Raw genomic sequence first — 55,086 nt, 5'->3', positions numbered from 1 at the left:
CTCGGCGCACCTCACGCACCGCCGGTGTCGGTGCTGGTCCAGGCAGTCCCAGGCCAGCCGGACCAGCAGCGGCACCTCGCGGCGGGCGGTCACGACGCCACCCCGGGCCGGGCGTCGCGCTCGTCGCTGACCCACATCGGATGTCCTTTCCGGAAATAGCGCCGCCCCGCCCGCGCGCTATTCGCTACGAGCGGGACAGCGGGCTATTGTCGACGCCATTTCTGACGCCCCGGATCACCGTCCGGCGATTCACACCCTGCGACACGACCGACACCTTGCGCAACAACTCCCCTCCCCCCTAATCTCGGGTCGAATTGACGCACGAGGGACGGAGGACAGAAATGGCACAGGGGAAACAATTGTCGTTGCACCAGGGGTGCGGTGATGTTGCATGACGGAGGAAACAAGCGGTTCCACCGTCCCCCGGCGGCAGCTCGGCCGGCTGCTCACCCAGCTCCGTGAGGACGCCTCGGTCTCCCTGGACAGCGCGGCCGAGGGATTGGACTGCTCCCGGCAGAAGGTGTGGCGCATCGAGAAGGGTCTGGTGCCGGTGCGGGTGGTGGACGCCCGCGCCATGTGTGCGATGTACCGGGTGCCCGAGGAAATGACGTCCATCGTCGCCGGGCTCGCCAGGGAGACCCGCGCCAAGGGTTGGTGGCATTCCTACGGCGACGTGGTCCCGTCCTGGTTCTCGCTCTACGTCGGCCTCGAATCGTCGGCGTCGACGCTGCGTCAATACGATTCGGAACTGATCCCGGGCCTGCTCCAGACCCGTGAGTACGCGGCGGAACTGTTCCGTCGCAAGAATCCCACCATGAGCCCGGCCGAACGCGAAAAGCTCGTCGAGGTACGGATGCAGCGCCAGCACGTCCTGACCCGCCGGCTGCCCAGCGCGCCCACCCTCAAGGTGGTGCTGAGCGAGGCGGTGCTGCGGCGCACCCTGCCCGACCGGCAGGCGATGGCCGGGCAGCTCCGGCACCTGCTCGACATGGCCACCCTGCCCAACGTGAGCCTGCGCGTCCTGCCGTTCACCGCCGGCCCGCCGCTGGCCAGCGAGACGGGCACCTTCGTCCTGCTCGACTTCCCGCAGGCGTTCGGGCGGGCATCGACGGAGCCGACTACCGTCTATCTGGAGAACATCACCGGCGCGCTCTATCTGGACAAGCCGGCGGAGGTCGCCGCCTACGACCGCGTCTGGGCCGACCTGGAGACGCTCGCGGCCGACGAGGCGGCAACAGAGAAAATCATCCGGGCGATCATCGAGGAGCGAGCATGACTGACCTGGCCGGGGCCGTCTGGCGCAAGAGCACCCGCAGCGGCGGGAGCGGCGGCAACTGCGTCGAGGTGGCCGACAACCTGCCCGGCCTGATCGGCGTACGGGACAGCAAGGACCAGGCCGGCCCGGCGTTACGGTTCGACCCGGCCGCCTGGTCCAACTTCGTCCGCGCGGTACCCCGCCGGCCCCGTTGAACCCCGTCGGGGCCGCCCGCCCGGGTGGGCGGCCCCGACGTCCCACGTCGGCGGCACGACGTCGCCCGGAGAACGTCGGGGCGTCCCGCTACGGTGCTGCCATGAGCGACACGGAAACCGCGAACCGCCTGCCCACGGCCGAGGAGGAGGCCCGGTTCTGGGCCCTGGTGGAGGCCGCCTGGGAGCGGCTCGGCCCTGAGCCGGCCGCGCTGCGCCGGGCGCTGCTCACCCGCGACCGGGCCGCCTCCGACGACGACGCGTACGCGTTCGACGGCTGGCGGGACGCCTTCCTCGACCAGTTGGGCCAGCTCTGCGCCGACCTGTCCAGCCCCGAGCTGACCGCCCTCGACCGGGTCGTCGAACGCAAGCTGTACGACATCGACCGCGCCGACGTGCACGCGGTGGTCGACGGCTCCGACGACGGTTTCCTCTACGCCCGGGGTCACGTGGTGGCGCTGGGTCGGGAGTTCTACGCCGCGGTCCGGGCCGACCCGACCCGGGCGGTGCCCGACGCCCACCTCCAGGGCATCTGCTACTTCTTCGCCCACCTGCACGACAAGCGGTTCGGCGACTGGCCCCGCACCGGCTCCGGCATCTCCCGCGAGTCGTTCAGCAACCCGGCGGGCTGGGTCGGCCAGTGAGCGGCCAGGCCGTGCCGAGCGAGCGCGACGTGCCGCTGCCGGACGGCGGCACCCTGCACGTCTACGACACCGGCGACGACGGCACCGGCCGGTTGCCGGTGGTCTGGCACCACGGCACCCCCAACATCGGTGCCCCGCCGGCCCCGCTGTTCGCCACGGCCGACCGGCTCGGCCTGCGCTGGGTGTCCTACGACCGCCCCGGCTACGGCGGTTCCACCCGACGCCCCGGCCGGGACGTGGCCTCGGCCGCCGCCGACGTCGCCCGGCTCGCCGACGCGCTGGGCCTGGACCGGTACGCCACCGTGGGCCACTCCGGCGGTGCACCGCACGCGCTGGCCAGCGGCGCGTTGCACCCCGACCGGGTGGTCGCCGTCGTCGCCGTCGCCGGCCTCGCCCCCTACGACGCGGCCGGGCTCGACTGGTTCGCCGGGATGACGCCGTCCGGGCAGGAGTCGCTGCGGGCCGCCACGCGGGGCCGGGCGGTCAAGGAGCGGCACGCGGCGTCCGACACCGACTACGACCCGGAGTTCACCCCGGCCGACCTCGCCACCCTGGCCGGGCCGTGGGCCTGGCTCGACGAGGTGGTGGGTCCGGCGGTGCGGGGCGGCCCGGACGGCCTGGTCGACGACGACCTCGCCTACGTCAACCCGTGGGGCTTCGACCCGGCCCGGGTGACCGTGCCGGTGCTGCTGCTGCACGGCGGGCGGGACCGGGTGGTGCCGGCCAGCCACAGCCGTTGGTTGGCCGGGGTCTGCCCGGCGGCCGAGCTGCGGATCACCGACGACGACGGGCACCTGTCGGTGCTCGGCGGCGCACCTGCCGCCCTGGAGTGGCTCCGCCGCTGATCGACGCCGGATGCTGCCCGACACGTTCACCGAACGCAACGCGACACGCCGCACACCAAAGGTGAACAGTTAGGGCAGCTCATGTTATTCTCCGGCTTCGATGCACCGCCGAGCAGACCCGGACGGGTCACCGCCCGAAGGACGCACTCCCCCCGATGTCGGCCCTACCCGCTCCGACCTCGTCACCGTCGTTACTGGAGCGGCCGGCCGGTGGCGCGCTCCAGCTCATCTTCACCACCCTGCCGGCACTGCTGCGGCTGACCTGCGGGCTGTTCGGTGCGGTGACCGCGCTCGCGGTACGTACCCCACCGGTGCGGGTGCCGCTGCTGCTGGCCGCCGTGGCCGCGCTCACCGGCTGGTCGCTGTGGTACGCGGCACGCGCCCTGCGGGTCGGCATCGGCCCGGGGCTCGTCGCCGGGGACGTCACGGTCACCGTCGCGGCGAGCCTGCTGGCCCCGGTGCTGGTCGCCCCGGAGGTACTGCCCGGCGAGGGTAGCTGGCTCGCGGTGCTGGCCAGCACCACCGTGATCAACGCGCAGGCCACCGCGCCGGCCCGCTGGTCGGTGCCGGCGGGCCTGCTGGTCACCGCCGGCTACGCGGTCGGCACCTCGGCCGCCGGCAACACCGTCGAGGCCGGCGCGCACGCGGCGACCCTGCTCATGCAGACGGCCTGCGCGGCGATGATGGCGGCGGTGATGCGCCGCTGGATCGGCCGGGCCGACACCTCCTTCGCCGACTTCCAGCGCCTGCGCCGGGACGTGGTGCTGGCCCGCACGGCCCGCGAGGTCGAGCGGCGGCAGAACCGGGACCTGCACGACACCGTCCTGTCCACGCTCACCATGGTCGGTCTGGGCGCCCTGCCGGCCGGCTCGGCGGCGTTGCGCGACCGGGCCGCCAGCGACCTGCGTACCCTGGTCGGCCTCGCGCACGCCCGGTCCACCCCGGCGGGCGAACCGGGCGACACCGGCCCGGTCGACGTCGACACCGGCCTGCGCACGCTGCTCGCCACCCACCCGCAGTTGCGGGTGACGGCCACGCTGCCGCCCTGCGCGGCACCGGCGGGGGTGACCGCCGCCCTGGTCGACGCCACCGCCGCCGCGCTGGCCAACGTGGCCCGGCACGCGCCGGACGCCGCCGTGACCCTGCGGCTGGGCCGCAGCCACGGCGGCATCGTGGTCGAGGTGGTCGACGACGGTCCCGGTTTCGACCCGGCCACCATCCCCCTGCACCGGTACGGGGTACGCGAGTCGATCCGGGGCCGGATGGCCGAGGTCGGTGGCCGGGCGGTGGTGACTTCCGCCCCTGGCATGGGCACCCGGATCAGGCTGGAGTGGCCGCATGTCGACTGACCTCAACGCGACCGGTCTCGGCGCGACCGGTCTCGGCGCGACCGGTCTCGGCGCGACCGGTCTCGGCGCGACCGGTCTCGATGCGACCGCCTCGGCCCGCGTACCCCGGCCGGCGCAGCGGGCTGCGGACCCGGTGGCGGCCGACGGCCCGGCGGTGGACGTGGGCCGGGCCTCGGACCGGGGGGCCCGGATCGCGGCGGTGGCCATCGCCCTGGTGTGGCACCTGGCGATCGGGTTGCCGGCGGTGCTCGGCGCCTGGTCGACGCTCGCGACCCCCACGGTGGTCGCCGCGGGCTGGCTGGCCGCCTGCGCCCTCGGCGGGTACGCCGCACACCGGCTGCTGCACGGCCTGCTGCCTCCGGCGCTGCCGCTGGCGGCGGCCCTGCTGACGGTCGACGCGGCGGTCTTCGCGGCGGCCGGCCGGGAGCAGCTCTTCGCCGCTGCGAACTGGGCGTGGACGGGGCTGGCCTGGTTCTTCGTGGTGGTGCTCTGGGGTCGCCCGATCCGCTGGATGATCGTCCTGTTGGCCGGGCACGCGGTGATCGCGCTCGCCGCGCTGGTCGGTGACGGGGCGACCGCCCCCGCCGACCTGACCCGCTTCACGATGTACGTCTACGGCACCTCGTCGCTGCCGGTGGCGGTCTTCACCGGTGCGGCGGTGATCACCACCCTCGCCCGGGAACGCGCCGACACCGCCACGGCGACCCTCGCCGTCCGCGCCGAACGGGACGCTGCCGAACGGGCCTGGGCGGACCGGCGGGCCCGGCTGGCGCTGGTCGGCGGGGCCGCCGAACAGGTGTTGGCGGAACTGGCCGACGGCCGCGCCGACCCGGGCGACCCGTTCGTGCAACGGCGGTGCGTACTCGCCGCGACCCGGCTGCGGCGGCTGATCGCCGAGTCCGACGACGTGCCGGACCCGCTGCTGCACGAGTTGCGGGCCGCCGCCGACCTGGCCGAACGCAACGGGTTGCCGATCGAGCTGATCGCCATCGGCACCCCGCCGCCGCTGCCGGTGGAGATCCGTCGACGGCTCGCCGATCCGCTGGCCGCCGCCCTGGCCGATGCCACCGGTTGGGCACGGCTGACCGTGGTGGCCGGCCCCGACGAGGTGGCGGTCAGTCTGGTCACCCCGGACGGCCAGGGCCCGGGGGCGGCGGATCCGCCGACCTCCCGGGCCGGCGACGACGACCAGGTGGAACACGTACATGAGCGGGACGGGGAGATCAGGTGGACGCAGACCCGATGGCGCAGGCCATGAGCGGGGAGCGCCCGGTCGGTGTGTCGATCGTCGACGACCATCCGGTGGTGATCGACGGTGTGCGGGCCTGGCTGTCCACCGAGCCCCGGCTGCGGGTGCTCGCCACCGGCGACGACCCGGACCTGGTGCTGCGGGCCGCCCCGGAGGCCGACGTGATCCTGCTGGATCTGCGGCTACGCGGGAAGATGGTGCTGGACAAGCTGGCCGAGCTGAGCGCCGACGGCCGGCGGGTGGTGGTCTACTCCGAGCACACCGACCCGGCGACCATGCTCGCCGCGCTCGACGCCGGGGCGACCGCGTTCCTGGCCAAGCACGAGGGGCGGGAACACTGCGTGGCCACGGTGCTGGCCGCCGCCAGCGACCGCCCGTACGTGCCGCCGGCCCTGGCCGGGGCGATGGTGGGCGATCCACGCCCGGACCGTCCGGCCCTGTCGGACAAGGAACGGGAAGCGCTGCTGCTGTGGTTCCAGTCGATGTCGAAGGCGTCGGTGGCCCGCCGGATGCAGATCAGCGAGCACACCGTCAAACAATATGTGGACCGGGCCCGGATCAAGTACACCCGGGCGGGTAGGCCGGCCGCCACGAAGGCGGCGTTACTGGCCCGGGCGATCGAGGACGGTCTCATCCGGCCGGAGGAGATCGGCATCTACCGGTCACAGGCGTCGTACGACCGGCCGACCCCCTAACGGGTGTCATGACAGCCCGTCACGCCTCGGCGAGGCTGGGACGCCAGGAGACCACTGCGCGGGGGAGGTCGTGACGATGCGCGAGAACATGTCCCCGTTCTTCATCGCACCGCACCGGTTCGATGCGCCGGAGGACGATTCCGCTCCCGTCCTCGACAGGCGTTACGAACTCGTCCCGGAACCCGGCGAGCGGGTGCTCGGCCGGTACCCGACGTCGGTGGCCGGCTGCCTGATCAGCCCGACCGGGGCGCGACGGCACTGGGTGCTGCCCGGCCCCGCCTCGATCACCGTCACCGACCGCCGACTCGCCTACGTCTGCCTCACCGGAGACCTGGCCCTGGTCGCCGGGAAGATCGACGCGACGGGGGTCCGGCACCGGCGCAACGTCCGGCTGCCGCGCCTGGTCAGCGGGCAGGTCCGCTGGCAGTGGCCGTCCCGGTTGGAGCTGCGCACCACCGGCCGGTCCACCGCGCAGGGCACCGCCGAGGCGGAACTGCTGGTCGTCTGCGACGCGCTGCGGACGATCCAGCAGCCGGCCCTGGCGCTGGGCGGGGCGGTCGGGCCGGTGACCGAGCTGGCCCGGCTGATCCGCCGCACGGTGGCCTGCTTCCGGGTCACCCATCCCGAGCTGGTGGAGCTGGCACCGCCGGAGCGGGACGTGCTCATCCGTCGGGCGACCGCCCCGCCGCTGACCGGTGAGGCGCGGGTGACCCTGCCGGGTTCGCTGCCGGTGGAGTTCCTCTCCCGCGACGACTACTACCGCGCTCCCGCGCCCGCCGGTCGGGACGCGGTCGGCAGCTGACCCTGGCCCCGCCCCACCTGACCCCGCCCCGCCCCACCTGGCCTGGCCCGACCCGACCTGGCCCGACCCGACCTGGCCTGGCCCGACCTGGGCCGGGGCTGTTCTGGCGGGGGCTGGGGCTGGGGCGGGGCGGGGGCTCCCGCTGACCGTCGACCGGGACGCCGCCCGCGCCGACGCCGCCCGGCGTCGCTTCCCGCCTGAGGCGGCACCGGATCGGCCGGGCACGGGTCGAGGCAGGGTAGGGGTCTCGGGGCGCGAGGCAGGGTCGGGGCGCGAGGCAGGGTCGGGGCGCGAGGCAGGGTCGGGGCGCGAGGCAGGGTCGGGGCGCGAGGCAGGGTCGGGGCGCGGAGTCGTGGTCAGCCTGCCGGCGGCGCGGACGAGATGTCCGGCAGGTATACCTCTCAGCGTCCTTTCGACCTGATGACGTTGACGAATCGCCGACGGTTGCCCTTCAGGTCACGGACGGTGGATGGCGGTTGCATCACGAGCTTGTCAGTGGTGGGCGTATATCGGCATCCCCCACAGATGTCGAGCCGCCGCGCCGACCAACCCGACCAGGTCAGACCGTCAGCCGCGACAGACCAACCCGGCCACGGACCTGCAAGCTGGGTCGACCAGCTCGGCCAAATCGGACCAGCCAGCCAGGTCGACCAGCCCGGCCGGTCGGATCAGCCAGCCGCGATCGACCAGCCCGGCCAGGTCGGACCAGCGGGCCGGCCTGACCAGCCCAGCAAGATCGGCCGGCCGGCTTGACCACCCGGGCCAGGACAGACCAGCAAGCCGTCGACCACCCGGGCCAGGACAGACCAACGGGCTGGATCAGCCAACCGGGCCAGGACAGTCAGACCAGCGAGCCGTCGACCAGCCCGACCAGATCGGACCAGCGGGCCGGCCTGACCAGCCCAGCAAGATCGGCGGGCCGGCTTGACCAACCGGGGCGGGTCAGACCGGTCAGCCGGCTTGACCAATCCGGCGGGTCGAGATCAGCCGGTAACGCCGATCGGGTCGGTCGGACCGGAAAAGCCTGAGTCGCTGACGTCATCAGCTCGAAAGGACGCGAACCCACTATCCTCTCCGCCAATCCCTCCGACCCCATACGCCCGAAATATCCGCAACATCTCCGCCCCCGCCGCCTCTCCGCCCCCGCCGCCGCGCCGCCGCGCCGCCGCGCAACGGCAACGGCAACGGCAACGGCAACGATGGGCAACGGGCCTGTCGAGCGGCGGCCGGAAGGACGGTCAGGACCGTAGCCAGGAAAAAGCCAAGCGACGGCGAAAACAAAGGGGCAAGGAAGAGCAGTGGGGCGGGGAAGAGCCAGAACGGCAGGACGACCGCCCGAAATACGCCGGGCGGCGGGAGGCCGGGCGGGGAAGGGGACGTGACGGTCAGGAGGCGGTCGAGCGGCGGGGGCGGCGGTCCAGTTCGGCGGCCTCCTGGGGGGTGGGCGCGGTGCCGCCCAGGTGCGCCGGCTGCCACCAGGAGTCGTCCGGGCCGGCCGGCTTGTCGGGGTACTCCTGCTGGGCCCGCTCGACGAGCGCGGTCAGCCGGGTCTTCAGCTCCGCCGTCATCGTGTTGGCATCCGGGTACGCGCCCGGGTCCATCGGCTCGCCCAGCAGAATGGTGATCGGGGTGTGCCGTCGGGTCAGCGTCTTCGGCCGGCCCTTGGTCCAGAGCCGCTGCGTCCCCCACAGCGCCACCGGCACCAGCGGCACCCCGGCCGTCTGCGCCATCCGGGCCGCCCCGCTCTTCAGCTCCTTGACGGTGAAGGAACGGCTGATCGTCGCCTCGGGGAAGACCCCCACCACCTCGCCGCGCCGCAGCGCGTCCACCGCCGTGTTGTACGAGCCGACCCCCGCCGCCCGGTTCACCGGGATGTGCTTCATGCCGCGCATCAGCGGGCCGGACACCTTGTGCGCGAACACGTCGTGCTTGGCCATGAACCGCACCAGCCGCCGGGACGCGTGTGCCCCGTACCCGCAAAAGATGAAGTCGAGGTAGCTGACGTGGTTGCTGGCCAGCACGGCCCCACCGGTACGCGGGACGTGGTGGTTCCCGTCGACGGTCAGGCGCAGGTCGAGGACCCGGAACAGCGTCTTGGCAGCGGCGATCACGGGCGGGTACACGAGTTCCGGCATCCGCGTACTTTACCCCGCACCGTCAGTCGGCCAGTTTGTGCAGATCGAGGCGGCCCCGGGCGAAGGCGTCCACCCGCCCCCAGCGACCCGGGATGTCCAACACCTCGATCCGTCCCATCCCGACCGGCAGCACCGGCTCCACCGCCAGGTGCCCCTCGTGCGGCTCCAACCCGAGCATGGTGCGCAGCAGCAGCAGCGGCGCCCCCGTCGACCAGGCCTGCGGGCTGCACGCCGTCGGGTACTCGACCGGGAACTTGGTCTGCTCCCGAGGGTAGCCCCCGAACGCCTCAGGCAGCCGCCCGTCGAAGTACGTCGCCGCGTCGAGGATGCCGCTGGCGATGGTGGCGGCCTCCTCGGCGAAGCCGTACCGCCGCAGCCCCCAGGCGATGAACGAGTTGTCGAACGGCCAGATCGTGCCGTTGTGGTAGCCGATCGGGTTGTACCGCACCTCCCCCTCGGCGAGGGTGCGCACGCCCCAACCGGTGAACAACCGGGGCCCGACCATGTGCTGGGCGATCTTCTCGGCCCGGTCGTGGTCGACGATCCCGCTCCACAGCAGGTGCCCGATGTTGGAACTGAGCACGTCGCACTGCCGGCCGTCCGGGTCCAGGGCCAACGCGTAGAACTCCCCGTCAGCCACCCACCAGTCCCGGTTGAAGCGTTCCTTCAACGCCGCGGCCTCCTGCTCCAGCCGGTCCGCGAACGCCGGGTCACCCCAGAACTCCCGGGCCATCCGGGCCGCCCGCAGCTTCGCGTCGTACGCGTAGCCCTGCACCTCGCAGGTGGCCCGGGGGAACGGCGGCAGGCTGCCGTCGGCGTACGAGATGGAGTCCCAGGAGTCCTTCCAGCACTGGTTCTCCAGACCGGTCTCGGTGTTGCGCCGCTCGTACCAGATGTAGCCGTTACCGGCCAGGTCGGCGTAGTCGTCGATCCACTTCAACGCCGCCCGGCACTCCCGTTCCAGCTCCTTGACCAGGGCGACGTCACCGCTCCACCGTTCGTACTCGTCGAGCAGCACCACGAACAGCGGGGTGGCGTCCACCGAGCCGTAGTACGGCGAGTGCGGCTGCTCCTCGAACGCGGCCGTCTCGCCGTAGCGCATCTCGTGCAGGATGCGGCCCGGGTCCTCGTCACGGAAGTCGTCGAACCGGCTGCCCTGAAGCGAGGCCAGGATGCGCAGCGTCGTCTTGGACAACTCCGGCGCGAACGGCAACACCTGCAGGCAGGTCAGGATGCTGTCCCGGCCGAACATCGTCATGAACCAGGGCAGGCCGGCGGCGGGCAGGGTCTGGCCGCCCAGCGACAGCGGCGCGAACCGCAGCGCCGCCAGGTCGATCAGGCTGCGCCGGTAGGTGGCGGCCACCCGGTCGTGCTCGCTGTTGACCTTCGGGGCCTTGGCGATCCACTCTTCCAGGTCGTGCTGGAGGGCGAGCCGTTCGTGGCCGTGCGCCGTCACACCGAGCCGCAGGTCACGCCCGCCGGGACCGACCGCGAAGGTCTGCACGTCGATCTCGGCGTTCCACTGCTCGTTGGGCTCCAGGTGCACCGAGTACGCGAACCCGTTGCGGTCGTACCGCGCCGGCCGGGACGACGAGATGGCCGTCTCCCGCACGAAGTTGCCCCGCCGGTAGCCCAGCCGCAGCCGGTCGGACTCGACCTCGGCGTACAGTTCGCCCTTCTTGTTCAGGATCTCGTCCTTGACCTGGAAGAGGTCGGCGAAGTCGGCCCCGGCGTCCATCCGGATCTCCAGGTCGACCGCCTTCTCGTCGTGGTTCAGGATGGTCAGCTTCTCGCGGAAGCTGCCGCCGACCGCGCGCTCCCGGATGATCGACAGCTTGGCGTCGACGTAGTGGGTGGCCATCCCCGGCACCAGGAAGAACCGCGCCTCGTAGTACTGGAGGTCGTCGTAGGACAGCGCGTTGAGCCGTTCCCCGTTGATGGTCAGCACCCAACGGGACAGGAACCGCATGTCCAGGGAGAACAGCCCGGTCGGTTCGGTCGGCGTGGCCTCGATGTCACCGGTCTCCTCGGAGACGACGAACGTGTTGCCGTCCAGGATCCGGATCGTGTTGCCCTGTGCCATCACCGCACCTCCCGATGGTGGAGCCGGCGCGGCCCCTGTGCGTTCGGGGACCCGGGGAAGATCCGTTCGATCTGCACCACCAGCCGGGCGTCACCGGTGACCGTCATGTCGCCGCGCAGCACCGCCGCCAGGCCGTTCTCCCGCCCGGCGGCCATCTCCTCGAACAGCGCCGGCGTGGTGCCGATGACCGTGTCGGCCTCCCGGTCCTCCTGGCTGACCGTGAGCCTGCCCCGGTCCACCCGCAGCAGCCAGTGGGTGGTCTGCGCCCCCTCGTGCAGGTCGAAACGTACTGTCCCGGCCGCCTTGTTCAGCAGCGGCTCGTGATCCCGCCGGTTCAGGCTCTCGAAGAACCTCGTGGTCGCGTCCACCATCGGGCCCTCTCCCCCGTCGTCGCCTCGACCTGCCGGTGCCCGGCATCGACCTGCCGGTACCCGCACGGGGTCCCCGCCCCGCCCGGGGTCAACCTCGCCCGGATCGGGTGAACCCGGCAGGCACGCACGACGACGCCGGCCCCCGGGAGGTCCCGGAGGCCGGCGTCGGACAGGGCGGACGTCAGTTGTTGGGGTCGTCGGCGCTGACGTCGGCGAGCACCGACTGGGGTTCCCGTTCCACCGCGAGGTCCCCCATCGACACCAGACCCACCAGCCGACCGTCGTCGATCACCGGCAGCCGGCGTACGGCGTAGGTGCGCATCAGGTCCGCGGCGGCGACCGCGTCGTCGTACTGGCTGACCGTGATCACGTCCCGGCTGGTGATCTCGTTGAGCCGGGCCCGGTTCGGGTCGAGATCCTCGGCCACGCCCCGGACGGTGATGTCCCGGTCCGTCACGATCCCCACCACGTCGTCACCGTTGGTCACCACCACGTCGCCGATGGCACTGTCCCGCATCTCCTGCGCGGCGGCGGCGAGGGTGTCGTTGCCGTCCATCGTCACCAACCGGGTCGTCATGAACTCTCCGACCGTTGTCATGGTGCTCCCCTCTCGGTGTCGGCACCGCGGTCTACCCGCCGCCCCCGAGCAGGTAACACGCTGCTCAGCGCCGCTCGGCGGCGACCAGCTCGGCGAGTTGCACGGCGTTCAGCGCGGCGCCCTTGCGCAGGTTGTCGTTGGAGCAGAACAACGCCAGGCCGTGCTCGACGGTCTCGTCGGCGCGCAGCCGGCCGACGTAGGTCGGGTCCTGACCGGCCGCCTGCAACGGCGTCGGCACGTCCGACAGCGTCACCCCGGGAGCGCCGTCGAGCAGTTCCCGGGCCCGCTGCGGGGTGATCGGCCTGGCGAACCGGGCGTTGATCTGCAACGAGTGGCCGGTGAACACGGGCACCCGGACGCAGGTGCCGGAGACCTTCAGCTCGGGGATCTCCAGGATCTTGCGGCTCTCGTGGCGCAGCTTCTGCTCCTCGTCGGTCTCGAACGAGCCGTCGTCGACGATCGAACCGGCCAGCGGGAGCACGTTGAAGGCGATCGGCCTGGCGAACGAGCGCGGCGCGGGGAACTCGACGGCCGACCCGTCGTGGGTCAGCGCGGTGGCCCCCTCGACGACCTTGCGGACCTGCTCGTCCAGCTCGGCGACCCCGGCCAGGCCCGCGCCGGAGACCGCCTGGTAGGTGGCGACGACCAGGCTGACCAGGCCGGCCTCGTCGTGCAGCGGGCGCAGCACCGGCATCGCGGCCATCGTGGTGCAGTTCGGGTTGGCGACGATGCCCTTCGGCCGGTCGGCGAGCGCGTGCGGGTTGACCTCGGCGACGACCAGCGGCACCTGCGGGTCGGTGCGGAACGCCGACGAGTTGTCGATCACCACCGCGCCGGTCGCGGCGACCCGGGGGGCCAGCTCCTTCGCGGTGCCCTTGCCGGCGGAGAACAGCACGATGTCCAGCCCGGAGTAGTCGGCCGTGGCCGCGTCCTCCACGGTGACCTCGCCGTCCCGCCAGGCCACGGTGCGCCCGGCCGACCGGGCCGAGGCGAACAACCGCACCTGATCCGCCGGGAACTCGCGTTCCGCCAACACCTGCCGCATGACCCCACCGACCTGGCCGGTGGCTCCCACAATGCCGATCCTCATGCCCGCGAGGCTACCCAGCCGCAGGCCCGGACCGGGAAGCCTTTCCCACCGCCCGGGTCGCCGCCGGCCCGGCCGGTCACCGCCCGGGCCGGTCGCCGTGCCGCAAAACCACCCGACGGTACGCCCCGCAGCCCTGGAAGATCGGCCGTGGCCGGGCCGTCCGGCCGCAGCATCCGCACCGCAGGCCCGGCCCGGCGCTCCCGGGGCGGCGCGACCGGAATCACACCGCCCCGGTCGCGCCGACGCCGGTCAGCCGACGTGGTCGGTCACCTCGCCGAGCCCGGAGGCGACCAGTTCGTCCCGGATCGCCGCCGCGTCGCCCTCGATGACCAGGGTCAGCGCCTCCGGGTGCAGGTGGGTGGCGGCGGCTGCGGAGACCTGCTCGACGTCGGCGGCGAGCAGCGCCTCCCGCAGCCGGGCGTGGTAGTCGTCGGGCAGGTCGTGCACGACCAGGGTGGTCAACGCCGAGGCGATCGCCCGGGGGCTCTGCAACTCGACCGACAGCTGCCCGGCCCGCCAGGACCGGGCCACCGCCAGCTCGTCCTCGGTCACCCCGCCCGCCCGGGTACGGCTGATCTCACCGACCGCCTCGACCAGGGCCGGCGCGGTCACCGCCGTCTGCACCCCGGAGCTGACCGCGAACCGGCCGAACCGGCGGGACGAGGCGAAGTCGCCCCGGATGCCGTACGTGTAGCCACGTACCTCACGGATCAGGTGGTTGAGCCGGGAGGTGAACGCCCCGCCCAGCACGGTGCCGGCGAGTGTCATCGGCACGTGGTCGGGGTGGGCGCGGTGCGGCGCGGGATGGCCCAGCCGCAGCGTGGACTGCACCGACCCGGGCCGGTCCACCAGGATGATCCGCCGGCCGGCGGGCAGCGGCACCTCGATCGGGCCGCCCCGCTCGGCGGGGCCGCCGCCGGTGCCGGCGAACGCCGCCGCGCCCAGCGCGTCCAGGTCGAGGCGGTCCAGGTCCCCGGCGACGATCAGGGTGCCGGGGCGCAGGAACCACTCGGAGTGGAAGACGGTGACGTCCTCCACGTCCAGCCCGGCCACCGAGCCGGGGTCGCCGTAGAGCGGGCGGCCCCACCGGTTGTCCGCGCCGAACAGGTCGGCGCGCAGCACCGCGTCGGCGCGCGGGCCGGGGTTGGCCCAGTCCATCCGCAGCGCGGTCGCCTCGTCGTCGCGCACCCGACGGACGTTGTCGGGGTCGAGCCGGGGTGTGCGTACCGCCTCGGCGAGCAGTTCCACCGCCGCGTGGAGCCGGTCCACCGGCACCTGGACGCTGACCTGGAAGCTGTCCCAGTCCAGCCCGGTGGCCAGTTCGGTGCCGAGGCCCTCGACGGCCAGCGCGAACCCGGTGGCGTCCCGCTGCGCGGTGCCCTCCTCCAACGCCTTGGCCAGCACCGCGCCGAGGCCCTCCTTGCCTACCGGCTCCCGGCCGGCGCCCGCGTCGAGCAGCAGCAGCGCGACGGCGAGGGTCTGGCCGGGCAGGTGCGCGGCGACGACCCGGCCACCGGCGACGTCCCGCCGGACCACGGTCGGGAACCGGTACGGGCGGGCGGTGCCCGGACCCGGCCGGGTGGTGATCAGCGTCATCGGGTCTCCTCCGGCAGGTAGGTCAGGGTCACCCGGTCGGCCGGGGTGAGCAGGCCGGCGGCCAGTTCGGCGATCTGCCCGGCGGTCACCGACAGCCAGCCGGGCAGCCGGTCGGCGGTCCTCGCCGGATCGCCGAACTGGGTGGCGTACCGGCCGAGCGCGTCGGCCCGGCCGTCCACGGTGGACATCTGCCGCCACCAGGCGGTGCTGAGCAGCGCCTTGGCCCGGTCGAGTTCGGCGGCGGTGACCGGCACGGTGGCGAGTTCGTCGACCACCTCGGCGACCCCGGCGGCGAGGTGGTCGGCGCTCACCCCGGGACGGGCGGTGGCGGTGGCGATCACCGGTGCCGGGGCATGTGCCAGGTCCACCCCGTACGCTCCGACCAGGTCGGGTTGGGCGAGCCGTTCGCCGTCGGCGAGCCGCTGGTAGAGCCGGCTGCCCCGGCCGCTGCCGAGCACGGTGGCGGCCACCGTGGCCACGTCGTAGCCGGTGCTGCCGAACGGGTGGGTGCGGTGCGCGACGTAGACCCGGGCGGCCGGCACGTCGGCGGTGACCGTCTCGACGGCGGGTCGGCCGGTGCCGGCGACGGTGTGCCCGTCCGGCGCGGCGGGGATGTCGCCGCGGGCCGGGATCGCCCCGAAGTACCGCTGCGCCAGCGTGAACACCTCGGCGGCGGTGGCGTCGCCGACCACGGTCAGCACGGCGTTGTCGGGCGCGTAGTACGTCTGGTGAAACGCCTGGAAGGTGGCCAGGTCGGCGGCGTTCAGGTCGGCCATCGACCCGATCGTCGCGTGGTGGTACGGGTGCCCCGGCGGGTAGAGCAGCGGGAGCAGCCGCAGCCAGGCGTCGCCGTACGGGACGTTCTCGTAGCGTTGCCGCCGCTCGTTCTTGACCACGTCCCGCTGGTTGTCCAGCGTCTCCTGGGTGAGCGCGGGGACCAGCCCGCCCATCCGGTCGGCCTCCAGCCACAGGGCCAGTTCCAGGTGTTCGGCCGGGACGGTCTCGAAGTAGTTCGTCCGGTCCGGGTTGGTGGTCGCGTTGAGCGAGCCACCGGCGCCCTGGATCAGTTTCATGTGTTCGGTCTTGGCGACGTTGACCGAGCCCTCGAACATCAGGTGCTCGAAGAGGTGGGCGAAGCCGGTCTGTCCCGTCGGCTCGTGCCGGGAGCCCACGTCGTACCAGAGGTTGACCGCGACCGCCGGGGCGGTGCGGTCCTCGCTCACCACCACGCGCAGGCCGTTGTCCAGTCGGGTCGTCTCGATGGGCCAGGGGTAACCGCTGTCGGGCATGACCCGACGCTATCCGATCTCCACGCCCCGGTGGCGACGTGTCGCCACCGGGGCCTGCGGGTCAGCGGTCGGGACGGGTCAGTCGGGGGGTTCGATCGGGGGGACGGTCTCTTCGGAGGTGCGGTGTTCCAGCACCGTGTCGGGGGCGGCCCCCTGGTCGGCCGCACGGAGGTCCGACTCGGCGAGGATCGCCTCGGCCTGGGCCTGCGGGTCGTCGCTGCCCACCGCTGCCTCCTCGGGCAGCAGGTGGGCCCGGGACTCCACCCGGTCCTGATCGCTCTGCTCGTGGGTCATGCGCATCCTGTTACCCCGTCGGCCCGCCCGCCACGCCGCCGGGCGACACCATGCCGGTCCCCCGCCGGTCAGCGGAACGGGCCGCGCACCTCGTAGGTGATGCCCCCGGCGGAGATCCCGGCCGTGCCGCGCTGGGAGGAGAAGTAGAGCCGGCTGCCGTCCGGGGAGAACGCCGGGCCGGTGATCTCCGACGAGGACTGCCCGGTGATCCGCAGGAACGGCGTCACCACCCCGGTCGGGGTGATCATGTTGATCTCCATGTTGCCGCCGTCCTCGGCGACGTAGAGGTCACCGGATCGGGTGCCGGTGATGTTGTCCACCCCGGTCAGCGGCGCGGCGCCGCCGGTCACCAGCGAGTCGTCGTACGCCAGGTCGATGCGCTGGCCGACCGCGTCGTACGCCCAGACCCGGTTGTCGCCCTTGGTGGTGAACCAGCAGGTGCCGTCGGCGTACCAGCAGCCCTCGCCGCCGGTGAACCGCTTCGCCCCGGCGACCTGGTTGCGGGTCGCCGTCGGCGAGCCGTCCGGGTCGGGCACCCGGGCCCAGCTCACCGGGCCGCTGGTGGCGGTGCCGGCGACCAGCACCTCCAGGGTGCCGGTGGAGAGGTCGCCCCAGACGGTGGGCCGGAACCGGTAGAAGCAGCCGTCGGTCTCGTCCTCGGTCAGGTAGATCACCTGGCGGACCGGGTCGGCCGCCGCCGCCTCGTGCGTGAACCGGCCCAGCGCCGGCCGCTGCACCGCGGCGGTGCCGCCCTGCGGGTAGGTCTCGTGGACGAAGCCCCGGCTGATCTCCTCGCAGGACAGCCAGGTCCCCCACGGCGTCGCGCCACCGGCGCAGTTCTGGTTGGTCCCGGACAGGATGCGGTACGCCGAGGTAACCGTGCCGTCGGCGGCGAACCGCAGTGCCGACGCGCCGCCGTTGGGGGTGATCTCCGAGTTGGAGACGTAGATCCAGCCGGTGCCGGCGGCGAAGCAGGCCCCGCCGTCGGGCGCGGGGTGCCAGGTGTACGAGGTGCCCGGCACCGTCTGCCGGGAACGGGCGACCACCCGGCTGGTGAAGCCGGCGGGGAGCTGGATGCCGTTGCCGTCGGCGGTGCCGAGCGGCCCGTAGGGGCCGGTGCCCGGTTGGGCCGGTGCGGCCGACGCCGCGCCGGACCAGAGGCTGCCGGCGAAGGCGGCGGCCCCACCGGCGACGGTGGCGCGCAGGACGGTACGACGGTCCATCGGATACCTCCGGGGATGCGAGCGGTGCCGCCGAAGTTACCGACGGTGGCAGTGACGGAGGTGAACGTCAGGCGAGGAGCGGCCGACGACGGGATGAGTCCTTCCCTCCGGTCGGGTACGCTTGCCGGCGTGACGCGTACGTATCCATGGTTTAGGCAGCCGGCTGCGGAGCCGGTGACCTCACCATGAGCTGACGTCACCGCGTTTCGAGCCGGCCGGGCAGGAGCCTTCGAGCTTCCTGCCCTTCTGTTTACGAGCAGCCGGCTCGACCCGGGCACCGGCCCCGGGCACGGTCGGCGGAAGGATTTCCACCGTGACGACCCCGGACAACGGCGCGGTCATCGACCAACGGATCGACCGTGTCGTGCCGCTGACCACCCCCGCCCTGCTCCTGCACGAGCTGCCCCTGGACCCGCCGCTGGCCTCGGCCGTGCTGGCCGGTCGACGCGACGTCGGCCGGGTGCTCGACCGCGCCGACGACCGCCTGCTGGTCGTGGTCGGCCCGTGCTCGGTGCACGACCCGGCGGCGGCGCTGGAGTACGCCCACCTGCTGCGTGCGGCCGCCGACCGGCACGCCGACGACCTGCTGGTGGTGATGCGGGTCTACTTCGAGAAGCCGCGTTCCACGGTCGGCTGGAAGGGCCTGATCAACGACCCGGCGCTGGACGGCTCCGGCGACGTGAACACCGGCCTGCGCACCGCTCGGGCGCTGCTGCGCGACGTGGTCCGGCTGGGGCTCCCGGTGGGCTGCGAGTTCCTCGACCCGATCACCCCGCAGTACATCGCCGACACGGTGGCCTGGGGCGCGATCGGGGCCCGGACGGTGGAGAGCCAGGTGCACCGGCAGCTCGCCTCCGGCCTGTCCATGCCGATCGGGATGAAGAACCGCCCGGACGGCAGCATCGGCACCGCCGTGGACGCGATCCGGGCCGCCGAGGTGCCGCACGTCTTCCCCGGCATCGACGTCTCGGGCACCCCGGCGATCATGCACACCCGGGGCAACGCCGACGGGCACCTGGTGCTGCGCGGCGGCGGGGGCCGGCCCAACTACGACGCCGCCTCGGTGGCCGGGGCGCTGGAGCTGCTGCGGGCGGCCGGGCTGCCGGAGCGGCTGGTGGTCGACGCCAGCCACGCCAACAGCGGCAAGGACCACCGCAACCAGCCGAAGGTGGCCGCCGACGTGGCCGCCCAGCTCGCCGCCGGGCAGCGCGGCATCGTCGGCATCATGCTGGAGAGTTTCCTGCTGGAGGGCCGTCAGGACCTGGACCCGACCCGGGAGCTGACCTACGGCCGGTCGGTCACCGACGCCTGCCTCGGCTGGGACACCACGGCCGAGGTGCTGGAGCAGCTCGCCGTCGCGGTGCGGGCCCGTCGGGCCACCCTGCCCACCCCGGCCTGACGGGTTTGACCGTTTCGGCCCCGGGTAGCAGGGCGGGGTGACCGACGACGCCGCCACGCCCGACGACCTGCCCGGGACCGCCCGGCCGGACCTCCGCCAGCTCGACGAGCTGCTGGACGAGATCTACCACGGCCAGGAACGGCTCAGCCAGGCCGACATCTACCGTTCGGCGGTCGGCGCGGACCTGCCGGCGGAGCTGCTCACCCGGGTCGCCGCCCTCCCCGAGGGGGAGTACGCGGTCGACGAGGTGGCCGACCTGCTGGGCGGGTCGGTGGGCTGACCGGCGACGCCGGCGAGAGGAGATCGAGATGTCCGACCAGAACGAACGCCACGAGCGGGTGCCCGCCCTCGGCCAACCCCCCGAGGGGCTGGACACCCTGCCCGAACCGGACTTCGCCAACGAGCACGACCGGACGGCGGTCGACCGCGACGTGATCACGGGCGCGGACGCCGACGAGCGGGAGCCGGAGGCGTCGCGCGGCTGGGCGGGCGAGGACCACGGCACCACCCCCACCTGAGCGGGCGGCGACGGATGACGGACAAGGGGCCGGCGGACACGATCCGCCGGCCCCTTCCGCGTACGGGTCACCGCTCGTCGTGCCGCCCACCCTCGGCGGCCTGCTGCGCCACCGCGTACCCCATCTGGAGGAAGTCGGACGCGGCGACGGCGGTCAGCGCGGTCGCCACCAGCCGGGTCAGCCGGGGGGCCAGCACCAGGCCGCCGGTGAGCCCGGTGGCCACCCAGACGGCCAGGCAGAACGGGCAGCTGAGCAGCTCACCGATCGCGTGTCGGGTGGAGCTGCCCTGGTCCCGGACCTGTTCCATCACCTCGCCGCTGCCGATCGGGCGGTCGTAGCGGGTGAACGGGGCCCGCAGCGGGCTGGTCACCGCGTCCTTGGACAGCAGCCGGCTCAGCTTGTGGGTGGCGACGGCGAGCAGCACCACGTCACCCGGGGAGGGCCGCTCGGGCACCGGCCGGCCGGTCGCCTTGACCAGCGCCGCGATGGTGGCGGTCACCCCGGCGTAGGTGCCCATCGCCGCGAGGTAGCCGTCCAGCGGCCGGTGCTCGTGCGGCGCGTACGCCTGGCGCAGCCGCGCCACCTTCTGCTTCACACCACCGTCGGTCACCGGGTCTCCTCGTTCGTGGGCCGCACCGTCGGGTACGGCGCGTCGGGGTGGGCGGGTGGGGTCAACCCGCGGTCAGGTTCTCGGCGACCTCACGTTCGAGGTTGACGAGCGATTCGTCGGCGAGGCCGGCGTCCGAGCCGGCGGGCAGGTCCAGCCGGACCCGGGCCCCGCCGGAGTCGGCCGGGGCGACCCGCAGCTCGGCCGTGCCGTCCGGGCCGTCCCAGCGGGCGTGCAGTTCGTCGTCGGAGCGGCTGCTCGGGGTCGGGCCGTCGGTCCGCAGCTCCCCGGGCAGCCAGGCGTCGATCCGCTCGGGGTCGGTGGCGGTGCTGAACACCACCTCCGGCGGCGCGGACATGCCACGTTCGGCGCGGGTGCCCATCAGGCGTCCCGCAGCCGGTGCGGGTCCACCTCGCGGCCGGGGTGCCGGGCCAGGTACTCGGTCTCCAGCTCGGCGGTGCGGCGCAGGTGGTTGGCGAGCGCCGAGTCGGCGGCGTGCCGCAGCGTGTCGAGCCGGGTGCGGTGCAGGCTCTGCAACTCGCGGATCAGGTCGTCGTCGGGGAGGTCGGCCGGGTCCACCCCGAGCAGTTCGCCGTCGGTTTCGGTGACCACGGTGGCGGCCCGGTGGACGTGGTCACCGTCCCACTCCGGCATCCGCTGCTCGGCGCTGGTGTCGGAGCGGTGTACTGAGTCGGTCATGTCGCCCCCTCGGGTTCGACTGGTCTGGCTGTCTAGACGGTTGCCCAGCCGTGCTGGCACCAAACCAGCCTGCGCCGCCCGGCGCGGCGACTACGACGTCGCGTCGGAGAGCGCGGGTCCTCCCGGTACCCTCGACGGCATGAAGCGGCTCTGGACCCCGGCGTGGATCGCCCGCCACGTGGCCCTGGTCGTCCTGGTCACGGGATTCCTGGCGCTGGGTTGGTGGCAGATCAGCCGGGCCGCTTCCGGTAACACGCTGAGCTGGGCGTACGCGGTGGAGTGGCCGATCTTCGCCGGTTTCGTGGTCTTCGTCTGGTGGCGGGAGGTCCGGCACGCGCTGCGCGCCCCCGCCGCGACGCCGTCGCCGGACGGGGTGACCCCGGCCGGGCCGGCCACTCCCGGGCCGGGCACCCCTGCGGTACGGCGTCCGGTGCGGGCCGCCCGGGTGCCGACGCCCCCGGTCGACGGCGCCGACGACGCCGACCTGGCCGCGTACAACCGCTATCTGACCTGGTTGAACGCCAATCCGGGCGCGAGGCCCGGCGACTATCCCGGCTGAGGCCGGTCGGAAGGACGGACGACGGTGGGCGGAGCCCTTACCCGGTACCGCGTGATCGCCTGGATCGTGGGCGTGGCGCTGGCCGTGCTGGTGCTGATCGGCATGCCACTGAAGTACGCGTTCGACGAGCCGATCGTGGTGGCCGTCGTCGGCACCGCGCACGGCTGGCTCTACCTGCTCTACCTGGCCGCCACCTTCGACCTGGGGCGGCGGGTGGACTGGCCGCTCAAGCGGATGCTGCTGGTGATGCTCGCCGGCACGGTGCCGTTCGTGTCGTTCGTCGCGGAGCGCAGGGTGACCCGCGAACTGGGTGTCGCCGCGCCGGCCCGTACGCCGGAGCCGGTCGGCCGCTGACCGGACCCCGGCCGCCGCTGACCGGGCCGGGCCGGCCGGGTGTCCCGTGTCGGCCCGGGGGCGACGCGGGCTGCGGCCTCGGCGGGGGCTGCGGCCTCAGCGGGCCGGTCGCCAGTAGGTGGCCGTGGGTGCCGGGTCGTCGGCGTCGGGGTAGCGGTGCTGCTCGCGGGCCTGGTGCAGGGCGTCGACCACCTGCTCGAACTGCTCCGGGTCGTCGCTGCTGAACAGCAGCAGCTCGGTGCCGTGGCAGTGGCCGTACAGCTCGTGGGCCGGTGGCCGCCAGCGGTCGCCGAGCAGCACCAGCAGCACCGGCAGTAGGCACACCACGCCCAGCGCCAGGTACGCCCCTGCGGTGAGCCGTTCCAACCCGCCGGTGAAGCCGAGCAGGACGCCGACGGTTCCCGCCCCGACGGCGGCGCAGGTGACGACCCGGGCGGCGAGCCGGTCGTGCGGCCCCCGGCCGGTGCGCAGGTGGGTGAGGTCGGCGACGGCGTAGCTGCTGTGGCCGGCGGTGAACCGTTCGGTGGTCACCACGATGCCGGGTCGGGCGTAGAGCAGGGTGGTCGGTCGGGACCAGTGTGGCGGTCGGGTGCTGGCGCGGTCTGCCTGCACGGCGTCCTCCCGGGGGCCGACGGAGCCGGTCGTCCACGCCAGGCCACCTGCGTACGGCGGGATTCCCGGCGGGTGCTCCATTCTGGTGCCCGCCCCGCCCGGCCCGCTCTCCGATTTCCGACAGTTCCGGCGAGCGCCACCTACCCGACGCCGACATCTGACCACCAATTCGGTTTTATCCGGCTTTACCCGCGCGATCCCCACCGGTATCCGCCTGGAACGACGAATCGGATCTTCCTCGCCTACCGCGCAGAACGCGGTCGCCTGCCGTCCGCCCCGCATCAACGGCGTCACCTGCCACAACGACCCGCCGACGCGCTCGGCCAACATTCGCCGCTGCTTTGTCTGCGCGTCACTCCCGCCACAGGTTAGGTTGATCGGGCCGGCTCGGTACACGGCCGTCCATCCGGACGGGCCCGGGCCGGTGTCGCCGGGGGCTCAGCATCCCCCGACGACCGGTGGGAGAGGAGTCTTCCGCTCTTGTCGTCCTTACGGATGCTGCTGCGCACACTGGCGGTCGCCGGCCTGTCGGCCGCGTTGATCGCCCCGTCGGCACCGGTCCGGGCCGAGCCCTCGGTCGCCGACCTCACCGCCCGGATCGAGCGGTCCTCCGCCGAGTTGGAACGGATCGTCGAGTCGTACAACAAGCTCAACGAGGAGATCAAGACGAACCAGGCCAGCGCGGCCGGCCTGCACGCCAGGATCGGCCCGCTGGAGGTCCAGGCCGCCCAGAGCCGGGCGGCGGTGGGCCAGATCGCGGCCACCGCGTACAAGACCGGCGGGCTGCGCACGGCCGAGGCGATCCTCGACCCGGCCGGCGGCTCGCTGGTCGACCGGTTGGGCACCCTCGACCAGCTCACCCGGCACCGGCAGCAGCAGATCGACGGGTACACCGCCGACCAGCGGGCGCTGCTGGACCAGAAGACCAAGCTCGACGCCACGCTCGCCAAGCAGGCCGCCCAGTCCCGGGCGCTCACCAAGACGAAGAAGCGGATCGAGCAGGACCTGGCGGAGCTCTACGAGATGCGGCGGGCGGCGTACGGCCGGGCCACCGAGGCGCCGGTGAAGAAGCCGAAGAGCGCCGCGCCACCCGACACCTCCGACACGCCTGCCGTCTCCGGTGGCGCCGGGGCCGCCGTCCGGTACGCCTACGGCGCGATCGGCAAGCCGTACGTCTGGGGGGCCGAGGGGCCCGGCGGGTACGACTGCTCAGGTCTGACGCTCGCCGCCTGGCGGTCCGCCGGCAAGCGGCTGCCACACAACGCGGCGATGCAGTGGAACGCCACCTCCCGGGTCAGCCGTAGCGAGCTGCGCCCCGGCGACCTGGTCTTCTATTCGGGGTTGGGGCACGTCGCGCTCTACGTCGGCAGCGGTCAGGTGATCGACGCGCCGAGCGCCGGACGCAATGTGCTCAAGCGGAAGATGAACATGATGAGCATCGCCGGCTACGGCCGGGTCCGCTGACCGGAACCACAACGGCGAACGGCCGGCGTCCCCCTATCGGACGCCGGCCGTTCGCCGTCATTACTACCAGCTCAGGCCGCCTGGAGGCCCTCCGCACGGGCCAGCTCACGCAGCCGGCCGAGCGCCTGGATCTCCAGCTGGCGGATCCGCTCCCTCGACAGCGAGAACCGGGACGCCACCTCGGTCAACGAGTGCTCCCGCCCGTCCTCCAGGCCGTACCGGGCCCGCATGATGCCGGCGGACCGGTCGTCGAGGTGGTTGAGCAGGCCCTCGATGCGCTGCCGCTCCAACCCGGTGAGGACGATGTCCTCCGGGGACGGGGCGTCGCTGTCGGCCACCAGGTCACCGAGGTTGGTGTCGCCGTCGTCGCCGACCGGGGTGTCCAGCGACACCGTGTCCTGCGACCAGCGGACCAGCTCGTTGACCCGCTCGACGGTGACGCCGAGGGCGGCCGCGATCTGCTCCGGCTCCGGGTCGCCACCCAGCTCACGGGTGAGCTGCCGGGCCACGTTGCGCATCCGGTTGACGTCCTCGACCAGGTGCACGGGCAGCCGGACGGTGCGTTCCTGCTGCGCGATGGCCCGGCTGATCGCCTGCCGGATCCACCAGGTGGCGTAGGTGGAGAACTTGTAGCCCCGCTCGTAGTCGAACTTCTCGACCGCGCGCACCAGACCGGTGTTGCCCTCCTGGATCAGGTCCAGCATGGGCATCCCGGAGCGCACGTACCGGCGGGCGATCGACACGACCAGCCGCAGGTTGGCCCGGATGAAGAGGTCCTTCGCCCGCTCCCCCTCGACGACCAGCCGCTCCAGGTCGTCCCGGTCGACCCCGGCGGGGACGCGGTCCTCGCCGAGCAGGTGCTCGGCGTAGAGGCCGGCCTCGATCGCCTTGGAGAGATCGACCTCCCTGGCGGCGTCCAGCAGTGGCGTCCGGGAGATCTCGTGAAGGTAGACGCCGACCAGGTCACGCTCCTCGGCGACCTCGTCGGTTCGCATGCCGATGTTCTTGTCCACGGTGTCCACGGTCCCCTCGCTCGCGCCGGTTGCCCGGTTCCTTGCCATCCCCACGTCCATCAGCCCTCCCCCGTGCAACGCCCCTGCTGCCCGCCGGTGCTGACACCTGCACAACAGTCGAGACGGGTCGGGGATTCCATGTCGTGAGTCGAAAGTGTCACGAATGCCTGAGTACCAGCTGAAAGCCCGGTCCACGTTTGCTGTCAGCGGCCCTGCGGGGCCACCCGGCGACCGCACGATCGCCGCTGGTCGGCACGCTTGTCGGCGGCCGTACGCCGGACCCCGCGTCACTGCGGCGTCCCGGTAAACCGCGACCCTCGTCACCGCCCGGCTGCGACCGGAGTCACTGCCAGATACGGGCCGGTGGACCGGTCGGTTCACCGGGCGGTCCTGGATTACCCCACGCCCCTGACAACAATCCGTGGCGTGGCCGACGTCCCCCCGGCACGGTGTTCTGCGTCACCCCGCGGGTCGGCCCCCGGTGTCGCGCCCGCCGGTCAGGAGGCGAGCAGGGCGATGGCGCCCCTGACCTGGTGCGCGGTTCGGGCCAACGCGGCGCGGGCCGCGTCGACCTCGGCCCCGGACAGCAGCGAGACGAGTGCCGTCTTCAGGTCGCCGTCGGCCTCGTGCAGGGCCCGCCGGGAGACCTCCTCGGAGCAGCCGGTCGCCTCGATCAGGATGGAGATCATGCGGCCCCGCAGCTTGGCGTTGGTGGCCACCATGTCGATCATGAGGTTGGAGTAGACCCGGCCCAGTCGCACCATCACCGCCGTGGAGAAGGTGTTCAGCACCAGCTTCTGCGCGGTGCCCGCCTTCATCCGGGTCGAGCCGGTCACCACCTCGGGGCCGGTGTCGACCCCGATGACCACGTCGACCTCGGCCGCCGCCCGGACCTCCGGATTGGCGCAGAGCAGCACGGTCGAGGCCCCCCGCTGCCGGGCCGCGTCGAGTGCGCCCAGGACGTACGGGGTGCGTCCGCTGGCCGCCAACCCCACCACCAGGTCACCGGCGGTGACGCACCCGGCAGCCTCGCGGGCCCCGCCGGCCCGGTCGTCCTCGGCGTCCTCCACGGCCTGCCACATCGCGTCCGGCCCACCGGCCAGGTGGGCGCAGAACCAGCCGCGCGGGGAGTTGAAGGTGGGGGCCAGCTCGGCGGCGTCGATCACCCCGAGCCGGCCGGAGGTGCCGGCCCCGAAGTAGTGCACCCGGCGCCCACCGCGCAGCGCGGTCACCGCGAGGTCGACGGTCACCGCGATCTCGTCCAGGACGGCCGCCACCGCCGCCGGCACCCGCCGGTCGGCATCGTTGATCACGCGGAGCACGTCCCGGGTCGACATCAGGTCGAGGTCGGCGCTGTGCGGGTTGCGCCGTTCGGTCGGGGCACCGACCCGGACCACCGGCCGCAGGTCGACCACGTCCTCCTCGTCCCGCTGCCCCACCACGTCGTCCGGCCCGACCCGGCCGGCGGTCACGAGCGCCTCCGACTGCCGCCGACCCGGTGTGTTCGCACCGCCTCGGCAGTGACCTCCAGCGCCCGCCGGGCCCGGGCCCGGTTGCGGGCGGCCACCCCGACGAAGAGGCAGTCCACCACGGTGAGCTGGGCGATCCGGCTGGCCATCGCCCCGGACCGGTACGTCGTCTCGCGGGCGGCGGTGGTGAGGACGAAGTCGGCCCGTTCGGTGATCGGCGACCGGGGGAAGTTGGTCAGCGCGACGGTGACCGCCCCCCGGGAGCGGGCCTGTTCGAGTACCTCGATCACGTCGGAGGTGGTGCCGCTGTGCGAGATGCCGATCGCCACGTCACCCTTGCCGAGCAGGGCGGCGGAGGTCAACGCGGTGTGCACGTCGGGGAAGGAGAACGCGACCCGGCCGATGCGGTGCAGCTTCTGCTGGAAGTCCGAGGCGACGAAGCCGCTCGCGCCGGCACCGTAGACCTCGATCCGGCCGGCGCTGACGATCGCCTCCACGACCTGCTCGCAGACGGTCGGGTCGAGCTGCTCGGCGGTGTCCTCGACGGCCCGCGCGTCGTTGAAGGAGATGGTGGCGATGATCTGGGCCAGGTCGGCGCCGGGTGGGATGTCCCCGCCGACCACCCGGGCGTCCGGCGGTTCGATCCGGCGGGCCGCCTCGGCCGCGAGCCGGATCCGCAACTGCGGATAGCCGTCCATGCCGACGGACCGGCAGAACCGGATGACGGTGGCCTCGGAGGTCTCGGCGGCGGTGGCGAGGTCGGTGATGGTCCGTCGGGCGGCATCGGCCGGATCGGCGACGACCAGTCGGGCGACCCGCTGCTCGGCGGGGGACAGCGACGGGAGCAGGCCACTGATGTGGACGATCAGTCCACCCGGCTCGTAACTCGCGGAAATCTTCGGACTTTTCGCCACGGATGAAACTTACTTTCATGAGCCCCGAGCGTCAACCACGACCGCGCGGATCCGACAGGAAGTATCCCCCGGTCCGGGGGCGTACCGGCCCAGACTGCCATTTGCGCAGCCTGACGTGCCTCCACCGGTCCGGTGGAATCGCCTGCGTCTACGGGCGGGACTGGGCGGCGACCGGCTCCCGGGGCCCACCGGTCGCCTCCGGCGCGGACGGCCCGGTGCCGTCCGGCGGATCATCGACGACCGGCCCGGCCTCCTCCGGCGGCAGCCAGCGCGCCAGGTGCGCCCGGATCCGCCGGGAGACCTCGTCGGGCCCGCCGCCGGCGTCCACCACCACGAAACCCGGGTACTCGGGCAGCGACCGGTAGGCCGCGTCGGCGGCGGTCAGCCAACCCATCGTCTCGTGATCCTCCCCCCGCCGCTCGATCCGCCGGTACGCCTCGACCGGGTCGACGGCGAGCAGGAAGGTGACCTGCGGTGCGGGGAAGATCCGGTAGCCGGCCCGGGCCAGCCGCTCCCAGCGCTGCCCACCGTGCGCCCGGATGCTGGCGTACTGGCAGGCGGAGTAGCGGTCCATCACCGCGGTGCGGCCGGTCACCAGGCAACTGAGCAGCGCGGCGGCGATCGCCAGCCAGCGCAGCACGGACTCCACCGCGAGCATCCCGTCCCGGCCCACCAGCAACTGCGCGTCGGCCCGGCCGAACCGGGCGGCGAGCCGGCCCAGCCAGCGCCGGCCACCCGCGTTGCGGTGGTAGGTGGCGGGCCGCCCGGCCGAGGTGAGCGCGGCGGCGAGCCGGTACGCCTGGGTGGTCTTGCCCGAGCCGTCGATGCCGATCAGCGCGACGCGCCGCAGTCGGGTCCCACCGTCGGTCGCGCGCCGTGATCTGGCCACCCTGCACAGGATATCCGACCGGCGCATCCCCCCTTGTCCGGTCGATGCCCGGATGGGGCGTGACGACCGGGACCGCCGCACCGGGCAGGTGTGGACGGACGGACGGCCGGGTACGCAACGTCATTTCCCACCGACCATCCACGACGGGAGAGACCAGATGGCCGAGCGCGGGGACGTCAGCCTCCTGCACACCCTCAAGCGGGTCGCCGCCGTGCTCAAGCAGAACGAGATCCCCTTCGCCCTCGGCGGCAGCTTCGCCGTGTACGCCCACGGCGGCCACTCCAGCGAACACGACGTGGACTTCCTGCTCCCCGAGGAGCATGTCGAGCGGGCGTTGGAGGCGCTGACCGACGAGGGCTTCACCGCCGAGCGCCCGCCGGAGGACTGGCTGGTCAAGGTCTACGACGACGGACGGATGGTGGACCTGATCCACCGGCCGGTGGAGACCCCGGTGACCCACGAGACCCTCGCCGACACCGTGGTCCGCCCGGTGGACGCCATCCACATGCCGGTGCTGTCGGCGACCCGGCTGATGGTGCACAAGCTGCTCAGCTTCTCCCAGCACTACTGCGACTTCGCCCGGGGCCTGCCGCTGGCCCGGTCGCTGCGCGAACAGATCGACTGGGAGCGGGTACGCAGGGAGACCCAGCACTCGCCGTACGCCGAAGCGTTCCTGATGCTGCTGGACCGGCTCGACGTCGTCCCGTACGGGGGCACGCCGGTGCCGTACGCCCGCATCCCCGAGGGAAGGGAGACCCCGTGACCGAGCACAGCGCCGGCCCGCCGGACGCCTACGTCGAGGCGGAGATCCAACGGCTGCTGACCGAGGACCCGGACGTCGCCGAGCAGGGCATCACCGTGGTCCACCGGGAAACCGGCCTGGTCCTCACCGGTGAGGTGGAGAGCCCGCAGCGCCGGGCGGAGATCCTGCGCCGGGTGGCCGAACGGTTCCCGGACGAGGCGATCACCAGCGACATCGGGGTGATCCGCGCCCAGGCGCCGGTGCAGGTCGAGGAGCTGCCGTGAGGAGGACCCGATGATCCGGATCGCCGCCGTCGGCGACGTACACCTGGACGCCGACGTGCTGGGCCGGTTCCGCCCGGCCCTGGAGGAGCTGCCCGACTGCGCCGACGTGCTGCTGCTCGCCGGCGACCTGACCCGGCACGGCACCGAGGCCGAGGCGCGCTGCGTCGCCGAGGAGTTCGGCCGGCTCGGGGTGCCGGTGGTCACCGTGCTGGGCAACCACGACCACCAGTGCGACCAGGTGCCGCAGGTGGTCAAGGTGCTGGAGGATGCCGGGATCACCGTGCTGGAGGGGACCGGCACGGTGCTGGAGTGCCCCGGCGGCCGGCTCGGGGTGGCCGGGGTCAAGGGCTTCGGTGGCGGGTTCGCCGGGCGGTGCGCCAGCGACTTCGGCGAGCCGGAGATGAAGTCGTTCGTCCGGACCAGCAACGAGAGCGCGGCGGCGTTGGGCGCGGCGCTGCGCGGGTTGGACTGCGACCTGCTCGTGGCCCTGACCCACTACGCCCCGGTGCCGGACACGCTGGCCGGTGAGCCGCTGGAGATCTATCCGTTCCTCGGGTCGTACCAGCTCGGTCAGGCGATCGACTCGGCACCCACCGCGCTCGCCCTGCACGGGCACGCGCACGCCGGCAGCGAACGCGGTGTCACCCCCGGCGGGGTACGCGTGCGCAACGTCGCCCATCCGGTGATCAAACAGGCGTACAGCGTCTTCCACCTGGGTGGTGATCAGATCGACTGAGAACCAGGTTTTCGCGATCGGAACGCCGGGTATTCAGCAGCCATGGAGCTGATTCTCTGGATTCTCGCAGTCGTACTCGTGGTCGCCGGCATCCTCGCGCTGTTCCGCCGGCAGATCCTGTGGGGCATCGTCCTCATCGTGGTCGGCCTCCTGGTCGGCCCGGGTGGTGTCAGCATCTTCAATTGACGCCGGTACCCGCACCTGACCCGCCGGGGTCGTCGCCCCCGGACGCTCCGTCCTCCCAGACAGGAGCATCCGGCACCGACGACCCCGGCGTTCTGCTGTGCGGCCAGGGCGGTTTTGGGACGGCGTACCCGGGAAATATCTCGACCATGGAGATAACCCGGAGCGACCGGCGGACCGGCGCGGCGCGGACCTGGTGGGCGCTGCTCGGCTTCGGCGCGGCCGTCGCCGTCGCCGCCGCGATCGGCGGGTTGGGGGTGTCCGGCACCCGCGACGAGTACGCCTCGCTCCAGCAGCCGGACTGGGCCCCGCCGGGATGGCTGTTCGGCCCGGTCTGGACCGTGCTGTACGCGCTGATCGCGGTCGCCGGCTGGCTGGTCTGGCGGCGGGTCGGCTTCGGCCCGGCGCTGTGGGCGTGGACGGTCCAGCTGGTGCTCAACGCGGTCTGGACGCCGCTGTTCTTCGGCGCGGGGCGCTACGGGCTGGCCTTCGCCGAGATCGTGCTGATGTGGCTGGCGATCGCGGTGACGGTGGCCGCCTTCTGGCGGATCTCCCGGCCGGCGGCGGCCCTGCTGCTGCCCTACTGGGCCTGGGTCACCTTCGCCGCCGCGCTGAACTTCGCGATCTGGCAGCTCAACGGCTGACCGGGCACCGGGCCCGGCGGCCCGGTGCCCGCGGGCTCAGCAGCGGGGCACGCCGGGGATGTAGCCGTCGTGGCCGGTGTAGACGTAGGCGTCGGCGATGAACCGGCCGGAGCCGATCCGGTCCCAGATCGCGCTGGTGCCGTAGGTGCCGGTGACCGTGGTGCCGCTGGTCTGGCAGCCGATGGTGACCTTGGTGCCGTCGGCGACCGTGCCGACCGACGCGTAGCCGGTGCCCGGCCCGGAGCGCACGGTCAGCGGAGTGCCTGCGGTGTCGACCGTGCCCGACCCGGTGCCACTGGAGCAGCCGTTGCCGCTGGTGTACGTCTTGGTGCCCCAGTACAACGCGAGCGTGCCGTTGAACTTGACCTTGATGTCGTCGCCGTTGAGGCGCTGCTCGTAGTGCAGGTGCGGGCCGGTGGAGCCGCCGGTGCTGCCGACCCAGCCGATCACCTTGCCGTAGCCGACCTGCTGCCCGACCGAGACGTTGAAGCCGTTGAGGTGGGCGTAGTAGGTCGTGTAGCCGCCGCCGTGGTCGATCCGGACGTACTTGCCGTAGCTCGTGCCGCCGAGGTCGGTGACCCGGTCGACGGTGCCCGGGGCGCTGGCGACCACCGGGTCGCCGAGATCGTCGGTGCGGTTGAAGTCGATCGCGTTGGCCGGGCTGTGGTCCGACCGGGTCTGGCCGGACCAGGACTGGTTGCAGGGGAAGGGCACCTTGAACGTGGGCGCGGCCCAGGCCGGGCCGGCCGGGACCAGGCTCCCGGTGACCAGCAGGGCTGCCGCCAGCAGGCTCCACCGTCTGCGCATCGCACACCTCCGATGTCGAGATCCTTCAATACCTTGCCCCGAGAGTGGCAGATATCGCCATCGATGGGAAGCCGCACCGACCCCTGTCCACCCCTACTCGGTGACCACAGGTGGGAGCGCACCCACCCGCGGTGAGCGGGTTTCGGGATTGTTACCGGGCCGTGTCCGCCAGGGGGTGGACCGATCGGGATGCAAGCGCTTACATGTGGGGACGACTCATCGGACCGGCGTCGGGTTCCCCCACCTGTGGGCGCGCCGGCAAGGAAGGAGAACGGCATGGCGTTTGCCAGATCACGCCAGGCTCTCGCGATCGCCGGCGTGCTGGGGCTGGCGCTCGGCGCCGCCGCCTGTGGCACCGGCGACGACAAGAAGAGCAGCAACGCGGGTTCGGCCGAATGCGCCGCATACGAGAAGTACGGCGACCTCGACGGCAAGAAGGTCACCGCCTACTCGTCGATCCGGGACCTCGAGGCCGACCGGCTGGCCCAGTCCTGGAAGCAGTTCGAGGACTGCACCGGCATCGAGATCGACCACGAGGGCTCCGGCGAGTTCGAGGCCCAGCTCCCCGTCCGGGTGCAGGGCGGCAACGCGCCCGACCTGGCCTTCATCCCGCAGCCGGGCCTGGTCAAGCGGTTCGTCGACGGCGGCAACCTCAAGCCCGTCTCCGCCGCCACCAAGACCGAGGCCGAGGCGAACTTCTCCCCCGACTGGCTGAAGTACACCACCATCAACGGCCAGTTCTACGGCGCCCCGCTGGGCTCGAACGTCAAGTCGTTCGTCTGGTACTCGCCGAAGACCTTCAAGGAGAAGGGCTGGGCCGTCCCCACCAGCTGGGACGAGCTGATCAAGCTCTCCGACACGATCGCGGCCAGCGGCACCAAGCCGTGGTGCGCCGGCATCGAGTCCGGTGACGCCACCGGCTGGCCGGCCACCGACTGGATCGAGGACGTGCTGCTGCGTACGGCCGGGCCCGAGGTCTACGACCAGTGGACCACCCACGGCATCCCGTTCAACAGCCCGCAGGTCGCCGACGCGCTCAACCGGGCCGGCACCATCCTCAAGAACGACAAGTACGTCAACGGCGGCTTCGGCGGCGTGAAGAGCATCGCCACCACCTCCTTCCAGGAGGCCGGCGTGCCGATCACCACCGGCAAGTGCGCCCTGCACCGGCAGGCGTCCTTCTACGCCAACCAGTGGCCCGAGGGCACCAAGGTGGCCGAGGACGGCGACGTGTTCGCGTTCTACTTCCCGTCGATCGACCCGGCCAAGGGCAAGCCGGTGCTGGGTGGCGGCGAGTTCGTCGCGGCCTTCACCGACCGTCCCGAGGTCCAGGCGGTGCAGACCTACCTCGCCTCCGGCGAGTACGCCAACAGCCGCGCCAAGATCGGTGACTGGGTGTCGGCGAACAAGAAGCTCGACCTGGCCAACGTCCCGAACCCGGTGGACAAGCTCTCCGTGGGCATCCTCCAGGACCCGAAGACCGTCTTCCGCTTCGACGGCTCCGACCTGATGCCGGCCGCAGTCGGCAACGGCACCTTCTGGAAGGGCATGGTCGACTGGATCAACGGCAAGGACACCACCACGGTGCTGAACGGCATCGAGAACAGCTGGAAGTGATCTGAGACGGGTGGCCCGGTCCGCACGGTGCGGACCGGGCCACCCGTCGGATACGAACCCTTGAGAGGGAGGGTCGATGGAGTTCGACTTCGCTGAGGAACAGCCGAAGTTCCTCATGCTGATGTACGGGCTGATCGCTTTCGTCGCGGTGGTGGGCGGTCTGCTCCTGCTCCTCGACGTGGTGCCGGCCTGGTTCGCCCGCCGTCGGGAGGCGCAACTGGTCGCCGCCGCGACCGGTGGCGGTCCCCTGCCCCGCCGACGCAAGCCGAGGGAGGGCCTGTTCGCGCTCTTCTTCCTGCTGCCGACGGTGCTGCTGCTCTCCGTCGGGCTGGTGGTGCCGGCGCTGCGCACCGTGCTGCTCTCCTTCATGGACGCCGGCAGCGACAACTGGGTGGGGCTGCGCAACTACGGCTGGATGTTCTCCGAGGACTCGATCGTCCGGGTGCTGCTCAACACCCTGATCTGGGTGCTCCTGGTGCCGCTGGTGGCCACCACGTTCGGCCTGCTCTACGCCGTGATGGTGGACAAGGCCCGGTTCGAGTCCATCGCCAAGTCACTGATCTTCCTGCCGATGGCGATCTCGTTCGTCGGGGCCAGCATCATCTGGAAGTTCGTCTACGCCTACCGCAGCGAGGAGCAGGACCAGATCGGCCTGCTCAACCAGATCGTGGTCAGCCTCGGCGGCGAACCCCGGCAGTGGCTGCTCGACTCACCGCTGAACACCTTCCTGCTCATCGTGATCATGGTGTGGATCCAGGCCGGTTTCGCCATGGTCGTGCTCTCCGCCGCGATCAAGGCGATCCCGGCGGACATCGTCGAGGCGGCCCGCCTCGACGGGGTCAGCCCGTGGCAGATGTTCTGGCAGATCACCATGCCGAGCATCCGGCCCGCGCTGATCGTGGTCGTGGTGACCCTGTCGATCGCCACGCTGAAGGTCTTCGACATCGTCCGGACCGCCACCAACGGCAACTACGACACCAGCGTGATCGCCAACGAGATGTACAACCAGGCGTTCCGGTACGGCGAGAACGGGCAGGGCTCCGCCCTGGCGGTCTTCCTCTTCATCCTGGTGATCCCGATCGTGATCTACCAGATCCGCAACCTGCGTCAACAGCGGGAGGGCTGAGATGACCACCGCCACGCCCACCGTCGGAGCCGGGCCCCAGGCCACCGGGAAGCCGACGAGCACCGCCGGCCGGGTCCGTAGCCGGCTCAACACCCGTACGGCCACCCTGGTCTCGATCGTCATCGCGCTGCTCTGGACGATCCCGACGTTCGGCCTGTTCGTCTCCTCGTTCCGGCCCGAGGCCGAGATCAAGTCCACCGGGTGGTGGACCTTCTTCACCGACCCGCAGTTCACCCTGGAGAACTACCAGGACGTCCTGTTCGGCTCCTCCTCGTCGTCGGGGCAGCTGGCCAGCTACTTCATCAACTCGCTGGCCATCACCATCCCGTCGGTGCTCTTCCCGATGGCGTTCGCCTCGCTCGCCGCGTACGCGCTGGCCTGGATCAACTTCCGGGGACGGGACTGGCTCTACATCGCGATCTTCGCGATGCAGATCGTGCCGTTGCAGATGGCCCTGGTGCCGCTGCTGAAGTTCTTCTCCACCGGGGTCACCGTGGCCGGCATCCAGCTGCTGCCGGCCTGGGACCTGGTGGATGAGCAGAAGTTCGCCCAGGTGTGGTTCGCGCACACCTGCTTCGCCCTGCCCTTCGCGGTGTTCCTGCTGCACAACTTCATCTCGCAGCTCCCCCGGGACCTGATGGAGGCGGCCCGGGTCGACGGGGCCACCCACCCCAAGATCTTCCGCACCATCGTGCTGCCACTGATCACCCCGGCGCTGGCGGCGTTCGGCATCTTCCAGTTCCTCTGGGTCTGGAACGACCTGCTGGTCGCGCTGATCTTCGCCGGTGGCGGCAACGAGACCGCCCCGCTCACCGTGCGCCTGGCCGAGATGGCCGGCACCCGGGGCAACGAGTGGCAGCGGCTCACCGCCGGCGCGTTCGTCTCGATCGTCGTACCGCTGGTCGTGTTCCTGTCCCTGCAGCGCTTCTTCGTGCGCGGCCTGCTCGCCGGGAGCGTCAAGGGTTGACGGCCGTCCGTCGCCGCCCGGTGCTGCCGGGCGGCGACGGGGGCCGGCGCGGAGCGGGGGAACGACAGCGTGACGAGGATCGACGACGTGGCCCGGCTGGCCGGGGTCTCCACGGCCACGGTCTCCCGGGCGTTGCGCGGCCTGCCGACGGTGTCGGCCGCGACCCGCCGCCGGGTGCTCGCCGCCGCCGAACAGCTCCAGTACGCGGTCTCGCCGAGCGCCTCCCGGCTGGCCGGTGGCCGCACCGGCACGGTCGCCGTGGTGGTGCCCCGGATCACCAGATGGTTTTTCGGCACCGTCGTCGAGGCGGTCGAGGAGTTCCTCCACCACGCCGGCTACGATCTGCTGCTCTACAACCTCGGCGGGCGCGAGCAGGTGCGGCAACGGGTGCTGCGCACCGCCAACCTGCACAAGCGGGTGGACGCGATCATGCTGGTCGCCACCCCGCTGCGCCCGGCCGACCTGACCGCCCTGGCCGAGCTGGACCTGCCCGGCATCACGATCAGCTCCGGCAGCACCGTCCCCGGCTGGCCCTGCGTGCGGATCGACGACGTGGCCGCGGCCCGGACCGCCACCCGGCACCTGCTCGACCTGGGCCACCGGCGGATCGCCCACATCTCCGGCGACCCCGACGACGAGTTGGCCTTCACCACCCACACCGACCGTCGCCGGGGCTACCAGGAGGCGCTGCGCCGCGCCGGGCTGCGCCCCGACCCCCGGCTGGACATGGAGTCGCAGTTCACCATCGACGGCGGCAACCAGGCCACCGTCGAGCTGCTGGCCCGGGGCGAACCACCGACGGCGATCTTCGCCGCCTGCGACGAGATCGCGATGGGCGCGATGACCGCGCTGCGCGACGCCGGGCTGCGGGTCCCGCAGGACGTCAGCGTGATCGGCGTGGACGACCACGACCTGTCCGCCGTGCTCGGGTTGACCACCATCGCCCAACCCGCCGCCGAGCAGGGCCGGCTCGCCGCCCGGATGCTGCTCGACCCGCTGGGCGCCGCCGCCGCCGAATTGGGCGGTGTCGTCGCCGAGCCGGACGCCGACCGGGTGCCCGCACCGCGCGCGACCCGTGTGCACGGGCCCACGCCACGCCCGCCGGTGATCCTGCCCACTCGCCTGGTGGTACGGGAATCGACCGGCCCGCCCCGGGCAAACTGAACGGATTCGACCGCACGGCTCGACCGGCTCGACACAGGGAGAAGGCTCTGAACACCGACGCGAGGCAGCAGGAACAGTCCGTGGGCGTGGCACCCGGATGGTGGACCGAGGCCGTCATCTACCAGATCTATCCGCGTTCCTTCGCCGACTCCGACGGTGACGGCATCGGCGACCTGCCCGGCATCACCGCCCGGCTCGGGCACCTGGCCGAGTTGGGTGTCGACGCCGTCTGGCTGTCGCCGTTCTACCCGTCGCCGCAGGCCGACGCGGGCTACGACGTCGCCGACTACCGCGACGTCGACCCCCTGTTCGGCAGCCTGGCCGACGCCGACAGGTTGATCGCCGAGGCCCGCGCGAAGGGACTGAAGGTCATCGTCGACCTGGTCCCCAACCACACCTCGTCGGCGCACCGGTGGTTCCGGGCCGCCGTCGCCGCCGCCCCCGGCAGCCCCGAGCGGGCCCGGTACATCTTCCGCGACGGTCTCGGCCCGGACGGTGCAGAGCCGCCCAACGACTGGCAGAGCGTCTTCGGCGGCCCCGCCTGGACCCGGCTCGTCGAGCCCGACGGCCGGCCCGGCCAGTGGTACCTGCACCTGTTCGACACCGCCCAGCCGGACCTCAACTGGGACAACCCGGAGATCCGCGCCGAGTTCGTCGACGTGCTCCGGTTCTGGCTGGACCGGGGCGTCGACGGCTTCCGGGTGGACGTGGCGCACGGCCTGATCAAGCAGGCCGACCTGGCCAACTGGGAGGAGCCGCAGGAGATCCTCTCCGGCAACGAGGCCGACAAGCCGCGCCCGCCGATGTGGGACCAGGACGGCGTGCACGAGGTCTACCGGCAGTGGCGGCAGGTGCTCGACTCCTACGACGGCGACCGGATCCTCGTCGCCGAGGCGTGGGTCGAGCCGGCCGAACGGATCGCCCGCTACGTCCGCCCCGACGAGATGCACCAGGCGTTCAACTTCGAGTACCTGCTCGCGGCCTGGACGGCCCCCGCCCAGTACGCGGTGATCACCCGCTCGTTGGAGGCCACCGACGCCGTCGGCGCCCCCACCACCTGGGTGTTGTCCAACCACGACGTGATCCGGCACGCCTCCCGGATGGGGCTGTCCGCCAAGGGCGGCCGGCCCAACGGCATCGGCATCGGCGACCCCCAGCCGGACGCCGCGCTGGGCCTGCGCCGGGCCAGGGCGGCCACCCTGCTGATGCTGGCCCTGCCCGGCTCCGCCTACCTCTACCAGGGCGAGGAACTGGGGCTGCCGGAGCACACCACGCTGCCCGACGAGTCCCGCCAGGACCCGACCTGGGAGCGCAGCGGCCACACCCAGCGTGGTCGGGACGGCTGCCGGGTGCCGATCCCGTGGGAGGCCGACGCCCCCTCCTACGGCTTCGGCCCGACCGACGCCAGCTGGCTACCGCAGCCACCGCTGTGGGCCGAGTACGCCCTGGACCGGCAGCAGGGGGTGTCCGGCTCGACGTACGAGACGTACCGGACCGCGTTGCGGCTGCGTCGCGAGTACGCCCTGGGCCGGGGGACGCTGGAGTGGCTCTCCTCCGGCGACGAGGTGCTCAGTTTCCGCAACGGCGGGCTGACCGTGGTGACCAACTTCGGTACGGCGGCCGTGCCGCCGCCGGCCGGGGAGCTGCTGCACAGCAGCGCGCCGCTGGACGCCGACGGTCGGGTCCCCACCGACGTGACCGTCTGGGTCCGTCACTCCTGACCCCACCCCACCGCCCCCCGGCCCCGGCCCCGGTGCCCAGCCGGTCCGGGCCCGGGGCGCGGACCGGGCCCGGAGTGCGGACCGGGCCGGTTGGGGTGGCCCGGGCCGGTGGGGGTGGCCCAGCGCGCAGTGCCACGGCGCGGATGCCGGGGAAGGGTGCCGGGGAAGGGTGCCGGGGCTGGCGGCCGGTCCCGGAGGCGGACGGCACCTTGGTAGTGCTGTTCGCATCCTTTAGAGCTGATGCCGTCAACGATTCAGAGGTGGAAGTCGCCGAAGCTGGCGGGGCCCGCCCCCACGAGTGGCGCGCCTCACGAATAGCCCGCCCCCACGAATGGCGCGCGCCCACGAATGGCGCGCGCCCACGAATGGCCCGCCCCACGAGTGGCGCGCGCGCCCCACGAATGGCGCGGCCCACGAATGGCGCCCGCCCGACCCGGCGCGGCCGGCGACCCGTATCCCCCGGGGCCGTTCAGCCGTGCGGGATCCTGCCCCGGCGGTGATTCGTTGTTGTCATCAGCTCGAAAGGACCCGACTGAGGTATCCCCATCCCGACAGGCGATGGGCGATCTCGTAGCGCCGGGCGATCCCGTGGCACCAGGCGATCCCGTCACGCCGGACGATCCCGTCACGCCGGACGGGGCGGCGCACGGGGTTGTGCACCGAACCAGCCCGATGCGGTGCCTGGGCCAACAGCTCACTGGCGGTCGGCGCGGTCGTGCAGCAGGTCACCCACGGCGGCGATGTCGCCGGGCGACGTGCGGGAGGCCAGCCAGTACATCAGCCCGGTGGGGATGAAGAAGAGCTGGAACGCGGCCAGTCCGACGGCGTAGTTCAGCGGCGGCGGGAACGCCGCCCGCAGCGCGTGGAAGGCCGCGCCGACCAGCCCGTTGCCGGCGGCCCGGCCGACCCCGTTGACCAGGTTGCCCAGGCTGTAGACGGTGCCCCGGTGCTCCGGCGGGTTGACGTCGGCGATCAGGGCGAACCAGTTCGGCGAGTTCGCCGAGGTCAACGCCAACGCGACGACGGCGGTGAGCAGGCTCAGCCCGACCGTCGGCTCGGTCACCACGCTGGCCAGCACCGCACCCACCACCGCGCCGGTGCCGCCGCCGTCGGGCACGTCGATCCGGATCGGCACGAAGAACAACACCAGGTAGAACGGCAGCGCCGCGAGGATGCCGACCGCCGCAACCAGCGCCCGTCCCCGGGGGGTACGCCGTTGCAGCGCGTCCCCGGCCAGCCCGCCGACGATGGAGAACACCCCGCCGAGCTGGAACAGGGTGGCGAAGACGCTGCCCACCACGACCGCCGTCGCCGTCGAGTAGCCCTGCCCCTGCGCCCGCTCGGCGAACAGCACCGGCAGCCACACCAGCGAACCGAACGCCGCCTGCGCGGTGAGGCCCTGCAGGATCAGCCACCTGTTGGTCCGCCGCCCCAGGATGCGCGGCAGGTCGGAGCGGGTGATCCGGTAGTCGTACCCGACGCCGGCCTCGATCGCCCCGGCCAGTTCCGGTTCGCTCTGCCCGCGCCGGATGTCGTAGGTCAGCAGGTAGGCCACCGTGGCCGCCAGGCCGACCACGGTGAGCAGCAGGAACGGGCGTCGCCAGTCGGCCGCGCCGAGCAGCCCGCCGGTGAGCGTGCCGGCCAGGGTGCCGACCCCCTGGGACAGCCCCCAGAAGCTCATCACCAGGCCCCGGCGGCGCGGAGAGATCAGGTCGGTCACCACGGAATACCCGACCGAGCCGACCGCGCCCAACCCGACCGCAGCCACCAGTTGCGCGGCGAGGAACGTCGGGAAGCCGGTGGCGAACGCGCTGCCACCGGTGCCGGCGGCCCAGACCAGCGTGCCGACCATCAGCAGCGGCTTGCGGTTGGTCCGGTCGCCGACGTACGCCCAGGCCACCGCCGCGACCGCGCTGACCAGGAAGCTCACCGCCGTGACCAGGCCGAGCATCCGCTGCGGCACGCCCAGCGCCCCGGAGATCGGCCCGTACAGCGGGGGCACCAGGCCGATCGCCACGTTGTCCAGCGAGGCGAGCACCACGAACACCACGACGCTGTAGAGGCGGTGCGCCGCGTTCCCGCGCCGGGGCATCCTGCTGCCGGTCATGTCCGGCAGCCAACCAGGTACGCCTCCCGGCCCGACGGGCACCCCCGCCGGACCGTCCCGCCGGGGCGGAACCGGGCGTCGGCCGGTGACCGGCCCCCGTGCGCCGGTCACCGGCCGACGTCGCCGGTCAGGTGGGTCACTCCCCGGGCACGGCCACCCGGTCCAGGGTGTGGTCGCGGGCCTGCGCGTACCGCTCACGGATGGCGGGGACGGGCTCCGCCGCGTACTCCTCGGTGTCCTTCGGTGCCCAGGTGGGCGGCGTCGCGCCGCCCAGGGCGACCCAGGCGGCCTGGCGGGCCGCACCGTCGGCGACGTACTCCCCCGGCGGGGGCACCACCACGGGACGACCGAAGACCTGCGGCGCGATCCGGCGGACCGCCGCCGAGCGGGCCCCGCCGCCGACCAGGATCACCCGCTCGACCGTCGCGCCCTGGGCGACCAGCGCGTCGAGGCCGTCGGCCAGCGCGCAGAGCATCCCCTCCACCGCCGCCCGGGCCAGGTGCGCCGGGGTGGCGGTACGCAGGGTGAGGCCGTGCACCGAGCCGGTGGCGGTGGGCCGGTCCGGGGTCCGCTCCCCCTCCAGGTAGGGCACCATGACCAGGCCGTCGGCCCCGGGCGGGGCGCTCAACGCCAGCTCGGACAGCGTGTCGAGGTCGACGCCGAGCAGCGTCGCCGCCGAGTCGAGCACCCGGGCCGCGTTGAGCGTGCAGACCAGTGGCAGGAACCGGCCGGTCGCGTCGGCGAACCCGGCCACAGCGCCACCGGCGTCGGCGGCCGGCGTGTCCGCCACCGCGAAGACCGTGCCCGAGGTGCCGATCGACACGACCACGTCGCCCGGACCGGCGCCGACGCCCAACGCGGCGGCGGCATTGTCCCCGGTGCCGGGGCCGAGCAGGATCTCCCCGGTGCCGGGCACGACGTCCCCGCCCGGAACCGCCTGGCCGCCCGCCAGCACGACCGGGTCGAGTACGCCGGCCCGCTCGGCCGGACCGAGCACCGTGGGCACCTCGACGACCCGACCGAACGCCTTCTCCAGCAGGTCGGGACGGTACTGCCCGGTCACCGGCGACCAGTAGCCGGTGCCGCTGGCGTCACCCCGGTCGGTACGCAGCGCCGTCAGGTCGGGAGCACCCGCCAACCGCCAGGTCAGCCAGTCGTGCGGCAGGCAGACGGCGGCGACCCGGGCGGCGTGCTCCGGCTCGTGCCGGGCCAGCCAGCGCAGCTTGGTGGCGGTGAAGCTGGCCACCGGGACCAGCCCCACCGCGTCGGCCCAGAACCGGCGGCCGGTTTCCCCGCCGCCGGCCTCGGCGATCAGCTCCCGGGCCGCGTCGGCGGACCGGGTGTCGTTCCACAGCAGCGCCGGCCGGACGACCTCGCCCGCCTCGTCGAGGCAGACCATGCCGTGCTGCTGACCGGCGACCGACACGGCCGCCACGTCGGCCAGCCCGCCGGCCGCCTCGACGGCGGCCAGCAGGGCATCCCACCAGGCCCGTGGGTCGACCTCGGTGCCGTCCGGGTGCGGCGCGCGGCCCTCACGGACCAGCGCGCCGGTCTCCGCGTCCCGGATCACCACCTTGCAGGACTGGGTGGACGAGTCCACCCCGGCGACGAGCGGCATGCCGGGCCGCCTCAGCGCGCGCCGAGCAGGTGCTCGACGGCGAGCTGGTTGAGCCGGACGAAGCCGAAGCCCTTCGCGGCCGTCGCGTCCACGTCGAACTCCTCGAACGCGGACCGGTCGGCGAGCAACCCGGCGTAGCCCTCACCGTCGCCCAGCGTCGGGCTGCCCAGCTCGCCGACCTTGCTGGCGGCGAGCGCCTCGACCACCTCCGGGTCGGCCCGGAACGCCGCCGCCCGCTCCTTGAGCAGCAGGTAGGTCGCCATGTTGGCCTCGGCCGACGCCCACACCCCGGAGATGTCCTCGGTGCGGGAGGGCTTGTAGTCGAAGTGCCGCGGGCCGTCGTACGCCGGACCACCGTTGGGGCCGCCGTTCTCCAGCAGGTCGACCAGGGCGAACGCGTTCATCAAGTCGCCGTGGCCGAAGACCAGGTCCTGGTCGTACTTGATGCCGCGCTGGCCGTTGAGGTCGAGGTGGAACAGCTTGCCCTGCCAGAGCGCCTGGGCGATGCCGTGGGCGTAGTTGAGGCCGGCCATCTGCTCGTGCCCGACCTCCGGGTTCAGGCCGACCATCTCGGGCCGCTCCAGCTCGGAGATGAACGCCAGCGCGTGCCCGACGGTGGGGAGCAGGATGTCGCCGCGCGGCTCGTTCGGCTTGGGCTCGATGGCGAACCGCAGGTCGTAGCCCTGGTCCACGACGTACTGGCAGAGCACGTCGACGGCCTCGCGGTAGCGGTCCAGCGCGGCCCGGATGTCCTTGGCCACGTCGTACTCGGAGCCCTCCCGGCCGCCCCACATGACGAAGGTCTTGGCACCCAGGTCGGCGGCGAGGTCGACGTTGCGCAGCACCTTGCGCAGCGCGTAGCGGCGCACGTCGCGGTCGTTGCTGGTGAAGCCGCCGTCCTTGAACACCGGGTGGGTGAACAGGTTGGTGGTGACCATCGGCACGACCAGGCCGGTCTCGTCGAGGGCCTTGCGGAACCGGGCGAGCTGGGCCTCCCGGGCGGTGTTGTCGGCGCCGAACGGGATCAGGTCGTCGTCGTGGAACGTGATGCCGTACGCGCCCAGCTCGGCGAGCCGGTGCACCGCCTCGACGGCGTCCAGCTCGGGGCGGGTGGCGTCGCCGAACGGGTCACGGGCCTGCCAGCCCACCGTCCAGAGCCCGAAGGAGAACTTGTCGGCGGGAGTGGGATGGGGTGCCATGGCAGACCTCCGGTGAGGATGATGATGGTGGCGGTGGGTGGATGACCCGCAATTTGTTCAGTGGTTGAATTAAATGGCCGTGCTGTGGCACTGTCAAGGGGTGACCGAGACCCGGACCGCGGGCGCGGTCCGCCAGGGAAGCCTGCGCGAACTCAACCTCGCCGTGGTGCTGCGGCGGATCGCCGACACCGCCCGGCCGCCGTCGCGGGCCGAGATCGCCGCCGACACCGGCCTGACCCGGGCCACCGTGTCGGCGGTCGTCGACGACCTGATCGCCGGCCGGCTGGTCACCGAGGCCGACCCCGCGCCCCGGACCGGCGCCGGCCGGCCCGCCCGGGGGCTGCTGCTCGGCGACACCGGCCCGGCCGGGCTCGGCCTGGAGGTCAACGTCGACTACCTCGCCGCCTGCGTGGTCGACCTCACCGGCGCGGTCCGGCACCACGAGGTACGCCGGATCGACCTGCGCCCGCTCTCCCCCGCCGACGCGCTCACCGACCTGGTCGCCCTGGCCCGACGGGCCCGCGCCGCCGCCGACGCCGCCGGCCTCGGCCTGGCCGGGGCGGCCCTGGCCGTGCCGGGGCTGGTCGACGCGCGTGGCCTGGTCCGGCTCGCCCCCAACCTGGGCTGGCGGGACGTCGACGTGCCGGCCCTGCTCGCCGGCCACCCCGACCTCACCGACCCGGTCGACGGGGTGCCGCCACTGGTGGTGGAGAACGAGGCGAACCTCGCCGCGCTCGGCGAACTGCACGCCCGTCCCGGCGGCCCACAGAGCTTCCTGCACGTCTCCGGCGAGATCGGCATCGGTGCCGGGATCGTGCTCGACGGGGCGCTGTTCCGGGGTTCCCGGGGCTGGAGCGGCGAGCTGGGTCACGTACCCGTCGATCCGGGTGGCCCCACCTGCCGCTGCGGGGCGCGCGGCTGCCTGGAGACGTACGCCGGGCAGGAGGCCGTGCTAGTCGCGGCCGGGCTGGCCGGGGTGGACCTGCCGGCCGACACCGCCGCCCGCCGGCTGGCCGACCTGGCCGGCTCCGGCGACCCGGCCGCGCTCGACGCGCTGCACGCCGCCGGCACCGCGCTCGGGGTGGCCGTCTCCGGGGTGGTGAACCTGCTCGACCTGGACACCGTGGTGCTCGGCGGCGGATACGCGACCCTCGCGCCGTGGCTGTGCCCGCCGGTGCTGGCCGAACTCGACGCCCGGGTGCTCACCAGCGGATGGTCCCCGGTGACGGTCCGCCCGGCGGCGCTCGGGGCCGAGTCCGCCGCCGTCGGCGGGGCCGGCGCGGTGGTCCGGCGGATCATCGCGCGACCGTCCGGCTGGCTCTCCCGCCCGGGCTGACCCGGCTTCCTCGCTGGCCGATCGTCGGCCCACCTCGGTACGCTTTCCCTCAGGCAACGATCCCCTACCGAGGAGAGCACTACCAGCATGCGCAGAGGTCGACAGACCGACGCGCCCGGCGACCGGCGGTGACGAAGACCCACCGGGACGGGCACGCCGGCCCGGTGAGCGGAGGCGGACAGGTGTCCCGCGCGCCGGCCCACCCGTCGCCGGACGGCCCGCTGCCGGCCGACCCGCAGCTCGCCCGGGAACTGCTCGACGGGCTCGCCGAGGCGGTGGTCACCACCGACCGGGCCGGGCGGGTCACCCTGGTCAACGCGATGGCCGGGCAGCTCCTGCCCGAGCTGACCCCCGGCACCGACCTGGCCGGGGGCACCGTGCCGGCGCTGGCCCGCGCGGTCACCGGCGACGCCGCGACGTTCGACGCCGAGCACCGGGGACGCCGGCTGCGCGGGGTCTGCCGCCCCCTGGCCGGCGGGGGCTGCGCCTGGTACGTGCGCGACGTCACCGACGAACACGCCCGCACCGACGCGTTGCTCGCCGAGCGGTCCCGCACCGCGTTCCTGGCCCGGGCCGGCAGCCGGCTCGGGCTCTCGTTGCACCGCGAGCAGACCCTGCGCAGCACCGTCACCCTGCCCGTGCCCTACCTGGCCGACGCGGCGCTGGTCGTGCACCGGCCCCCGCAGCCCGGCGAGGACGTCCCGCACTGGCTGCGCTACGCCGACGGCGACCCCGGCCCGGTCGGTGGGGTCGCCGACCCGGAGCTGACCGGCGCGGTCCCCGGGCTCGTCGAGGCGCTCAGCGGCGCGACCACCGACCCCAGCCCCTGGCTCGACGCCGAACTGGCCGACCTGGACGCCGTGCTGCCGCCGGAGTTCGGCCGCCCCGGCACCGTGCTGATCAGCCCGATGCCCAGCGCCGGCGGGCCAGCCGGCGCGCTGGTCCTGGTCCGCCGGGTCGGCCGGCCCGGCTTCGACCAGCGCGACATCGAGCTGGCCCGGGAGTTCGCCGCCCGGGCCGGGTCCGCGGTCGCCGCCGCCGAACTCTACGGCGAGCAGGCCCACCTGGCGCGGGTGCTCCAGCACAGCCTCCTCCCGCCGGAACTGCCCCCGGTGCCCGGCGTCACCCTCGCCGGCGGTTACCGCTCCGCCGGGGACAGCCTGCGCATCGGCGGCGACTTCTACGAGGTCTTCCCCACCGCCACCGGGGCCCTGTTCGCCCTCGGCGACGTCTGCGGCAAGGGGGTCGGCGCGGCCGTGCTCACCGGCCGGGTACGCCAGTCGCTGCAGACCCTGCGGCTCGTCGAACAGCGTCCCCGGGAACTCGTCGCCCTGCTCAACCGGGCGTTGTTCGACTCCCCCGACGCCGCCCGGCGCAGCCAGTTCACCACCCTGCTGCTGGGCAGCACCGAACCGGGGGCCGACGGCGGGCTGCGGGTCCGCATCGCCGGCGGCGGGCACCCGTCCCCGCTGGTGGTACGCGCCGACGGCAGCATCGTCGAGGCCCGGGTGGGCGGGATGCCGATCGGCGCGTTCGCCTCGGCCACGTTCGTCGAGGTGGAGGTACGCCTCGCCCCGGGTGAGCTGCTGCTGGCGTACACCGACGGGGTGACCGAGGCGCGCGGCGGCGCGGCGGCCGTCGAGATGTTCGGCGAGCAACGGCTGCGGCAGGCGCTCGCCACGGTGGCCGGCCTGCCGCCCGCCGCCGTGGTCGACTGGCTGCTCCAACTCGTCGACGAATGGCTGGACGGGGAGAGCCACGACGACATAGCGATGCTGGCCGTCCGCGCGGCGGACCCGGCGTGAGCCGACCGGACGGGCCGGCCGCCACGGACCCGGGCCCGCCGGCCGGGCCGGCAGTGGTGGGGCCGGAGGTCGTCGCGGCGTACCTCGACTGTCTGGACCGGGCCGACCTGCCCGCCGCCACCGCGATCGCGACCGGCCTGCTGGACGCCGGCTCGTCGGTGGCCGACGTGCTGGTGGACCTGGTCGCCGCGACCCAGCGCGAGGTGGGGCTGCGCTGGCTGACCGGCCGGTGGAGCGTCGCCCAGGAGCACGCGGCCACCCACGTCAGCGAGCGGGTGGTCGAGGCGGTCGCCGCCCGCAGCGGCCCGACGGGGGCCCGCGGACACGTGGTGATGGCCTGCGTCGAGGGCGAGTGGCACGCGCTGGCCGCCCGGATCGTCGTCGAGGTGGTCCGGGCCGCCGGTTGGCGGGTCACCTTCCTCGGCGCGAGCGTGCCGGTCCGGCACCTGGTCTCCTACCTGCACCAGACCGGCCCGGACGCGGTGCTGCTCAGCTGCGTGCAGCCGAGCCGGTTGATCCGGGCGGGGCGCATGATCGAGGCGTGCCGGGCGGCCGGGGTGCCGGTGGTGGCCGGTGGCCCGGGTTTCGGCCCGGACGGCCGCTGGGCCGCCGCCGTCGGTGCCGCCGCCTGGGGGGCGACCGCCCGGGACGCGGCCCGGCTGCTGGCCGGCCCGCTGAGCCCGACGCCGACCACCGGTCCCGTCCCGGCGGCCGGCACCGACGAGTACGTCGCGGTGCTGCGTCGCCGCCGTGACCTGGTGCAGCTCGTGCTCCGCGAGGTGGCCCCGGAGCCCGACCGGGTCGAGGAGGTCGCCGGCGCGGTCGCCCAGCTGGTCGACGCGCTGGCCGCGGCGATCCGGATCGGCGACCCGGGGCTGCTCGTCGAGTTCGTCCGCTGGCAGACGGAGGTGCCCGACGCCCGGGACGGCGTCCCGCTGCTGGACACCATGCTCCGGGTGTGCGCCGCCGCGCTGACCGAGCACCGGCACGCCGGGGACTACCTGCGTCAGGCCCGGACCCTGCTGACCACGCCCCGGTGACCGCCTGCGGATCAGGCCGAACGGGCCGCCGGGGCGCCGTTGCCCGGCCGGGCGCGGATCGGTGGGGGCGGTGCGGACGGTAACTCGACCACCGGTCCGCCCTCCCCCTCCCGGGCCCGCGCCACCCGGTCGAACTCCACCAGGCCGCGCAGCAGCGCCCCCCGGCCCTCGCCGCTCATCCCGGCCAACACGGCGTCGAGCCGCTGCCGGCGGTCCCGGCGCAGCTCGGCCAGGAGCCGGCTCGCCTCCGGGGTCAGGTGCAGGGCGATCTCCCGCCGGTCCGACCGGCCCGGCTCCCGCTCCAGCATGCCGGCGGCGACCAGCCGGTCACAGAGCCGGCTCGCCGAGGAGAGCAGCATGTTGAGCAGGGTGGCGAGCCGGCGCAGGTTGATCCCGTCGTGCCGTTCGACCACCATGACGGCACGTAACTGCGCGCTGGACAGCCGGCTGGTGGTACTTTCCCGGGCCGCCTCCCACACGGAGAGCAGGGCCCCTGTCGCGGCGTCCAGCTCGGCGGCCATACTCACGTCTGGTCCGTCAGGACCACTTTCTTCGGCCATGGTGGGCCCGAGACTACCCCCCGTACCAGGGGATCTGCGCTGTCAGGAGGCGTGCATGAGCAGCGGACCCGAATGCCGGGCCCGACGGGTGCTGACCGAGTCACCCGCGGACCTGCTGCTGGAACGGCTCGCCGACGAGTTGGGGCGGTCCTACCGGATCACCGACGTGGCGCTGTTCCAGGTCGACTACCGGCTGTCGGTGCTGCTGCCGCTGGGTGGCGGCGACCCGCTGACCGGGCCCGGCCACCCGGCCTGGCGCTGCTACGACCACCAGCAGCCGGTGCTCGCCGACGGGGCCGGCTGGTTCCCCGTCGGCATGCGGGGTGAGCGGCGCGGGGTGCTGCGGTTGACCCCGGTGCCCGACGACCGGACGGCGGTCGAGGAGCTGACCCGCATCGCCACCGCCCTGGGGCACGAGTTGGCCGCGGTCACCGCCGGCACCGACGTCTACCGGGCCTCGCGCCGGGCCCGGCGGCTCACCCTCGCCGCCGAGATGCAGTGGGAACTGCTGCCGGGGCGCAGCCGGGACCGGCCCTCGTTCCGCCTCGCCGGCCAGCTCGAACCGGCGTACGCGGTGCGCGGGGACAGTTTCGACTGGTCCGACGACGGCACCCGGCTGTGGCTGTCGGCCATCAACGGCACCGGTGAGGGGGTGGCCGCCTCGATGCTCACCGCGCTGGCCACCCACGCGTTGCGCAACGCGCGCCGGGGCGGGCTGGCCCTCGCCGACCAGGTCGCCCTCGCCGACCAGGCGGTCTACGCCCTGCACCGGGGCGAGCAGCACCTGTCCGCCCTGGTGATGGAGCTGGACCTGGCCACCGGGGTGCTGACGGCGGTGGACGCCGGGTCGCCCCGGCTGGTGCTGCTGCGCGACGGCGAGGTCAACGAACAGGCGCTCGACAAGCAGTTCCCGCTGGGCATGTTCGAGGGCACCGACTACCAGCACCAGAGCTTCGAGCTGCGCCGGGGCGACCGGCTGTTCGTGCTCAGCGACGGCGTGATCGACGCGACCGGGCAGCACGTCCGGTACGGCGAGACGGCGCTGGACCGGTTCCTGCGGCGTACCGGGCCGATGACGCCGCTGGACGCGGTCCGCTCGCTCATCGGTGACCTGCGCGCCTTCGTCGCCGGTGACCTGGTCGACGACGCGGTGGTGGTCTGCCTGGACTGGACCGGTCCGCAGGAGTGAGACCGGCGGGCCCGGCGCGTGCGACGCCGGGCCCGGCGGTCAGTACGCGCCGCGCCCGCGCAGCACCGCGCCGAAGGTCTTCCACAGGATGGTCAGGTCGGCGGCGAGCGACCAGTTCTCCACGTAGTAGAGGTCCAGCCGGATGCCGTCCTCCCAGCTGAGGTCGGACCGGCCGCTGACCTGCCAGAGTCCGGTCATGCCCGGCTTGACCAGCAGGCGGCGGGCCACGTCACCGTCGTAGCGGGCCACCTCGGACGGCAACGGCGGGCGGGGGCCGACCAGGCTCATCTGGCCGAGCAGCACGTTGACCAGCTGGGGCAGTTCGTCGAGGGACCACTTGCGCAGCAGCCGCCCGATCCGGGTGACCCGCGGGTCGTCGCGCATCTTGAACATCAGCCCGTTGGTCTCGTTGCGGGCGACCAGCTCGGCCAGCAGCGCGTCGGCGTTGACCACCATGGTGCGGAACTTCAGCACCCCGAACTCCCGGCCGCCCTGCCCGACCCGGGTCTGCCGGAACAGCACCGGACCCCGGCTGTCCAGCTTGACGGCCAGCGCGATCAGCGCCACCAGGGGCAGCAGCAGCGCCAGCGCCACCGCGGCGGCGGACCGGTCGACGAACTCCTTGACCAGCTTGCGGGCCCCCCGGAACTCCGGTGCCTCGACGTGGATCAGTGGCAGGCCGGCCACCGGCCGGGTGTGGATGCGGGGGCCGGCGACGTCGGTGAGGGCGGGGGCGACGACCAGGTCGATCCCGGTGCCCTCCAGCTGCCAGCCCAGCCGACGCAGCCGGGTCGCGGTCAGCTCGCCGGACGCGGTGACCGCGACGGTGTCCGCGCCGATCGCGGCGGCGGCCTCCGGGATGCCGCGCAGGGAACCCACCACCGGTACGTCGCTGAGCCGCTGCGGCACCGGGGCGAGCAGCGCGTCGGGGATGCACGCGCCGACCACGTGGTAGCCGGCGTACGGCTCCCGGCGCAGGGTGTGCACCAGTTCCAGCACGTGCGCGGTGTCCCCGACGACGAGGACCCGCCGGGACCAGCCGTCGCCCCGGCAGCGGGCCCGGTGCAGTGCCTTACGGGCGGCGAACCGGGTGGCCACCAGCCCGATCGTGCCGACGGCGAAGGAGATGCCGAGGAAGCCCCGGGAGACCCCGACGTCGAAGATGTAACCGGCGATCGCGACCCCACCGGCCAGGCGCAGACTCGCCCCGCTGACCCGCCGGTACTCGTCCGCGCCGTAGCCGAGCACCCGGTCGTCGTAGCAGCGCAGCGCCTTGAGTGAAACCAACCAGACCAGCACCAGGGCCGGTGCCACCACCACGTACGGGATCTCCGAGCCGCGCGGCACGGCATCGCCGAAGCGGGTGGCGTAGCCGGCGAGGACCGCCAGCGACAGCACGGCGGTGTCCAGCACCACCAGGGTGCGGACGTAGCTTCGCTGGTTGGCCTGGGAACGAGTACCCGCCGATCGGCGACCGGGCGCCGACGGCGGGGTACGGACGGGCGTGGACAGTGTCGCCGAGGTCACCCAACCTCCCCCACATCACACTTGTCGGCTCCGAGCCTGAATGCTCACCTCTGGAGGGGTCCGCCGGCCGGAGCGCTCCCGACATCCTGCCCCACAATGATGCTCACCTATTGCTTCGGACGCATTACTGTCAGTTTTCTTTCGCCGCCGGAGCGGGGAAATCCCACCATGGCACCAATTCTCACCGGATGCAGTGACCCATGTGCACTGTGCGAGGGATCAGCGCGGTGCGTTCGGGCGCAACGCGATGGCCTTCAGGAAGATGTCACCGATCTTGGACGGGTCCTCGGTGACGAAGGCGCCGCCACCGGTGACGTTGGTGATCGACTGGAGTTCGGTCTTGGAGACCTCGCTGCCGATGCCGATGATGACCACCTGCACCGGACGCTCCGGGTCGTTGAGCTGCTTGAGCCGGCTGATCAGCGCGGTCTGCGAGATGCCGTTCTTGTCCTCGTTCTTACCGTCGGTGAACAGCACCACCGAATTGACCCGGCCGGGTTCCCAACCGTCCTGGACCGTCTTGTACGCCGCCAGCATGGTGTCGTACAGACCGGTGTCGCCGCTGGACGGGCGGATACCGGCGAGCCCCTGCTCCAGCTTTCCCCGGTTGCCGGACAGCGGGCTGATCGGCTCGATCTCCCGCCAGTCCCGCGAGCCGACCAGTTCGGTGGAGAACGTCCACAGCCCGATCGACCAGGAGTCGTCGAAGAGGTTCAGGCCCCGGCTGGCCGCCGCCACGGTCACCTGCTCCCGGCTGGCGTTGTTGGCCGACGGGACGGCGGCCTTCATCGAGCCGGAGACGTCGATGACGCAGAGCATCCGCCCGGACTGGGTGGCGATCGACCAACCGGAGACCGCCCGGTCTATGGCCACCGGGTCCAGGCCACCGGCGGCGGTCCCCCCGGACGGGGGCACGGCCGTACCGCCGCCGGCCGGGCTCGGCGCACCCTGCGGCGCCTTGAAACCGTCGCCCCAGTTGCCGTCCGGGGCCCGCAGCGACTGCACGGCCAGCCGGTTCTTGAAGCTCTGCGTAGTGAGCAGTTCGAAGAGCACCTTCGCGGCCGACGCCTTGGCCTGGTCGATGCCGGGGAGCACCGCGTACGGGTAATCCAGCGGCATCGGCGACGGCTCCAGGTAGAGCGCGGCCAGCGGGATCGGCGGCTTGGTGTTGTTGTAGGCGATGACGTCCTCCTCCGACAGCGCGGCGGCACCGAGCGCGCTGGCGATGGAGGTCGGGTCGTTGGAACGCGGGAACCGGGCCAGCAGGTCCTGCCGCAGCGCCGAGCGGCCGGTGGCCAGCGCCCGCAGCGCGGCCGTGGTCGCCTGCTGGGCGTCGCCGCCCCCGCCGCTGGCCGCGGCGGTCAGGGAGAGCAGGCCGGAGAGCCCGGCGGCGTCCTGGGTCGGCTCGACGATGCCGGCCCGTAGCGGCTTGTCCCCGCGTACGGCGCGCAGCATGTCGTTCCAGGTGAGCTTCTTCTCCGGCCAGCCGAACTTGGTGCTGGCCACCGGCTGCGGCATGGCCACCACGACGGGGCTGCGGGCGATCGACGCGCCGTTGCCGGGGGCGAACGCGGTAGCGCCGCCACTCTTGAGGCGCAGCAGCCAGGTCGACGAGTCCGGAATCCACACGTCGGGCGTGACCGCGGTACCGCTGGCCTGCCCCACCCCGGCGAGGCTGGCCCCGTGCTTGCTGGCCACCGCGGCGGCCACCTCCACCGGTTCGGAGGCCGTGACGTTCACCTTGATGCAGGTGCCACCGACCGCCGCTCCGTCCGTCGTCCACTGGGCCGCCGCCGCCTCGACGGCCGGCGCGACCTCGGGCGCGGCGGCCACGGCGAGCTGGATCCCCCCCGAGCAGGACGGTCCGGCCAACTGCTGGTAACCGACCCAGGAGCCACCGACCACGACGACGAGCGCGGCGGCCGCCGCGGCGGCGCCGGCTCCACGGATACTTGAACGCATGCGATGGCGGCCAGACACGCTGACCATCTTGCGTATCTCGTGCGCTTACTGCCACAACCGTTCGGACGAAAGTTACGCAGGAGAAACAGTTGATCACTATTTCGGCACTCTGAGTAACCAAATCATCTCGTGACGTGGCACCGATCCACCCCGGACGGACGTACGTCAGGGCAGTACGCAGGTCGGACTCCCGGTGGCCACAGGCTCACCCGCCGGCGACGGCACGCCCGACTCGGGGTCGACCCAAAACACCCGGATCATGTCGGCCCGCTCGTCGGCGACGTACAGGTGCCGGCCGGCGAACGCGAAGTGCCGGGGCCACTCCCCGCCGGTGTCGACCTCGTCGACCAGCCGGGGCAACTCCCCGTCGAGGGCGAAGACCGCCACCGTGCCGACCCCCCGGTTGCCCAGGTAGAGGAACCGGCCGTCCGGGCCGACCGTGATCTCCGACGGCTGGACGTGACCGGCCCGCCCACTGGCGTCCACCCGGCCCCGCTGGTGCAGCGCCCCGTCGGCGGTCAGCTGGTAGGCGGTCACCGTCGCGTCCAGCTCACCGGCGAGCCAGCAGCGCCGCCCGTCGGGGTGCCGGGCCAGGTGCCGGGGACCGGTGCCCGCCACCGTGTGCACCCGGGGGGCGCGCGGGGTCAGCCGGCCGGTGGCGGCGTCCAGGTCGTACCGGTAGACCGAGTCGGTGCCCAGGTCCACGGCGAGCAGCGGGCCGACGCCGGGATCGGGCGACACCATGTGGCAGTGCGCCCGCTCCTGCCGCTGCGGGTCCGGGCCGTGCCCCTGGTGGACCACCAGGTCGGTACGCTCCCCGGGCACCCCCTGCCCGTCCAGCGGCAGGACGGCGACGCTGCCCCCGCCGTAGTTGGCCACGAAGAGGTGCCCGCCGTCCGGGGCGACCGCCAGGTGGGCCGGCTCGGCACCGCCTGTCGACCGGACCCCCAGCGGGGTCAGCCCGCCGTCGGGATCGACCGCGAACGCGCTCACCTGCCCCTCGGGCAGCTCGTTGACCGCGTAGAGCACCGGCCGGGACGGATGCCGCACGAGGAAGGACGGCGCCGGCGTCACCGCCACCGTGCCGAGCGGGGTCAACTCCCCCGACTCGGGGTCCCGCCGGGCGGCGACGATGCCCTCGCCCCGCCCACCCGTGTCCGCCGTGTAACCGCCGATGTGGACGATCGTCCCCGTCACCGGACCACCCCTCTGCCGAATCCCGCCGTCGCTCCCAGGCTTCCCGCAATCACCCGCCGGCATCCCTGGTTTCCCGGGTTTTCCTCGGGCTGGCAGGGGTTCGGGCCGGTCAGCCCACCGGGACCGGTTCGCCGCGCTGCCGGGCCACGTGCTCGACCAGCGAGATCAGCACCAGTTTGCCGGACTGCCGGTCCCGGGCGTCGCAGAGCATCACCGGCACCTCCGGCTCGATGTCCAACGCCTGCCGCACCGCGTCCACGCCGAACCGGCGGGTGTCCTCGAAACAGTTGACCCCCACCACGAACGGGATGCCGCGCTGCTCGAAGTAGTCGATCGACGGGAAGCAGTCGGCCAACCGACGGGTGTCGGCCAGCACCACCGCGCCGAGCGCGCCGAAGGCCAACTCGTCCCACAGGAACCAGAACCGGTCCTGCCCGGGGGTGCCGAACAGGTAGACCTGGAGATCGTCGGTGATGGTGATCCGGCCGAAGTCCATCGCCACCGTGGTGGTCGACTTGCCCTCCACCCCGGACAGGTCGTCGGTGCCGATCCCGGCGTCGGTCAGCACCTCCTCGGTCTGCAACGGCCGGACCTCACTGAGCGCGCTCACCAGCGTCGTCTTGCCGGCACCGAAGCCACCGGCAATGAGGATCTTGAGAGCCAGCGGCAGCCGGTCCGCTGAGGAGTCGCGATCAGAGCGCACGTAGTCCACTGACCACCGCCTTGAGAATGTCGTCGTCGGGAAGGCCGGCGGCGGCCGGCGGTTCGTGCACGGTGACCAGCCCACGGGCGAGCAGGTCACCGAGGAGGACCTGGACCACCCCGAGGGCGAGATCCAGGTCGGCGGCGAGATCCACCACCGCCACCGGCTGCCTGGCGCACTCCACCAGCCGCCGGTGCTCGGGTTGCAGCCCCGGCTGGCCGTACGGGTCGACGCCCGCCGCGGCCAGCACGAACGCCACCAGGTCGAAGCCGCCGACGGCGGGCCGCACCCGGCCACCGGTCAGGGTGTACGGGCGTACCACCGGGCCGGCCGCGCCGTCCAGCCACTCGTGCTGGTGACCCGGCTGCTCAGCCCGCATCGGCGAGCCCCGCCGCCCGCGCCGGGGCGGTCAGGTTCTCGCCGACCCGGACGACCAGCATCGCCATCTCGTAGGCCACCAGGCCGATGTCGGCGTCCGCCGCACAGGCCACCGCCAGGCAGGCGCCCTGCCCGGCAGCGGTCACGAAGAGGTACGCCTCCTCCATCTCCACCACCGTCTGCCGGACGCCACCGGCGGCCAACTGCCGGCTGGCCCCCTTGGCCAGGCTGGAGAAGCCCGAGGCCA

At 73.1% G+C, this 55,086-nt stretch carries 57 protein-coding genes (2 of these 57 running past the window's edge); 28 read left to right on the top strand and 29 right to left on the bottom strand.

The window, feature by feature from the left end; all coding sequences use genetic code 11:
• A protein-coding gene (locus ACWCHM_RS02625; RefSeq protein ID WP_204958087.1) for a hypothetical protein crosses the window boundary here: on the bottom strand, positions 1-93 show its 5' portion. The gene continues 84 nt to the left of window position 1, outside the view; 93 of the gene's 177 nt are visible here — the first part of the coding sequence; its start codon is at positions 91-93; the stop codon falls past the left edge of the window.
• A 298-nt stretch (positions 94-391) separates the two neighbouring features.
• On the opposite strand from ACWCHM_RS02625, the gene ACWCHM_RS02620 reads away from it, so the two are divergent.
• From ACWCHM_RS02620 to ACWCHM_RS02585, 8 genes are all read left to right on the top strand, one after another.
• Positions 392-1,276 carry a helix-turn-helix domain-containing protein gene (locus ACWCHM_RS02620; RefSeq protein WP_088642701.1) on the top strand — a complete coding sequence of 295 codons (885 nt, stop codon included), beginning with the start codon at positions 392-394 and terminating at the stop codon, positions 1,274-1,276.
• Positions 1,273-1,470: a DUF397 domain-containing protein gene (locus tag ACWCHM_RS02615; protein ID WP_454221406.1), complete on the top strand. Its 198-nt coding sequence runs from the start codon at positions 1,273-1,275 to the stop codon at positions 1,468-1,470. The genes ACWCHM_RS02620 and ACWCHM_RS02615 overlap by 4 nt, the downstream gene beginning before the upstream one ends.
• A 101-nt stretch (positions 1,471-1,571) precedes the next feature.
• On the top strand, positions 1,572-2,111 hold the full coding sequence (locus tag ACWCHM_RS02610) for a DUF4240 domain-containing protein (RefSeq protein ID WP_281894845.1): 540 nt from the start codon (positions 1,572-1,574) through the stop codon (positions 2,109-2,111).
• Positions 2,108-2,956 (top strand): alpha/beta fold hydrolase, encoded by an 849-nt coding sequence (locus ACWCHM_RS02605; protein ID WP_454221405.1) that lies wholly within the window; start codon positions 2,108-2,110, stop codon positions 2,954-2,956. Before ACWCHM_RS02610 ends, ACWCHM_RS02605 begins: the two co-directional genes overlap by 4 nt.
• Before the next feature lie 155 nt (positions 2,957-3,111).
• Positions 3,112-4,305: a sensor histidine kinase gene (locus tag ACWCHM_RS02600; protein WP_454221404.1), complete on the top strand. Its 1,194-nt coding sequence runs from the start codon at positions 3,112-3,114 to the stop codon at positions 4,303-4,305.
• On the top strand, positions 4,295-5,563 hold the full coding sequence (locus ACWCHM_RS02595) for a hypothetical protein (protein ID WP_454221403.1): 1,269 nt from the start codon (positions 4,295-4,297) through the stop codon (positions 5,561-5,563). Before ACWCHM_RS02600 ends, ACWCHM_RS02595 begins: the two co-directional genes overlap by 11 nt.
• Positions 5,533-6,249: a response regulator gene (locus ACWCHM_RS02590; RefSeq protein WP_281894835.1), complete on the top strand. Its 717-nt coding sequence runs from the start codon at positions 5,533-5,535 to the stop codon at positions 6,247-6,249. The genes ACWCHM_RS02595 and ACWCHM_RS02590 overlap by 31 nt, the downstream gene beginning before the upstream one ends.
• A 76-nt stretch (positions 6,250-6,325) precedes the next feature.
• A complete protein-coding gene (locus ACWCHM_RS02585) occupies positions 6,326-7,051 on the top strand; it encodes a hypothetical protein (RefSeq protein ID WP_204958080.1) in 726 nt (241 codons plus the stop codon).
• 1,385 nt (positions 7,052-8,436) lie between these two features.
• On the opposite strand, the gene ACWCHM_RS02580 is transcribed toward ACWCHM_RS02585, so the two are convergent.
• From ACWCHM_RS02580 to ACWCHM_RS02540, 9 genes are all read right to left on the bottom strand, one after another.
• A complete protein-coding gene (locus ACWCHM_RS02580; RefSeq protein ID WP_204958078.1) occupies positions 8,437-9,186 on the bottom strand; it encodes a lysophospholipid acyltransferase family protein in 750 nt (249 codons plus the stop codon).
• 22 nt (positions 9,187-9,208) lie between these two features.
• On the bottom strand, positions 9,209-11,269 hold the full coding sequence (locus ACWCHM_RS02575) for an amylo-alpha-1,6-glucosidase (RefSeq protein WP_281894830.1): 2,061 nt from the start codon (positions 11,267-11,269) through the stop codon (positions 9,209-9,211).
• Entirely contained in the window at positions 11,269-11,640 is a 372-nt protein-coding gene (locus ACWCHM_RS02570) for an SCP2 sterol-binding domain-containing protein (RefSeq protein WP_454221402.1), read from the bottom strand. The genes ACWCHM_RS02575 and ACWCHM_RS02570 overlap by 1 nt, the downstream gene beginning before the upstream one ends.
• Positions 11,641-11,821: 181 nt before the next feature.
• On the bottom strand, positions 11,822-12,238 hold the full coding sequence (locus ACWCHM_RS02565; RefSeq protein ID WP_204958075.1) for a CBS domain-containing protein: 417 nt from the start codon (positions 12,236-12,238) through the stop codon (positions 11,822-11,824).
• Positions 12,239-12,302: 64 nt separating this feature from the next.
• A complete protein-coding gene (locus tag ACWCHM_RS02560; RefSeq protein ID WP_454221401.1) occupies positions 12,303-13,328 on the bottom strand; it encodes an aspartate-semialdehyde dehydrogenase in 1,026 nt (341 codons plus the stop codon).
• Positions 13,329-13,577: 249 nt separating this feature from the next.
• The gene (locus tag ACWCHM_RS02555) at positions 13,578-14,924 is read right to left on the bottom strand and encodes a M16 family metallopeptidase (protein WP_454221400.1); all 1,347 of its coding nucleotides are present in this window, start codon (positions 14,922-14,924) and stop codon (positions 13,578-13,580) included.
• Positions 14,921-16,213: a M16 family metallopeptidase gene (locus ACWCHM_RS02550; RefSeq protein WP_454221399.1), complete on the bottom strand. Its 1,293-nt coding sequence runs from the start codon at positions 16,211-16,213 to the stop codon at positions 14,921-14,923. Before ACWCHM_RS02550 ends, ACWCHM_RS02555 begins: the two co-directional genes overlap by 4 nt.
• A 78-nt stretch (positions 16,214-16,291) precedes the next feature.
• Positions 16,292-16,507: a hypothetical protein gene (locus ACWCHM_RS02545; protein ID WP_204958071.1), complete on the bottom strand. Its 216-nt coding sequence runs from the start codon at positions 16,505-16,507 to the stop codon at positions 16,292-16,294.
• Between the two features lie 68 nt (positions 16,508-16,575).
• Positions 16,576-17,730, bottom strand: a complete 1,155-nt coding sequence (locus ACWCHM_RS02540; RefSeq protein ID WP_454221398.1) for an alkaline phosphatase PhoX — start codon at positions 17,728-17,730, stop codon at positions 16,576-16,578.
• Positions 17,731-18,034: 304 nt separating this feature from the next.
• Between ACWCHM_RS02540 and ACWCHM_RS02535 the strand changes: the two genes are divergently transcribed.
• The 3 genes from ACWCHM_RS02535 to ACWCHM_RS02525 are packed head-to-tail and all read left to right on the top strand — an operon-like array spanning position 18,035 to position 19,647.
• A complete protein-coding gene (locus ACWCHM_RS02535; protein ID WP_454222999.1) occupies positions 18,035-19,129 on the top strand; it encodes a 3-deoxy-7-phosphoheptulonate synthase in 1,095 nt (364 codons plus the stop codon).
• A 37-nt stretch (positions 19,130-19,166) separates the two neighbouring features.
• On the top strand, positions 19,167-19,409 hold the full coding sequence (locus tag ACWCHM_RS02530) for a hypothetical protein (RefSeq protein ID WP_454221397.1): 243 nt from the start codon (positions 19,167-19,169) through the stop codon (positions 19,407-19,409).
• A 28-nt stretch (positions 19,410-19,437) separates the two neighbouring features.
• Positions 19,438-19,647, top strand: coding sequence for a hypothetical protein (locus tag ACWCHM_RS02525; RefSeq protein ID WP_204958068.1), 210 nt, complete (start codon positions 19,438-19,440; stop codon positions 19,645-19,647).
• A gap of 67 nt (positions 19,648-19,714) precedes the next feature.
• Here ACWCHM_RS02525 and ACWCHM_RS02520 read toward each other — a convergent pair whose 3' ends face one another.
• From ACWCHM_RS02520 to ACWCHM_RS02510, 3 genes are all read right to left on the bottom strand, one after another.
• On the bottom strand, positions 19,715-20,257 hold the full coding sequence (locus ACWCHM_RS02520; RefSeq protein ID WP_204958067.1) for a DUF1360 domain-containing protein: 543 nt from the start codon (positions 20,255-20,257) through the stop codon (positions 19,715-19,717).
• A gap of 61 nt (positions 20,258-20,318) precedes the next feature.
• Positions 20,319-20,636 carry an SRPBCC family protein gene (locus ACWCHM_RS02515; RefSeq protein WP_204958066.1) on the bottom strand — a complete coding sequence of 106 codons (318 nt, stop codon included), beginning with the start codon at positions 20,634-20,636 and terminating at the stop codon, positions 20,319-20,321.
• Positions 20,636-20,953 (bottom strand): DUF6158 family protein, encoded by a 318-nt coding sequence (locus tag ACWCHM_RS02510; protein WP_204958065.1) that lies wholly within the window; start codon positions 20,951-20,953, stop codon positions 20,636-20,638. The genes ACWCHM_RS02515 and ACWCHM_RS02510 overlap by 1 nt, the downstream gene beginning before the upstream one ends.
• Positions 20,954-21,092: 139 nt before the next feature.
• On the opposite strand from ACWCHM_RS02510, the gene ACWCHM_RS02505 reads away from it, so the two are divergent.
• Positions 21,093-21,512: a hypothetical protein gene (locus tag ACWCHM_RS02505; protein WP_204958064.1), complete on the top strand. Its 420-nt coding sequence runs from the start codon at positions 21,093-21,095 to the stop codon at positions 21,510-21,512.
• A 24-nt stretch (positions 21,513-21,536) separates the two neighbouring features.
• Complete coding sequence (locus tag ACWCHM_RS02500; protein ID WP_454221396.1) at positions 21,537-21,866, top strand: DUF3817 domain-containing protein; 330 nt, start codon at positions 21,537-21,539, stop codon at positions 21,864-21,866.
• A gap of 96 nt (positions 21,867-21,962) precedes the next feature.
• Here the strand turns inward: ACWCHM_RS02500 and ACWCHM_RS02495 are convergent, their stop codons facing one another.
• A complete protein-coding gene (locus ACWCHM_RS02495; protein ID WP_281894806.1) occupies positions 21,963-22,478 on the bottom strand; it encodes a DUF6232 family protein in 516 nt (171 codons plus the stop codon).
• Positions 22,479-22,958: 480 nt separating this feature from the next.
• Here ACWCHM_RS02495 and ACWCHM_RS02490 point away from each other — a divergent pair, with 480 nt between their 5' ends.
• Positions 22,959-23,942 carry an NlpC/P60 family protein gene (locus ACWCHM_RS02490; RefSeq protein ID WP_454221395.1) on the top strand — a complete coding sequence of 328 codons (984 nt, stop codon included), beginning with the start codon at positions 22,959-22,961 and terminating at the stop codon, positions 23,940-23,942.
• A 71-nt stretch (positions 23,943-24,013) separates the two neighbouring features.
• On the opposite strand, the gene ACWCHM_RS02485 is transcribed toward ACWCHM_RS02490, so the two are convergent.
• From ACWCHM_RS02485 to ACWCHM_RS02470, 4 genes are all read right to left on the bottom strand, one after another.
• Positions 24,014-25,003 (bottom strand): sigma-70 family RNA polymerase sigma factor, encoded by a 990-nt coding sequence (locus tag ACWCHM_RS02485; RefSeq protein WP_204958060.1) that lies wholly within the window; start codon positions 25,001-25,003, stop codon positions 24,014-24,016.
• Between the two features lie 449 nt (positions 25,004-25,452).
• Entirely contained in the window at positions 25,453-26,427 is a 975-nt protein-coding gene (gene murQ, locus ACWCHM_RS02480) for an N-acetylmuramic acid 6-phosphate etherase (RefSeq protein ID WP_372445957.1), read from the bottom strand.
• Positions 26,424-27,338 (bottom strand): MurR/RpiR family transcriptional regulator, encoded by a 915-nt coding sequence (locus ACWCHM_RS02475; protein ID WP_421490233.1) that lies wholly within the window; start codon positions 27,336-27,338, stop codon positions 26,424-26,426. Before ACWCHM_RS02475 ends, murQ begins: the two co-directional genes overlap by 4 nt.
• Before the next feature lie 148 nt (positions 27,339-27,486).
• Positions 27,487-28,227, bottom strand: a complete 741-nt coding sequence (locus ACWCHM_RS02470) for a dTMP kinase (protein WP_204958058.1) — start codon at positions 28,225-28,227, stop codon at positions 27,487-27,489.
• A 157-nt stretch (positions 28,228-28,384) separates the two neighbouring features.
• On the opposite strand from ACWCHM_RS02470, the gene ACWCHM_RS02465 reads away from it, so the two are divergent.
• The 5 genes from ACWCHM_RS02465 (at position 28,385) to ACWCHM_RS02445 (ending at position 30,816) form a co-directional block, all read left to right on the top strand.
• Complete coding sequence (locus ACWCHM_RS02465; RefSeq protein ID WP_204958057.1) at positions 28,385-28,990, top strand: nucleotidyltransferase; 606 nt, start codon at positions 28,385-28,387, stop codon at positions 28,988-28,990.
• The gene (locus ACWCHM_RS02460; RefSeq protein WP_204958056.1) at positions 28,987-29,253 is read left to right on the top strand and encodes a hypothetical protein; all 267 of its coding nucleotides are present in this window, start codon (positions 28,987-28,989) and stop codon (positions 29,251-29,253) included. Before ACWCHM_RS02465 ends, ACWCHM_RS02460 begins: the two co-directional genes overlap by 4 nt.
• 10 nt (positions 29,254-29,263) lie before the next feature.
• Positions 29,264-29,989, top strand: coding sequence for a metallophosphoesterase family protein (locus ACWCHM_RS02455; RefSeq protein ID WP_204958055.1), 726 nt, complete (start codon positions 29,264-29,266; stop codon positions 29,987-29,989).
• Between the two features lie 42 nt (positions 29,990-30,031).
• Complete coding sequence (locus ACWCHM_RS02450) at positions 30,032-30,175, top strand: GPGG-motif small membrane protein (protein WP_007464364.1); 144 nt, start codon at positions 30,032-30,034, stop codon at positions 30,173-30,175.
• 146 nt (positions 30,176-30,321) lie between these two features.
• Positions 30,322-30,816, top strand: a complete 495-nt coding sequence (locus tag ACWCHM_RS02445; RefSeq protein WP_454221394.1) for a TspO/MBR family protein — start codon at positions 30,322-30,324, stop codon at positions 30,814-30,816.
• Between the two features lie 36 nt (positions 30,817-30,852).
• Here the strand turns inward: ACWCHM_RS02445 and ACWCHM_RS02440 are convergent, their stop codons facing one another.
• Entirely contained in the window at positions 30,853-31,623 is a 771-nt protein-coding gene (locus ACWCHM_RS02440; protein WP_204958053.1) for a M23 family metallopeptidase, read from the bottom strand.
• Between the two features lie 276 nt (positions 31,624-31,899).
• On the opposite strand from ACWCHM_RS02440, the gene ACWCHM_RS02435 reads away from it, so the two are divergent.
• The 5 genes from ACWCHM_RS02435 to ACWCHM_RS02415 all read left to right on the top strand — a co-directional run bounded on the left by ACWCHM_RS02435 (position 31,900) and on the right by ACWCHM_RS02415 (position 38,218).
• On the top strand, positions 31,900-33,240 hold the full coding sequence (locus ACWCHM_RS02435) for an ABC transporter substrate-binding protein (protein WP_281894785.1): 1,341 nt from the start codon (positions 31,900-31,902) through the stop codon (positions 33,238-33,240).
• A gap of 76 nt (positions 33,241-33,316) precedes the next feature.
• Complete coding sequence (locus ACWCHM_RS02430; protein WP_281894782.1) at positions 33,317-34,366, top strand: carbohydrate ABC transporter permease; 1,050 nt, start codon at positions 33,317-33,319, stop codon at positions 34,364-34,366.
• Position 34,367: 1 nt separating this feature from the next.
• Positions 34,368-35,333 carry a carbohydrate ABC transporter permease gene (locus ACWCHM_RS02425; RefSeq protein ID WP_454221393.1) on the top strand — a complete coding sequence of 322 codons (966 nt, stop codon included), beginning with the start codon at positions 34,368-34,370 and terminating at the stop codon, positions 35,331-35,333.
• Positions 35,334-35,402: 69 nt separating this feature from the next.
• Positions 35,403-36,497 carry a LacI family DNA-binding transcriptional regulator gene (locus ACWCHM_RS02420; protein ID WP_204958049.1) on the top strand — a complete coding sequence of 365 codons (1,095 nt, stop codon included), beginning with the start codon at positions 35,403-35,405 and terminating at the stop codon, positions 36,495-36,497.
• A 47-nt stretch (positions 36,498-36,544) separates the two neighbouring features.
• The gene (locus ACWCHM_RS02415) at positions 36,545-38,218 is read left to right on the top strand and encodes a glycoside hydrolase family 13 protein (RefSeq protein ID WP_454222998.1); all 1,674 of its coding nucleotides are present in this window, start codon (positions 36,545-36,547) and stop codon (positions 38,216-38,218) included.
• Between the two features lie 694 nt (positions 38,219-38,912).
• On the opposite strand, the gene ACWCHM_RS02410 is transcribed toward ACWCHM_RS02415, so the two are convergent.
• The 3 genes from ACWCHM_RS02410 to xylA form a co-directional block, all read right to left on the bottom strand.
• Positions 38,913-40,325: an MFS transporter gene (locus ACWCHM_RS02410; RefSeq protein WP_454221392.1), complete on the bottom strand. Its 1,413-nt coding sequence runs from the start codon at positions 40,323-40,325 to the stop codon at positions 38,913-38,915.
• Positions 40,326-40,461: 136 nt separating this feature from the next.
• Entirely contained in the window at positions 40,462-41,943 is a 1,482-nt protein-coding gene (gene xylB / locus ACWCHM_RS02405) for a xylulokinase (RefSeq protein ID WP_454221391.1), read from the bottom strand.
• A gap of 11 nt (positions 41,944-41,954) precedes the next feature.
• Positions 41,955-43,142 (bottom strand): xylose isomerase, encoded by a 1,188-nt coding sequence (gene xylA, locus ACWCHM_RS02400; protein WP_454221390.1) that lies wholly within the window; start codon positions 43,140-43,142, stop codon positions 41,955-41,957.
• A 73-nt stretch (positions 43,143-43,215) separates the two neighbouring features.
• Here xylA and ACWCHM_RS02395 point away from each other — a divergent pair, with 73 nt between their 5' ends.
• The 3 genes from ACWCHM_RS02395 (at position 43,216) to ACWCHM_RS02385 (ending at position 47,323) form a co-directional block, all read left to right on the top strand.
• Complete coding sequence (locus ACWCHM_RS02395) at positions 43,216-44,478, top strand: ROK family protein (protein ID WP_454221389.1); 1,263 nt, start codon at positions 43,216-43,218, stop codon at positions 44,476-44,478.
• 128 nt (positions 44,479-44,606) lie between these two features.
• Positions 44,607-46,283, top strand: a complete 1,677-nt coding sequence (locus ACWCHM_RS02390) for a SpoIIE family protein phosphatase (RefSeq protein ID WP_454221388.1) — start codon at positions 44,607-44,609, stop codon at positions 46,281-46,283.
• Positions 46,280-47,323: a cobalamin B12-binding domain-containing protein gene (locus ACWCHM_RS02385; RefSeq protein WP_281894765.1), complete on the top strand. Its 1,044-nt coding sequence runs from the start codon at positions 46,280-46,282 to the stop codon at positions 47,321-47,323. Before ACWCHM_RS02390 ends, ACWCHM_RS02385 begins: the two co-directional genes overlap by 4 nt.
• Before the next feature lie 11 nt (positions 47,324-47,334).
• Here ACWCHM_RS02385 and ACWCHM_RS02380 read toward each other — a convergent pair whose 3' ends face one another.
• Positions 47,335-47,844 (bottom strand): MarR family winged helix-turn-helix transcriptional regulator, encoded by a 510-nt coding sequence (locus ACWCHM_RS02380; protein WP_204958223.1) that lies wholly within the window; start codon positions 47,842-47,844, stop codon positions 47,335-47,337.
• Between the two features lie 94 nt (positions 47,845-47,938).
• Here ACWCHM_RS02380 and ACWCHM_RS02375 point away from each other — a divergent pair, with 94 nt between their 5' ends.
• Complete coding sequence (locus tag ACWCHM_RS02375) at positions 47,939-49,072, top strand: PP2C family protein-serine/threonine phosphatase (protein ID WP_454221387.1); 1,134 nt, start codon at positions 47,939-47,941, stop codon at positions 49,070-49,072.
• 39 nt (positions 49,073-49,111) lie between these two features.
• On the opposite strand, the gene ACWCHM_RS02370 is transcribed toward ACWCHM_RS02375, so the two are convergent.
• The 6 genes from ACWCHM_RS02370 to ACWCHM_RS02345 form a co-directional block, all read right to left on the bottom strand.
• Positions 49,112-50,599 carry a sugar transferase gene (locus tag ACWCHM_RS02370; RefSeq protein WP_204958041.1) on the bottom strand — a complete coding sequence of 496 codons (1,488 nt, stop codon included), beginning with the start codon at positions 50,597-50,599 and terminating at the stop codon, positions 49,112-49,114.
• Between the two features lie 219 nt (positions 50,600-50,818).
• A complete protein-coding gene (locus ACWCHM_RS02365; RefSeq protein ID WP_454221386.1) occupies positions 50,819-52,561 on the bottom strand; it encodes a VWA domain-containing protein in 1,743 nt (580 codons plus the stop codon).
• A 165-nt stretch (positions 52,562-52,726) separates the two neighbouring features.
• Positions 52,727-53,821, bottom strand: a complete 1,095-nt coding sequence (locus ACWCHM_RS02360) for a lactonase family protein (protein ID WP_454221385.1) — start codon at positions 53,819-53,821, stop codon at positions 52,727-52,729.
• Positions 53,822-53,867: 46 nt separating this feature from the next.
• A complete protein-coding gene (locus tag ACWCHM_RS02355; RefSeq protein WP_204958038.1) occupies positions 53,868-54,470 on the bottom strand; it encodes a GTP-binding protein in 603 nt (200 codons plus the stop codon).
• Positions 54,451-54,840, bottom strand: a complete 390-nt coding sequence (locus ACWCHM_RS02350) for a DUF742 domain-containing protein (RefSeq protein WP_145921423.1) — start codon at positions 54,838-54,840, stop codon at positions 54,451-54,453. The genes ACWCHM_RS02355 and ACWCHM_RS02350 overlap by 20 nt, the downstream gene beginning before the upstream one ends.
• A protein-coding gene (locus ACWCHM_RS02345; RefSeq protein ID WP_145921424.1) for a roadblock/LC7 domain-containing protein crosses the window boundary here: on the bottom strand, positions 54,830-55,086 show its 3' portion. It continues 163 nt past the right edge of the window; 257 of the gene's 420 nt are visible here — the last part of the coding sequence; the start codon falls outside the window, past its right edge; it ends in the stop codon at positions 54,830-54,832. The genes ACWCHM_RS02350 and ACWCHM_RS02345 overlap by 11 nt, the downstream gene beginning before the upstream one ends.

This window comes from Micromonospora sp. SCSIO 07396, from assembly GCF_053667945.1.
The sequence above is the reverse complement of the archived record's forward strand: the minus strand, read 5'-3'. Positions and strand labels throughout refer to the sequence as shown.

What these genes read in the sequence shown, in the direction of transcription:
- ACWCHM_RS02620 (WP_088642701.1), top strand. Translation starts at nt 392, where the DNA reads ATGACGGAGGAAACAAGCGGTTCCACCGTCCCCCGGCGGCAGCTCGGC.
- ACWCHM_RS02615 (WP_454221406.1), top strand. Translation starts at nt 1,273, where the DNA reads ATGACTGACCTGGCCGGGGCCGTCTGGCGCAAGAGCACCCGCAGCGGC.
- ACWCHM_RS02610 (WP_281894845.1), top strand. Translation starts at nt 1,572, where the DNA reads ATGAGCGACACGGAAACCGCGAACCGCCTGCCCACGGCCGAGGAGGAG.
- ACWCHM_RS02600 (WP_454221404.1), top strand. Translation starts at nt 3,112, where the DNA reads ATGTCGGCCCTACCCGCTCCGACCTCGTCACCGTCGTTACTGGAGCGG.
- ACWCHM_RS02595 (WP_454221403.1), top strand. Translation starts at nt 4,295, where the DNA reads ATGTCGACTGACCTCAACGCGACCGGTCTCGGCGCGACCGGTCTCGGC.
- ACWCHM_RS02585 (WP_204958080.1), top strand. Translation starts at nt 6,326, where the DNA reads ATGCGCGAGAACATGTCCCCGTTCTTCATCGCACCGCACCGGTTCGAT.
- ACWCHM_RS02580 (WP_204958078.1), bottom strand. Translation starts at nt 9,186, where the DNA reads ATGCCGGAACTCGTGTACCCGCCCGTGATCGCCGCTGCCAAGACGCTG.
- ACWCHM_RS02575 (WP_281894830.1), bottom strand. Translation starts at nt 11,269, where the DNA reads ATGGCACAGGGCAACACGATCCGGATCCTGGACGGCAACACGTTCGTC.
- ACWCHM_RS02570 (WP_454221402.1), bottom strand. Translation starts at nt 11,640, where the DNA reads ATGGTGGACGCGACCACGAGGTTCTTCGAGAGCCTGAACCGGCGGGAT.
- ACWCHM_RS02565 (WP_204958075.1), bottom strand. Translation starts at nt 12,238, where the DNA reads ATGACAACGGTCGGAGAGTTCATGACGACCCGGTTGGTGACGATGGAC.
- ACWCHM_RS02560 (WP_454221401.1), bottom strand. Translation starts at nt 13,328, where the DNA reads ATGAGGATCGGCATTGTGGGAGCCACCGGCCAGGTCGGTGGGGTCATG.
- ACWCHM_RS02555 (WP_454221400.1), bottom strand. Translation starts at nt 14,924, where the DNA reads ATGACGCTGATCACCACCCGGCCGGGTCCGGGCACCGCCCGCCCGTAC.
- ACWCHM_RS02550 (WP_454221399.1), bottom strand. Translation starts at nt 16,213, where the DNA reads ATGCCCGACAGCGGTTACCCCTGGCCCATCGAGACGACCCGACTGGAC.
- ACWCHM_RS02545 (WP_204958071.1), bottom strand. Translation starts at nt 16,507, where the DNA reads ATGACCCACGAGCAGAGCGATCAGGACCGGGTGGAGTCCCGGGCCCAC.
- ACWCHM_RS02540 (WP_454221398.1), bottom strand. Translation starts at nt 17,730, where the DNA reads ATGGACCGTCGTACCGTCCTGCGCGCCACCGTCGCCGGTGGGGCCGCC.
- ACWCHM_RS02525 (WP_204958068.1), top strand. Translation starts at nt 19,438, where the DNA reads ATGTCCGACCAGAACGAACGCCACGAGCGGGTGCCCGCCCTCGGCCAA.
- ACWCHM_RS02515 (WP_204958066.1), bottom strand. Translation starts at nt 20,636, where the DNA reads ATGGGCACCCGCGCCGAACGTGGCATGTCCGCGCCGCCGGAGGTGGTG.
- ACWCHM_RS02510 (WP_204958065.1), bottom strand. Translation starts at nt 20,953, where the DNA reads ATGACCGACTCAGTACACCGCTCCGACACCAGCGCCGAGCAGCGGATG.
- ACWCHM_RS02505 (WP_204958064.1), top strand. Translation starts at nt 21,093, where the DNA reads ATGAAGCGGCTCTGGACCCCGGCGTGGATCGCCCGCCACGTGGCCCTG.
- ACWCHM_RS02485 (WP_204958060.1), bottom strand. Translation starts at nt 25,003, where the DNA reads ATGGCAAGGAACCGGGCAACCGGCGCGAGCGAGGGGACCGTGGACACC.
- ACWCHM_RS02465 (WP_204958057.1), top strand. Translation starts at nt 28,385, where the DNA reads ATGGCCGAGCGCGGGGACGTCAGCCTCCTGCACACCCTCAAGCGGGTC.
- ACWCHM_RS02455 (WP_204958055.1), top strand. Translation starts at nt 29,264, where the DNA reads ATGATCCGGATCGCCGCCGTCGGCGACGTACACCTGGACGCCGACGTG.
- ACWCHM_RS02450 (WP_007464364.1), top strand. Translation starts at nt 30,032, where the DNA reads ATGGAGCTGATTCTCTGGATTCTCGCAGTCGTACTCGTGGTCGCCGGC.
- ACWCHM_RS02445 (WP_454221394.1), top strand. Translation starts at nt 30,322, where the DNA reads ATGGAGATAACCCGGAGCGACCGGCGGACCGGCGCGGCGCGGACCTGG.
- ACWCHM_RS02440 (WP_204958053.1), bottom strand. Translation starts at nt 31,623, where the DNA reads ATGCGCAGACGGTGGAGCCTGCTGGCGGCAGCCCTGCTGGTCACCGGG.
- ACWCHM_RS02435 (WP_281894785.1), top strand. Translation starts at nt 31,900, where the DNA reads ATGGCGTTTGCCAGATCACGCCAGGCTCTCGCGATCGCCGGCGTGCTG.
- ACWCHM_RS02430 (WP_281894782.1), top strand. Translation starts at nt 33,317, where the DNA reads ATGGAGTTCGACTTCGCTGAGGAACAGCCGAAGTTCCTCATGCTGATG.
- ACWCHM_RS02425 (WP_454221393.1), top strand. Translation starts at nt 34,368, where the DNA reads ATGACCACCGCCACGCCCACCGTCGGAGCCGGGCCCCAGGCCACCGGG.
- ACWCHM_RS02410 (WP_454221392.1), bottom strand. Translation starts at nt 40,325, where the DNA reads ATGACCGGCAGCAGGATGCCCCGGCGCGGGAACGCGGCGCACCGCCTC.
- xylB (WP_454221391.1), bottom strand. Translation starts at nt 41,943, where the DNA reads ATGCCGCTCGTCGCCGGGGTGGACTCGTCCACCCAGTCCTGCAAGGTG.
- xylA (WP_454221390.1), bottom strand. Translation starts at nt 43,142, where the DNA reads ATGGCACCCCATCCCACTCCCGCCGACAAGTTCTCCTTCGGGCTCTGG.
- ACWCHM_RS02395 (WP_454221389.1), top strand. Translation starts at nt 43,216, where the DNA reads ATGGCCGTGCTGTGGCACTGTCAAGGGGTGACCGAGACCCGGACCGCG.
- ACWCHM_RS02380 (WP_204958223.1), bottom strand. Translation starts at nt 47,844, where the DNA reads ATGGCCGCCGAGCTGGACGCCGCGACAGGGGCCCTGCTCTCCGTGTGG.
- ACWCHM_RS02375 (WP_454221387.1), top strand. Translation starts at nt 47,939, where the DNA reads ATGAGCAGCGGACCCGAATGCCGGGCCCGACGGGTGCTGACCGAGTCA.
- ACWCHM_RS02365 (WP_454221386.1), bottom strand. Translation starts at nt 52,561, where the DNA reads ATGCGTTCAAGTATCCGTGGAGCCGGCGCCGCCGCGGCGGCCGCCGCG.
- ACWCHM_RS02360 (WP_454221385.1), bottom strand. Translation starts at nt 53,821, where the DNA reads ATGCCGGCGGGTGATTGCGGGAAGCCTGGGAGCGACGGCGGGATTCGG.
- ACWCHM_RS02350 (WP_145921423.1), bottom strand. Translation starts at nt 54,840, where the DNA reads ATGCGGGCTGAGCAGCCGGGTCACCAGCACGAGTGGCTGGACGGCGCG.